Here is a 57,671-nt window from a genome sequence, read left to right on the forward strand (position 1 = left end):
ATCGGTTGCGTGACGCGAGATGAAGCACGTCAGTCAGGCTCACCCCTTGCGGGGGAGGGAGGGGTGGCCCCGGGCGAAATGATCGACCTGAAACTTGTTTCAGCAATCTCGTTGCGCGTCACACCATGTGTCGAATGATTGCCGGACGGCATCATGGTCACATTTCTTTGACGACCGCGACAGAGGCGAGCCGTAACGAGGCGCTCGCGCGTGCGTAGGAGAAGGGTGTCCGCTCATCGCAGATGGGCGCGGTTTCCAATCCTTCCATCCGAGCCCTTATCATGATGATGAACAGACGCACTTTCTCGACCGCCTTGCTTGCCGGCGCGGCGGCGTCACTGGTATCCACGCGCGGCATGGCCGCAACCACGCCGCCGGTGAAGGCGCGCAACGTCGTGCTGGTGCATGGCCTGTTCGCCGACGGCTCGTGCTGGTCCGAGGTCATTCCGCGATTGCAGGTGGCCGGGCTCAATGTGACGTCGGTGCAAAATCCGCTGACTACGCTGCCGGAAGCGGTCGCCTCGGCGCAGCGTGTGCTGGATCGCCAGGATGGTCCGACCGTTCTGGTCGGCCATTCCTTCTCCGGAATGATCGTCACCGAAGCCGGCATGCATCCGAATGTTTCGGCGCTGGTCTATGTCGCCGCGCGCGCACCCGATGCGGATGAGGACTACACGGCGCTGGCAAAAACCTATCCGACGCCGCCTGCAAGCGCGGGCATCGTGTTCGATGGCGACGAGGGCCGGCTGAGCGAAGAAGCCTTCCTGCGCGATTTCGCCGGCGACCTGCCGGCAGCGAAGGCCAAGGTGCTCTATGCGGTGCAGCAGCCGTTCCACAAGCAACTGCTGGCAGGCAGGACCAGCCATGCGGCCTGGCGCAGCAAGCCGAGCTACTACGCGGTCTCCACGGAGGACCGTACCATCAATCCCGATCTCGAGCGCTTCATGGCGAAGCGGATGGGCGCCACCACGATCGAGGTGAAGGCCAGCCATCTCGCGCTGATCTCGCAGCCCGACGCGATTGCGCGGCTGATCCTCGACGCCGCGGGACGGCCGGAGTGAGCGTCGGCCGCAAGCGCGCTTCAGCGCGCGACCGCTGCTCCCGCTCGCGATAAGGAAAACGGCCCCGGGAATTTGGAGATGCTCCCAAAAACCGAAGCTTGAACGGAATGGTTTCCTCGACGACGCGCGTGCGTCGGAACGATGTTCGGCACCGTTAGAATTTTCATCAAGGGCGGTACGTTCGCGACGGCAACGTCTGTCAGCACAGGCTGGAAGCGGACAACCCATTCAGCCTTTGCGACGAAAGTAGCCTGTTCGATCACGGCGTCGGCACCGCCGAGCAATGCCGTGATGGTGCGACCGGTCAATTTCTGCGCACAGCGTCGGTCGTGCTTGACGCCAAAGGTGCGCCGGATCGCGTTGGTCTCGGAGGCGCAAGATCCTGGATAAAATCTCTCAGTGCCTCGGTATCGAACGGCTTGCGGAGTATTCTTAGACTTGGCGGAGCTGCTTTTGCGGCATCGCTGTAACCGGTTGTAAGGGCTATCGGCAAACCGGGGTACCGCGACCGAACTTCTCTCGCGAGCCCGACGCCATCGATGGTCCCTGGCATGACGATATCGCTGAAGACGAGATCGATCTTTGTGCCGGCATCGAGCAATTTCAATGCCGCTTCGGCTGAATCTCGATAGATGGTTTCGTAGCCCAGATGCTCGAACAGCGAGGATGTCACATCCGCCACTTCGGGGCTGTCGTCGACAACGAGAACCGTTTGACGCTGCGGCTGCCTCGGCCTTGCCCGGGTAGCGGCGAGCTCTTTGCTGGTGATTTGCTCGTCTGCACAGGACGGCAAATAGATTGTAATCGTCGTTCCTTGTCCAACCTTGCTGTCTGCCGTCACCGTTCCGCCCGCCTGGTGCGCAAAACCATAAACCTGCGACAAACCGAGCCCGGTCCCTTTGCCGACCTCTTTGGTCGTGAAAAATGGATCGAACATCTTGGACAGAAGATTTGGCGGAATACCGGTGCCCGTATCGCCAAGTGTTATCGCAAAGAAGACCCTCCCACGGCCGTCGCCGCCGGTTTCCTGATCTGCGGTCACCGCGTGGACGGATAACGTGAATGTGCCGCCGCTTGGCATTGCATCTCGCGCATTAACGGCGATGTTGACGATCGCAAGTTCCAGTTCGGCGAGGTCCACCTTGACTGGCGAAACACCGTCGCCGACGTTCTCGTTGTACACGATGTTCCCGCGCAGCGAGCTCTCAATCATGGTCCGCATGTTCTTTATGGACGCATTCAGATCAACGACCGTCGGGCTGAGATGCTGGTGACGAGAGAATGTCAACAATTGGCGCGTGAGACTTTCGCCGCGTTTGGCTGCGGTTTGTATCGCTTCGATTGCTTTTGGCAGTTTTGGATCAAGCAGGCGTTGAAATATCTGAGCACTGCCCCCGATGATCATCAATAGATTGTTGAAGTCGTGTGCAATCCCGCCAGTCAGCTTGCCGATCGCCTCCATTTTCTGAGACATCGCGAGCTGTTCGCGCGCCTGGACCAGCTTCTCCTCCGCGTCGCGTCGCTCCGTCGCGTCGCGCAGGATACTGATAAAACCGATCAGATTTCCTGCATCATCACGGCTCGAAGAGACCGAGCCCGTGATAAAAAACGGCGTGCCATTCTTTCTGATACGCCACCCCTCGACGTCGTACTTGCCTCGTTCGATTGCCGACTCCAGCGCGTGTGTTGGTGAACCCGCGCGGCGTTCATCCGGCCGATAGAATATTCCAAAGTGCTTGCCTATGATTTCTTCCGAGCTGTAACCGATGATCTTTTGAGCGGTGCTATTCCAGCTGGTAACGTGTCCTTCTCTATCAAGCGCAAAAATTGCATAGTCGACAACGCCTTCGATAAGGGTTTGGAAGTGCCGTCTAATGCTGTCGAGCGCCAAAGCCTTCCGTTCAAGTTGACGGTTCAGTTGGTCCTGGACAGAAAGCAAATCGGCTTCCCTGGTCTGGCGCATCGCAATTGCCGCGGCCAGGGCAAGAGGGGGCGCCGATACGCTGACCGAAAGCACGAACAAGGATAACAGTGCTCCATTCGGATCCAATTTCGGAAATGGATCATTCCCCACCGAGAACCCCCACGCGGCCATTCCGATGAAGATGAATGCAGCCGTCGCCACGGTGCATCGATCGCCGCGCAGGCCGGCCCAGATCAAGGGTAGTAAAACCAGAAAGCCCGGAAGGCTCCGATGCGGCAGCAGCACGTCGAGGTCGTTGCTGATGAGGTCGCTACCGATGAGCGGACTGTAAGCAACGAGCCCGATGATACCAGCGAGAGCAGGGACCGTGATCGATTCCAATAGATTCCATTTGGAAGAAATGCGTAGGGGCATCGTCGCCCAGAGCACGATGACCGGAGCAATCACCAGGGCCCCAGCAGCGTCCGCAAGCCACCAGGTCAACCCGGCAACGACGGAATCGGAGAAGCTCGATTCGTTGGCGAGCATGAAGCCGGCCAAGGCGATGGTTGAACTGATTATCGTGGTCGGCGCAAAGGAAACGATTGCAAACTTTGCGACACCAGACGGTGTGGCAAATGTCTGGCAACCGTTCGACCAGCGGCCAATCAGCCAACTCCCGGCAAACGCAGCAAGCACGCTGCCGATCCCGGCGGCGCCGAGCTCCAAGAGCGATCGGTCGGCCATGAGGTAAGGAGAGACGGCCCCCACCAGGATTGCGGGCCAGATCTGGTAGCCGCGCAACAGGACCAGCGCGAGCGCAAGCCCGGTTGGTGGCCATAGCGGTGTCGCGGTTGGATTTATTGCCGGAAGGAATCGCGCGGATTCGGCAAGGCCACCATAAATCGCGGCAATTATCAGGATTTCGACTGCGTAGGTCGCAACGCTCCGAGCATCGCCAAAAGCGATAATCTTGGCCTGGTCGAACCTTGCCCTTTCCATCGCAAGCCTTTGCAGTGGGCATCTCAAGAATGCGGATGCAGTTTTGACCAAAACATGGTCGCACGATCGGGAGTAGAGAGGCGCTAGGCAACTTCGGAACGAGAGATCATCGGGCAGCACCATTGACCTAACAGCGATGGTACACCAGGCACGGCGGCATCCGGAATACGAATCGGTCCGATCCCGCTGCGTGTCGGTGAGATCATCAGCAATCATTTTTTCTGTTGGCGCAAGAACTCTCGCTGTCGCTCTAACGACCGCTTCGGGTCAAAAGCTCACAATGGCGACGCGCTTTTAGGCACCTTGAAGGACCGGCGCAGCTACGGCCAGCCAGTTCCTCATCGCGGGCTCGGTATCGGCCGCCAGGAAAGGTCGTCGGACCAAAGGTAGATTGCGATCGCCGCCAGGCACAATGCTATGCCGATCCAGAAAACCGGTGAGTGGTGGATTGGTCGTCGATCGCTCGGAGCTGGCTTCAATCGATGAACTCATCGCGGGCGCAAGTATCGAGGTCGGCATTCACCGGAATTGAGAGTGTCGCTCACGCAGGACATTCTTTGCAAGACATCCTTCGCACGAGCTGGGCGCGCCGCTGGGCGTGATCTCGTCGGTTGCATCCCAGAATGATGTATCTCACGGCGCGTGTGTGCGTAGCGCATCATTGTTGGAGCGTCGCATCGAAGCGATGAATGGAAACGAAGGACCCAGCACCATGGCCAACATCGACCACAAGCAAGGAACCTATACGATTGCCGCCAATTCGAGCCAGTCGTTCACGTTCTGGTGGGGGCGGGATTCGAAAGCGCCCAACGAGTTTTTCGACGTCTCGATCGCGCCGCATCTCGACAAGAACCATGCATCGATGGAGCCGCTGCACGAAACGGAAAGGGCCATGTGCTGGGATCACCGCGGAGGTGTCTATTGATGGGGCGAGGACATGGAGCGGGCCGCGTCGGTTGCGCGGCCGGCAGCGCGTTAGCCCGCATTCGCGGGTGATGACACCGAGAGCTTGGCTATCCGAGTGGCGGAAGTGCGCGACCTGCCGCGCCGTTCCCCGAAGCCCTAGCTTAGCTGCTGCTGCCGCCAGTCGCCCCGCGCACCACGCGCTTGATCTTGTCGGTGGTGTAGGTCTGGCCGCCGATCGAGAGCAGCGGCGGGGAGGCAGTGAGGTCGACGGAGTCGACCACACCCTGAATCTCGGTCGAGATCGCGAGGTCGTTGCCTTTGGAATCCTTGCCGGTGGCGGTCAGCGTGTAGGTGCCGGCAGGCCATTGCGTGCCGTCATTGCCCTTGCCGTCCCAGACGAAGCTGGCGTTGCCCTGCTTCAGGTTGAAATTGCCGGAATAGGCGGTCTGGCCGGTTGCGCTTGTGATCGTGATGGTGGCGCTGGTGGCTTGCGGCGACACCAGATTCCAGGTCGCGGATTTGTCGAACTGCGTTTTGCTGCCGTCGACCGCGACCGTGTTGCCGACATAGACCAGCGCCTGGGTCGACTGCGCGCTCTTCTCGATCTCGATCAGCGACTTCAGCTGATCGTTGGATTTCAGCTGCTGCTCGACGCCTGCGAACTGCACGAGCTGCTGGGTGAACTGGTTGGTGTCGAGCGGATCGAGCGGGTTCTGGTGCTGCAACTGCGTGGTCAGCAGCGTCAGGAAGGTCTGGAAATTGTCGGCGATGCCCTGCGACGAGGTCGTCAGGCCGCTGCCGGTGCTGCTGCTTCCGGAGCTCGTTCCGTTGCTGGTGCCCGGTGCTGAGACGACGGGCGTCGGCGTGGTTGCATCGACTGCCATGGTGAGCTCCTTACACTCTGATATCGACGCCGCCGAGGGCACCGGTTGCGTGGCCGTAGGAGCGGCCTGCCACTGCGGCGGGAGCGCTATCCTCTTCGGAGACGATCAAACGTTGGGCGTTCGGATTGGACTGGCCGTTGTTGTTCTGGCCCGACTGCGACTGGTCGCGCAGGCTGAATTGCAATCCGCCATTGCCGGTCGACAGGCCGGCATTGTCGAGCGCGCGCTGCAGCTGGTTGGCGTCCTGGCGCAGCAGCGACAGCGTTTCCGGGCGTTCGACGGTGAGATGCGAGGTCACCTGGCCGTTGCGATCGACATCGATGCGGACATCGATGCGGCCGAGCTCGGCGGGGTCGAGCCGGATCTCGAACCGGCTCTTGCCGCTCTTGGCGGAGGCTGCGATCTGCATCGCGAGTCCACTGAGCGGCACCGCGGCGTTCTGCGCGGCGCTGGTCACGGTCAATTGCGCGGTCGCAGACGGCGTCGTCTGGCTCGTCGCGAGTTGTGCCTGGAATGTATTTGCAGCCTGCGCGCCGGGATCGGGCGCCGAGAGCTGGGATTGCGCAGCCGTTTGGCCGCTGATCGTCGGCGCGGCGTTGCCGTCGGCCTTCGTATCGGACTTGATGGCATCGGCTGCACCGTCTGCGGCGGCCTTCGCCTTGCCGGTGACAGCGGCCGGCTGCGCGACCGCGGGAACGATGTTGGTCGGAGCGGCCTGCGCGGTGTTGGCGCTGCCCTGGGCTGCGCCGTCCTGGTCGGCAGGCGCCGTCGCAGCCGCGTCCTTCGTGGCGACCTGGGCCTTGGCTTGCGTCGTCGTCTTCGCGGCGGACGTTCCGGCGGCAACTGTCGCGGCGAGTGCCGCATCGCCGGTCGCTGTCGCTGCGCCCGGAACCGTTGTCGTATCGGTGGTGGTGATGATCTGCGCCTCGGTCTTGACGCCGGCCGCCTTGGCGACCTTGTCGGCATTCGCCGTGGTCGCCGCCGCCGTTGCGGTGTCGCTGCCGACCGGCGCACCGCTGCCGACCGGCGCACCGGGGCCGGCGATGGCGGAACTTGCCGCGATGGCCGCAGCCACGATCGCAAGCGGTGCGGTGGGCTGGTCGGATGGCGCGGTGGCCGTCGCTGTCGGGTTAGCTGCCGGTGCAGCGGTGACGGGAGCAATCAGGGCATTGACCGTTGCCGCACTGGATGGGTCCGGCTGCGGAGCGGCTTGCGTCGCGGCCGATTTGTCGCTGGTGGATTGCGCATCGGTGCTCGACTTCGAGTCGTCCGATTTCGATTTCGACTTGGTCTTGCGCGGCGTGTCGCTGTCGCCGTCGACCTTGTTGCCATCGCGGGAGCTGCCGGAATCCGGCAACGTCCGGTCGGGAGCGGTGCTGTTGTCGCGGGAGCGCGCGTCGGTCGTCGTAGACGAACCGTCGGACCGGCGCGAGGGCGCCGGTTGGGAGTCGTACCGGCTGCTGTCGCTCGTGGACGCAGTGTTGCTGTCGACCAGCGCGGCAAAGCCGTCGTTCCCTGCCTGCGAAGCGGGATCGGGCCGGGCCGACCGCTGCGTCGCGCCCTGAAAAGACCGGCCTGCCAATGCTTCCGACGTGACGCTGACCACTGCCAACCCTCGCAAATGAGACTTCCGGCCTTTTGTCAGCAAGGAGCGGGCCAAGCATGGTTTGAAACAAATGGTGAGTTATTTCAGTCGGTTACGCGCATCACTTGCGGCCTGGAACAGGTTCCCGACGGGTCTCCTTTTTGCCCGGCGGCAAGATTTGCCGTCCGCCCGCGGCAAGGCGTTGCTTCGGCCGGATTGCCTCCCCGGAATACGGCCTATATTAAAGGTGGCCTTCGACGTGTCCCGAACCGACCGAACCGGCCCTGGACGTGTTCTAAGGCTCTCTGGACAAAGGCTTTTCCTAATTTCGTCGCGGGGCGCATAAGCTCGCCGCGACAGTGACCGATGACCGCTTGAAGATGCTCAACAGTCTGGATCTTGAAGGCCGCCCTGAAGACACGCGGATCGTCGTTGCCATGTCCGGCGGCGTCGACTCGTCGGTGACGGCTGCGCTGTTGAAGTCGCAGGGTTATGACGTGGTCGGGATCACGCTGCAGCTCTACGACCACGGCGCCGCGACGCATCGCAAGGGCGCCTGCTGCGCCGGCCGCGATATCCACGACGCGCGCAATGTCGCCGAGCGGATCGGCATCCCGCATTACGTGCTCGACTATGAAAGCCGCTTCAAGCAATCCGTGATCGACAATTTCGCCGACAGCTACGCGCTCGGCGAGACGCCGGTGCCGTGCATCGAGTGCAACCGTTCGGTCAAGTTTCGCGATCTGCTCTCGACCGCCCGCGAGCTCGGTGCGCAGGCGCTCGCCACCGGACACTATGTCGCCTCGCGCCGGCTTGCCGACGGATCGCGCTCGCTCACTTGCGCGGCGGATGCCGATCGTGACCAGAGCTATTTCCTGTTCGCCACCACGCGCGAGCAGCTCGACTTCCTGCGCTTCCCGCTCGGCGACATGACCAAGCCGCAGACCCGCGAGCTGGCGCGCCGCTTCGATCTCGAGGTCGCCGACAAGCAGGACAGCCAGGACATCTGCTTTGTGCCGACCGGCCGCTACACCGACATCATCGGACGGCTGAAGCCGAATGCGATCGCGCCGGGCGACATCGTCGACCTCGCGGGCAATGTCGTCGGCCAGCATCAGGGCATCGTTCATTTCACCGTCGGCCAGCGCAAGGGCCTCGGCATCGCCTCGGGCCACCCGCTCTATGTGGTCAAGCTCGACGCTGCGACGCGCCGGGTCGTGGTCGGGCCGCGCGAGGCGCTGCGCATGGATCGCATCGCGCTGCGCGACGTCAACTGGATCGGCGACGGCGCGCTGGATCGCGTGATCGGCGAAGGCATCGAGATCTATGTCCGCGTGCGTTCGACGCGCGCGCCGCAGCCGGCATGGTTGCGCGCCGCCGATGGCGGTTATGAGGTCGAACTCGTCGCCGGCGAGGAGGGCGTGTCGCCCGGCCAGGCCTGCGTGTTCTACGATGCGCCGTCCGGGCAGGCGCGTGTGCTGGGTGGCGGCTTCATCAGAAGTGCGAGCGCGAGCCGCGTGGTGCGGGATGCGGCGCGGGATGCGATGGCGCCGCTCGCGGAAGCCGTTCGCGGCTAGCGCATGATCCGGAAGAGTGGGAACCGGTTTTCCGTCGCGACAAACGCGAAACGCGTTTGCGCGGAGATCATGCGCAAACAAGGGTAACTCGGGGCAGGGCAATGGCTGGGGACATCGACCGCGAGGGGGTCGAAAAGGCGTATGGCCGCTGGGCACCGATCTACGATCTCGTGTTCGGCAAGGTATTCGATCAGGGCCGGCAGTCGACGATCGCGGAAGCCGACCGGATCGGCGGGCGCGTGCTCGACGTCGGCGTCGGCACCGGATTGTCACTGTCGGAATATTCGCGCACGACCAGACTGTGCGGCGTCGACATTTCCGAGCCCATGTTGCGGCGGGCGCTTAAGCGCGTGCGCGCGCAGGGTTTGAGCAATGTCGAGACGCTGGCGGTGATGGACGCCAAGAATCTCGCGTTTCCGGATTCGTTCTTCGACGCAGTGGTCGCGCAATACGTCATCACCGCGGTGCCTGATCCCGAGGCCACGCTGGATGATTTCATTCGCGTGCTGAAGCCCGGCGGCGAGCTGATCCTGGTCAATCACATCGGCGCCGAGAGCGGCCCGCGCCGCATCTTCGAGCTCGCCTTCGCGCCGCTGGCACGACGTCTCGGCTGGCGGCCGGAATTTCCCTGGGCGCGGCTGACCGATTGGGCCGCGAAGCATGGCGGCGTCAGCCTTGCGGAACGCCGGCCGATGCCGCCGATGGGGCATTTCTCGCTGATCCGTTTCCGCAAATCGTGAGGTTGCGGCGATTTTGACAAGGAACATCGGCGCGTCATCCCGGTTTTCTTGCCATGAGGATCAATCGAACACTCGCTTTGACCTGCGTGCTGATGCTGGCGCCCGTCGTTTCCGCGGCACAGGCGCCGCCGGCGCCCGCCACCCCGCCGGCGCAGACCGCGCCGCCGGCGCCTGCGCGCGCCGCCCAGAATCAGAATTGCGCGCCGCAGCAGCCTTCGCATCCCGGCGCGGCGGTTCCGGAGGGAACCACCACTGGGCAGGCCCAACCACTGGGCGACAAGCTCGCCAAATCGGACGGGGTGCTGTGCCCGCCGGCCGGCGTCGATCCCGAAATGCGTGCGCCGACCCCGCAGGGCGGCAACACGCCGGTGATTCCACCGCCCGGCAGCCCCGGCGGCGACCCATCGGTCAGGCCGAAATAGCCTCTGTCTGCAATAAGTTGCTGACACGTCCGGGTTTGCTTGACAGGCGCGCATGCCGCTCTTTATATGCCGCGCGTTCGCACCCGCGGCTCCACGCCGCCGATCGCGAGCCCATGGCGGGGTAGCTCAGCTGGTTAGAGCACGGGAATCATAATCCTGGGGTCGGGGGTTCGAGTCCCTCTCCCGCTACCAATTCTGCGATTTGGCACGCCAAACTACGATTTTGCACGATTTCTTGCGCTGGATGGCAGCAGCCGAGCATCGGCATCTATGGCAGCTTGCTGCGCCTGTCTGAACCGTCTTGCCGAAACTTGGCGGCGATGAAGTGGGCTGCCTTCTGAACGGCCATGTCGGTATTGGTTACGCGGTGGTGGTGCCGCAGGTGCTGGAGCCATGAAGCGACCATGAACGTCTCCAGAAAGCGTCCGTTCCCGGAGAGGTCCCAGGATTAAGCGCCGTAGCGCCTTGTTCTAGATCTCTGATGGAGATGATGAAGACATCACGACGCTCTGGATCGATGCTTTGAGAGGAGCGCCGCTACGTTCCACAGGATCGAGGTTGTAGCGCGTGATCTTATCAGTGGCTGTCTCTTTGGCTGCCCGGCACAGCTCTGCTCGTTGTCGGTCCTCTATCGCTCAAGTTCTTTGATCTTGCGTTCGCGACGTCCGCAAGGAGAGCCTGCGCGTCGGCTGCTTCACTCCACGCCGCGTGAAAGGCTCGCGCATAGGTCTGGAAACCATTCCGCTCCCCCCGAACCAAGTTTCGACCTGTTGCGTCGCCGCGGTGGCAATCGTTGCAGGCATTGGGGGTGCCAAGCTGCACCGATAGGTCGCGGCGGGGGATAAGTGACTCAGCCTCCTCGTGAAATTCTTCTGCATGCTCCGCTGGGATTGGTCGTGCGGAAAATTCCGGAATCTCGTCGATCGGATCGATGAACATTCCTCCCGATGTTGCCGGGCGATCTCTTCTTTCCTCAAACCGCTACCACCGGTCGGACGCAAGTGGTGCCACACACAGTACACGCTAGGTGGCCTTAGCCACCGTCGTGAGCACGTTATCCCGTTGAGCCGCGTACTTGGCGTACTCCGGAAGACCGACCTTCTCGACAGCTTGGGAGGTTCTTCACGGTCGACCAAATACTGTCGGGCCGCGCGCCCGCGTCCGTCCTTTGATCCGGATTTGGTCGTACCAATAAATCCAATTATACTTCCTTACCAGCTCGCCCACGGGGGGTAGATGAGCGAGTCTCCAGTACAAGTCTGGCTGGCTGAGCCTGAACCGCTCTATGATTTGCACGGGCGATGGAGATGTGTTCTGCGGATTATCGAGGAAGACGGCCGCGTCCCACAACGCATCATCGGGCGACGGATCTTTTCCTTTATATGGTCCTTCGGCAGGTCCATAAAATGCCCTGAAAAGCGGGGGGCCTCCTTTATCCGATACATATATGTTCGTCAGAATGACTGCGAGGTACTCTTCAGAATCTTGGTACCAGTGGTTCGCAGGGGTAAAGTTCATCACACCGGCGATCATCCGGGAGGCGTGGACGAGTTCGTGGTACAGCACCTCGTCCGTCGCCATTGCGGGGGCATGGCCATGGTGGGCCTTCTTGAATTTTTTTCGAAGAAGCTCTGCTTTCTCGGGCGAGAACAAGACATCACAACTAGCGCCTCCGCCTTTCCCGACTACTTTGAGCAGCTCACTGTTCTTTGGATCAGAACTTAGGCGCGCGCCGCGAGCAATGATATATTGCTGCTGATCAATGTCGTCGGCTACCGTCAGTGCGTTGGCGTCAGCCATGTTATATGGGCGAATTCTGGTGAACGATGGTCTGCCAGTTCCGAATTCGTCAAGCAAAGCGCGGCCTGTCGGGTGACTTTGTATTTGTTTCAAGAGACCGACGATCTGACGCTTGTAGCTGTTCTTGTCCGCGATATATTTTTGCTTCAGGAAATCGAATTTGCCGGGATGGGTGTCGGCACTTTCATGGTTCACCACCATCCACGATCCCATACTTCGGAAGGCTATGAGAATGCCATTCGGGAGACCTTCGTCAACCACGGGGTCGCCCAGATCCCACTCCAACATCGAAGCATCAAGTGGAGAAGCATGCTTTTCAATATATTTATTAAGCTTCTTGTATTGCTCGTTCTGCTGAAGGGTGAAACCTAAAAGATCATAATCCAGCTCCGTAAGATCAACGTCGTCGACCATGGCAACTCTCCATATAAAGCATTCGACAACGCGATGGTCCGCCGAGAGACTACGCTGAATAGTCGTGGACGAGATACGAACGGTTCGCCCACTCGTGAACACACGACCGTGATGAAAAGCCCATTCGACGACGGTTCTACTTCTTCGACGTGACCCAAGGAGGCATCGCGCCGCGTCAGCTTGACCCGTGCCACCAGCGACGACTCAGAGAATGAGCGCTACTACCCTCTACATAAATCTTTTCGCGGCCGCACACGCTTCCGTTGGAAGAAGAGGCGGCGAGGGGAGAGGGCAAACGGCTCTTTCTGGTACGACGAAGCCGTCAACGAGCGCTCTCACCACGCGTTGAAGTTGCTGACGAGCTGCTTGTCGAGGGATAAGCTTTCCATGCCACTGGAAAGCAAAATACCGCTTCGGGCATGATGTCCACTCCCGGGCAAGTTCCGTTTGTGGTGCAAGAAGTGACCGACCTCGTGCGCCATGACACCAATGAACGCTTCGCCATAGTCGAACACGGGTGGATTGCCCTGGTCGACAACCACGCAGACCTGCTCATCGGGCAGATACTCCCCGGCCGCCTCATTATCCATCGCATCATAGTCGCCGACGAGAAAGCACGTGAGATCGGCGCCACGCCTCTTGAGTGGTACGATATCCTTTCGAAAAACATCGCGCGAGATTTTTGGACCCAGGGCCTTCTGGACCGTAATCCATGTGGCATCGACCGGGGTGAAAAAGATATTCGTCTGAGCCCCGAACGTCCAGTTCAGCTTGGTGAGGAACCAGGGCACGTCATCCGGCGTCCATTTCGTGGCGTTGATCACTATGCCCGATTGATCGAGGTGCCTAAGGAATTTGAACGCGATCTTGAATTCCTTGCGCGGCAGAATGGCGACGTCCAACTTGATGCCCGCATTACCGCGCGTGGCTTTGAGTTCCGGAATACCGGCATCCTTGGCCGTGACCTTGAGGGCGCGCGCAAGGCCCTCCGGCCGCGCGGCGCCATACAGCGCCGTACGTAGACGCAGCAACTGATCCTCGCGCTCCCGGCCTTTTTGCTCCCCATAGCGAGCTTTGATGTATTCTTGAGCGACGCGTTCGACGTGCTCGAGGCTCACATCCTCGACCTGTAACCGACCGCGATCATAGGTTAGGCGAACGTCCTTGCTGTCGCGGAGGCAGACCAGGTTGAAGCCTCCTCGAGGAACGACCATGAAGCTTTGCGCCGCGTACACACCAGAATGCGGCAAGAACTGAACGAAGCTCACCATACCCTTTGCCCAACCTCAATCCGCGATCGTCTCGCTCCCGGTCCATCGCGCCGGGATAACCTTGAATGACACCGGTCAGAACGACTGCGAGCTGCGCGAAACCGCGCAAAATGTTGCCGCGCCGTCTGGTCGTCCGGTCAAACAGGGTGCGCCAGTCCCGATCGCCGATCTGCGTCTGCTCACTGGGCACCAACTCCCGGACGAGACTACGGACACCGGTGCATTCCGGTGAGAGCCAGTTACGGTTTGGCAGCAACGTACCCGTAATAATTCATAAGAAAGTCCCCAATGGAGAGGGGCTTCTGAGCGCCGCCTTTGCCCGGATGTGGTATCGCGTAATCTCCTTTGCCCCATGTGAAGATTGTTGTCGTCACGTTTCCGTTCGTCACTTGAATCTTCTCTCGCAAGACGACCCAGTGCCTCGTCAACACGGAGCCTTCATCATTCTGGTCGTCATATTCGATCATGTTGGCGCTTATGAAAAGGCATACGCGATATCCGCCGGCGAGCAGGGCGTTGGCTTCGTTGACGCTGTCGACGCCTTTGCTGAATTTCAGATTAGTCTCCTCGCGCACGTCCTGGTATCCCGCTTTGCGGAACCATTGCTCCATTTCGCTCGGCAGTGTGATTCCCGCGACATCGCTTATTCTGCCGGTGTCGTCAAAATCGAGGAACCAATTTTCGGAGTCGCGGATGGAGGCGCATGTCAACCAATCGACGTGGTCCAGCGAGTAGGGCGGCGTGTAGCTCTTCACGTCCTTTCCCGGCTTGATCAGCAGGCGGCCGAGGCTCGCTTGCCCCTTCTGAAACAGGTTGATGGCGAACCGCGCATACTGGCCCGGCTTGTCGGATGCGTAGCTGAACATCAGCGCGGAGGGGCCGCACATGCTTGCTTGATCCTGATCTATGAGGCTCGGCTTCGCAATGCGCCTGAGAATCCCTATCCCGACGCGGTGTGGGTCGAGCTTCGGAAAGAATGTGGTCCTCGTGTTCTTGAGGAAATCGCAGACCATTTCCGCGGCGAGTTTCTTTTGATCCGAATTGAGGTCATACGGTCCAACTCCGAGCCACTTCTTCTTTTCGTCGCCGACGAAGAGCGTGATGAGCTTTTTTGAGGTCGGAGAGAGCGTTCTGGAGGTGTTTGCAATGGTGGTCAGGTCGTCCAGCTCGAATGCAGTGACCATGCCGTCCGCGACGGTCGCCCTGATGATATCGACCACTTCCGCGTAATCCAGCTTGGAATCGTCGAGCAAACCTTTGCGAAGTGCGGCATCGACGGATGGCGTAGCGATCGCATCCCATTGGCCCTTTGGAGGGGGAGGCTTGGCGGCCGCCTTTGTGGCGAGGTCAACGAGCCGACTGAACGTTGGCCCACCAGGCCGAATATAGCCGTCAGGCGTGCCCGGGAAGTTCTTTTGCTGGAAATACTGAATCGAGTTGTAGAGGCTGTCGCTGGCGTGACCCGTCACGACCATTTGCGGTTTGAGCGTGGTCTCGGCGCCTCCGTCGGAAATGGCGATTTTGTTGAGCAGCGAAATGACCAGCTCCTGGTCTTGTTTCCAGTTCTGGCAGCTGCGACCCGTCGCGGCAAACCGACCGACTTTGTCTTTCAATTGCGGCATGACTGATCACCAGCAACGTGGTCGTTATCAGTGGCGGAACGTCAGCGCGCGCCTCTCGGCTTGGAGCCTAGCAGATCGTGCGTCCCACTGACGCTCAATGTGCCCGAGCACTCGAATCCGCCGAAAATCCCGCAGGACCCCGTGACCGTAACGCGAAAGTTCTTCTGCTGAAATATGTCGACCGAAACACCAAATCGCGAAAAATCGTTCGCGGTGTTCGGCAGGATCAGGTCGATGTGATCGATCGCCCAGCGCGGCAGGTGGGGGTTGCTCTTCCAGAACAGTTCATTGACGGCGTGGTGCCCGAAATTCGGTCCGACCGTGAGTGCGCCGTCTGCGCCCTCGAACACGAAGCCCGTCTCGTCGATGTGAACATTGACCCGGTCGGGCGCTACTGCGAAATGTAGCGACGTGATGTCTTGCGGCTGCGGATCCTTGCCGAACTGCGCACTATAGTCGTCGCTCCATTGCCCTCGGCCGCGCCCAAGCCCGAAGCCGTGCCGGCCCGGAAGGTCTCGCGTAGAGAGCGGCCGATCGGATAGCGTTGGGCGCCAGATCTCCCGAAATCCCGTGCCGATTGTGGCTGCCATCGACAGATCGAGGGCCCAATGCGACGGTTTCTCCGGGCTTTTCCCTTCGGCGAAGGCGTCGAATCCGTCCGACGTCTTGGCAATGCGCAGCACCTTGATCAGGTCTTCCCAGTCCTTCGGCAGGAACGTGACGCCGTCGAGCGTGCTCGTCGCGGCCGCCACGCCGTACTTCTCCAGTTGACGTCGGATATAAGCCTTTTCGTCATAGAGGCGGACATTGGGATCCGGCCCCGCGAAATATTTCGACAGATCGATCTGTGGCCGCAACATTGTTAGCCGCGCCGCGATCTTCCGGTAAGTGTCGGTCGTGGTCGGGTTGGTGGTCGTCACGGGGCCGCCCTCCGAGTCAAAGCCAGTCTCCGATTGGTCTGGTCCGGACGGGGCCGGGTTCAACTGAACCTCCCAACCGGAAAGGCCGACCACCATTCGTGGAGCAGTGCAAAGAGCGAGGACGATCCGATGTCACTTCGGAGCAGGGTGCTGGACGTGCTCAACGGCCCGGCGGTCGCGCGCATGCGCTTCCGGTTTCCGATCCGTGGCAGCCACGTGACGATTGCGCCGCAAACGTTCCATCACGTCGCACGCGCGATCCGGCTGGGACAGGTCAGCGTCAGAGTTCCGACGGACCTCGCGGCAGGCGTTGCGGCACAATATAACGATGTCGCGCGAACACGAGCGGATGGTACCGTCGTCGCGGCGAATACGCTGGAGGTCGTGTCGGCGACGGGGCGGCTGGACGAAGCCTATATCGTCCATGAGGCCTTGCATGCGGCTTACGATCTGTTGCGCACCGGCCTTGACGCCAATGCGGAGGAGGCGTCCGCCTATGTCTGCACGGCGCTCTATTGCCGCATGACAGGCCTACCGCGACCCCGCTGGGCGAACGGCCCGATCTACGCCAATGCCGCAGAGGTCGCCCGAACGCTGTTGTCGCAATATCAGAAGGGTGATCCCGGCATTCCCTGGGTCGGCGAACATGAATGGCGGATGCTGCGCGCCGGCGTGGGCCTTAATTCGGTCTATGCCAGCGGACCTGGCGGCATTCTCACCGGATGGCTCCTCGGCCAACAATACACCCACGATGGCTGATGGGACGGGGCTGCGTCCGCTCCCCAAACTGGCGGACCGGCTCCCTGCCGCCACTTCTTTACCGAGGTCGACGCGTTGAAAGCGTCAGGCAACCAGCAAACCCAGCTTTCCGACCGTCGCCAGCGAACGGTCAACGCTGTCTCGGGTCGAGAGCAGCAACGGCTCGGCGGGCTGCCCGGCATCATCCACTTGTTTGACCGAGATGGTTGGCCCGAAGAGTTCAGTCATTTCGGCCGTAATTTGCCCGATCGTCCGAGAGCCGTCGAGCAACTGCAGGAAGTGGCGCGTCCTGTCGTCCTCCAGTTGCACAGTTTGATGGAGCAGATTGGTGACCAGCGGGCCGGTCTGCGCTTGTCTGCGGGCGAGCAGGCTCGCCTGCGGGCGATCAGAGGCTTCCTTCACGAGAAAGGGTGGTGATTTCAGAAAGGAGACCTCTCCGCTGCAGGCCAGGATATGTAGCGCTTCCGTCAATATCCGTCGGTCATCGCCCGGTTGCCGGTCCTCGAGCAGCGTCCGGGCGCCATCGAGCAGTTCAGTGAATGAGAGTGCGCGCGGCCAGGCCCGGCCGAGACAAAGATGTGCAGCCTTCAAGAGCGGCTTGGTCACTGTGATTCGGCTGCCGTCCTGAGTCTCAAATTCCATCTCGGAGTCGTCGGTCAGGCAGACGTCGGGTCGACGTGGGCTAGTGGTGCTCAGCAGATAGAACCGGGTGATGAAGTCGAGATCGACCTGGCGCTCAAGGGAGATGCCCTCGTGGCAGAGCAACGTACGCCGAAAACCGTTGCCGTCGATGAAGTCCTGATACTGATCGCGCGCCATGAACTCGCTTTCGGGAAAGCGTTGCAGCGTGGCGCGGACCTCTTCGGTGTAACCGGCAAGATAGCGTCGCGAGAAATCGGAGTCGCTCAGATATTGTAGCCCATGTCGACCAGCCTCTTCGACGACCTCATGCAACAGGAAGGCTGTCGCGCCCTGATCGAGATCGTCGTGAAAAAGCAATTCGTCCGGAGCCTTGAGGACACGGTTGCACTGATCGCGCATGACTGCACCGTGCACCGAGTTGGACTTCGAACCGTCGCTGAGAAATTGCACGATGGCGCGAGCTTGTCCCACTTTTTCCTTCATCCCGGTGATGCGCCGTGTGTGGTAGCGCATCATGTCGCGGACCATGTCGCGGAGATGCGAGAACGGGTGCGCGTTATAGCTGACGTAGCAGAGCCCCTGTGGTGCCAAATTCCGATTGAAGATGGTCATCATCTTCTCGCGCACGTTCGGTGGTACCCATGAATACACGCCATGCGCGATGATGTAGTCGAACTGTCCGAAGGCAGCGTCGACATCCATGATGTCGCAATGCAGGAGCTTGATGTTGCTCAAGCCCAATGCGGCGATGTTTCGCTGGCCGCGCTCGATCGTAACGCCGCTCAAGTCGATACCGATGAACTCGCTGTCTGGATATTGAAAAGCCATCGGCAACAGGTTGCCGCCAACGCCGCAGCCGAGCTCCAGAACCCGGCAGCGCTCGACTGGAGCCGGCCGCATGCCATAGACCGTTGCGATTGCCGCCAGGTGGTTCGGGTGAGTGAGTCCGTAGACGTGCCCGGGATAATACACCTCATCGTAAGGTGTGGTACCGGTGGTCGATTGGCGGTACTCGGTCTGGATGTTCATCGCAGTCAGTTCCACGAATATGCAAAATTGTCGTTCACGATCGAGACGCGCGTCTGCTTGACTTCCTCCTTGGCGAGAGACTTGCTGAGGAACTCACGCGACAGTTCGGGCAGCAGCGTGTTGGTGATGATGTTATCGATCATCCGCCCGCCGGAGTCCGGATCGTTGCAACGGGATACGATGTGCTCGACGACTGCGTCGTCGTAGCCGAAGGCAGCCTTGTGATTATCGCGGAGGCGCTGTCCGATCCGGTCGAGCTGCAATCTGACAATGCTGGCAAGCATCTCGTCCGAAAGCGGAAAGTAGGGGATCGAAACAATGCGCCCAAGCAGCGCGGCAGGGAACACCTTCAGTAATTCCGGCCGCAGCAGCTTGGCGAGTTCTTCCGGCTCGTTGCGATACTTTGGATCGCGCGCCAGGCTCATGATGAGATCAGTTCCGACGTTTGTGGTCAGAATGATCAATGTGTTCTTGAAGTCGATTCGCCGACCGTTACCGTCCTCCATGACCCCCTTATCGAACACCTGGAAGAAAATCTCATGGACGTCGGGATGGGCCTTCTCCACCTCGTCGAGCAGGATAACGCTGTAGGGCTTGCGCCGGACCGCTTCGGTGAGCCGGCCCCCCTCACCATAGCCGACATAACCCGGAGGTGCGCCCTTCAGGGTCGAGACCGTATGCGCCTCCTGGAACTCCGACATGTTGATCGTGATCATGTTCTGCTCGCCGCCATAAAGGGTTTCGGCAAGCGCAAGGGCAGTTTCTGTCTTGCCCACTCCGGACGGCCCGGCCAGCATGAAAACGCCAATCGGCTTGGACGGGTTGTCCAACTTGGCGCGGCTGGTCTCGATTCTCTTGGCAATCATCGTCAGTCCATGGGACTGGCCAACCACGCGGCGATTGAGGATTTCGGGTAGCTTCAGGACGGTCTCGATTTCGTCACGCATCATTCTGCCGGTCGGGATACCAGTCCAGTCAGACACGACAGAGGCCACCGACTGTTGGTCCACATGGGCATAGATCATCCGCTTTTCCGGATTGATGCCCTCCAGTGTCTCAAACTTGCTGCGTAGCTCCACGCGTTTCGTGGCTCGATCTTCGTCTCCGCTCTCGGAGAGGATTTCGCGGATGCTGCGGATATCCTTGACGAGCTCCTGTTCCTTGGCCCAATCGGCCTCTAGGCCGGTCAGCCTGTCCTTCAGCGCCGCTATGTCGCCGTCGATCGCGGCAATGCGATCGCTGTTCTCGTCCCCGAGATCGCCGTCGCTGACCAGCGCTGATCGTTCGGCCTCGCGAGCCGCTATAGCGACGCGAGCGTCCTCGATCAGGGCCGGCGTCGCGCTTTGACTGATGGCTACCCGCGCCGAGGCTGTGTCCAGCAGGCTGACCGCCTTGTCCGGCAGCTGTCGAGATGGAATGTAGCGATGCGACAGGTTGACCGCAGTCACGATAGCGGCGTCCGAAATGCGAACGCCGTGGTGCTTCTCCATTGGGCCGAGGAGGCCGCGCAGCATGATGCAGCAGGTCTCGACATCCGGTTCATCGACCTGGATCGGCTGGAAGCGTCGTGTGAGTGCGGGGTCCTTCTCGATGTACTGGCGATACTCTGCCCAGGTGGTGGCAGCGATCGTACGCAGCGTGCCGCGAGCCAGGGGAGGTTTAAGGAGATTGGCCGCGTCACCGGTGCCGGCCGCGCCACCAGCTCCGATCAGCGTGTGAGCTTCGTCGATGAACAGAATGATGGGGGTAGGGGAATTCTGTACCTCGTCGATCACCGAGCGCAGGCGCTGCTCGAACTCGCCCTTCATCGAGGCGCCGGCCTGCATCAGGCCGATGTCGAGCGCGCAGAGCCTTACATTGCGTAGTGGCGGCGGCACCTCGCCGGAGGCAATGCGCTGGGCAAATCCCTCGACCACGGCGGTCTTGCCTACGCCGGCTTCGCCGGTGAGAATTGGATTGTTTTGCCGCCGGCGCATCAACACGTCGATCAATTGGCGGATTTCGTCGTCTCGACCGAGGATCGGGTCCATCTGGCCCGACCTGGCTTTGGCGGTGAGATCCTGGGAGAACCGGTCGAGCGGTGTTGTTCCTTTGGGGCTTGCCCGGTCCGCGCCGTCAGTACCGGCACCGGCCAATCCGGAGCCGTCCATCGGACGCATGGTCTCTTCCTCGGAGCCTGTCCAGATGGCGCGGTGCTCCGCGGCCAATGCGTCTACGTTTATCTTGGCGAATTCCTGCGAGATGTTATTGAGCGCACGACGGATTTCATTCGATTTCAATCCGGCGACCAGGAGATGGCCGGTGCGGATCTGAGTCTCGCCGAAGAACAGCGTGGCGTAGTGCCAGCCACGGTCGAGAATATCGATGACCGAATTGGCGACCCCCGGCATGTCGGTTTCGTTCTTGCGGAAGCCGTTGATGACGCCTGCGAGGTCCGACAGCAGCCGCGCGCGGTCGAGTTTGTAGTGATCCACCGCGAGGCTGAAGTCGGTCCTTTCCTGTTGCAGGATGTGAAACAGCCAGTGTGCGAGCTCGATGTTGCGGTTGCTCGCGCTTTTGGCGTGGCGCAGGGCTTGTATGAAGGCATCGTAGCCAGCGCGGTTCAGTTTCCCAGTCACGGCCTCAAGGCTGATGTCGGTCACGGTGGGGCCTCCTGCTCAATTCCCCCGGCGATGTCCGGCTCATCGTAGAAATTGGCTCGAATTCCATGATGTTAGGACAATCGGACCGGTGCATTGGTTCAAATCGGCGAGGCGTCTGTTGCGGCGCTTCGCCGGGCTCTCAGACGCTCGGCAAGGTGAAAGCGAGCATCGCGGCGATATTCCTCGGTCGAGGCCCAGTTCGGCGAAACCCAGCTGGTCCATCCAAGGCGCCCGCTCTGTCCCAGCTTCATCGGGACGACAGCGCCCGCTGGAATGGCGAGTTCCACCTCCCACTCGAGTTCGTCGCCGATATAGAAGTAGACGGCGTCAGCCAGGGGCTCGGACAGGTTAGGCACTTCGGTGGGCAGGAACTGCTCGTATTGAGCAAAATCCTTCACGAAAACTCGAACCCTGATCTTGTCTTCCACACTGAACACTCGCGAGCCCAGAAGCGCGTCGTGGCCGAGCTTGGCGTGCGCCGCGCCGAGGCGGCTGCAATGGGTGGAGTCGAACGGGAGCCAGGTGCCAACAAATTCGTCAATCTCGACCCTGACATCGAACAGGCCCTGCAGGAGCCGCGCCAGTCGTGACGCGGATTTCGCCCTGGGTGAGACCAGTCCAGCGAAGCTGAGCTTCGCCATGTCCGGCACCGTGTCTCGATTGGCAAAGATGTCAGAGCCGAGGCCGGCGAAGGAGCCGACATAGGCGATGAAGCGGTCATCCGATGGCCTATCATGCTGCGCGATCGGCCGTGCGTCCGCCCAGGCACGAAAGAACAATTGTAGAAAGCGTCCATTGAGAAGGTCGAGAAAGCGCGGAAAAGCGTCGTCTCGCATCAACTGCCAGCCGACGCTCTCATCGGTGGTGGCCAGCGGTAGTGCGCCCTGCGGTCCGAGGAGACCGAGGAATTTGACCAGGATTCTGAGCCTGCCATCGCGTTCGTCGACTGAGCTCAGATTGGAAGCGGGAAAGTCCAGATAGGGGCTTTGACCGAGGTCAACAAATTCCTCGCGGCGCGCAGCACTGTCGCCGATCCGCGGCCGATCCGGATTGGATCGCTCGAGCTGACGGAGCGTTTGGAAGAAATCGAACAGCCAGGGTTCGGCCTTCATCTGGTCGATCAGCGTCACAGGGGTCTCCGGGTGCCCATGCGCGCTGGCCAGCGCATGATCTCGCCGCGTTCCGAAGTCGAGATGACGGTTTGGGTGAAGGTGTTGAAGCCCGAATAGTCGGCGAAGAAGCGTTCCAGTACAGCCCCGAGCAGGAACGCGCCACTGCCTTCGAATGCTTTCTCGTCGAGGGTGACCGTGATCTCCAGGCCGCGCGCCGCGCCACTGCCGGTACGCTCACGCACCCGCCGCACCACGGGCCTGCTCTCGACGCTGCGCACGCCGCGAATCTTTCGTTCCGTAGCGTCGTCGAACTGGTCGGCGAACAATGACAGCATCTCCCGCAGTGCTCCGGCGTTCTTGCCGCCGCTGCGGTCTACGAGGCCGAGATAGTTCAGACTCAGCATGTTGATCAGCCGCCAACTGACAACGCCGCTATTGGCGATTTCGCTGCGACTGCGCAACTGCGCCACCACCGGCTCGCGTGGCCGGGTGGGACCGGCTATGCACATCAGCTCGAGCGAGGTGTCATCCAACAGGCGAAAGTCGGCTCCGCCCTGGCCAACCGGCAGATGTTCCGTGAGATGCCGGTTGGAGCACAACGCCCGGACGCTCAGCTCGGCGGCGGATCCGTCGCCGCTCAGGTCGCCGGGCTCGAGCAGCGAAAGGAACATGTCCGTCCCGGTGTAGTCGGAGGCCGCGCCATATGTCTTCTCTTCGACGGTGCGGCGCCGTGGTAGCCGGCGAACGGTAAAATAAAGTCCCTCGACCGTTACGGCTGTCCGGTCGACGGCGGCGGAGTACAGAGGACGCACGTGCCGCTTGTCCTTTTCTGCTGGAAAGTGCGCGTAAACCTCCAGCACCTGGTGCGGCTCGTATTCGAGATAGCGGCTTCGGTCGGGCACCACGTGGTATTCGTGCGTATTCGATTTGACCGGGATGCGATCGCTGGTTTTCTCGAACAGGTTGATTGCCGGGGCGGTGTAGAGACTGAACGTCTCTGCCCGGACAGAGGCGGCAAGCCGTGAGTTGTGCTCATCGAACGCGAAAACGATATCGATTGACTTGCTGCGCAACCGCGGCATCACGGCGCGAAGTCCCGTCAGATTGACGCCAAGGAACTTGCGCGGAAACACGAAATACTCCCGCAACAACTCCGAGCCGCGAAAGACCCGGTTATCGTTTGGAAACAGGGATTCGTTCTCGCCGAAGCCGACTTGTTGCACACAGTCGTTCGGAGCCCGGATGACGACCGGATCACCGAAATCGTCGAGATAGCGAAAGTAGACACTGATGCAGTTCGAAGTTAGCTGTTCGTAGAGCGCGATAGCGTCGGATTCGGCGCCGGTCAGATAGATGGGTAGTTCGCTGGTGCGGCAGCCCGCGAACCAGGTTTCCGCCTTGCTGCGAGCCTCCGCGTCTGCCGGCTCTTCGTCGAGCCGCGCGGCGGTACGGTGGGTCAAGGAGAGCCTGAGCCCCGCAATGACCTCTCCGCCGACGGGAATCCCGAGGGCCTGCAATGCGCCCGCGGTCGCAAAATATTCGGCGCCGGTGACGTCAAAGGGCCAGAGCACGATATCGCGGCAAAGCCGGAATCGGCAGGCGAGGCTCCGTTCCCTTTCGCGATAGCTCGCATCGAAGTAGGCGCCCCGCGCGATTTTCCTGCCGTCGCGCAATGCCGGATCGGCATAGGTTGGCTGTGCTTTGACCAGCATGGCAGACGGAGTTGGCGCGAGATAGTTCGGAACCAGCTGTTCGAGCAGGTTTGCCGTGAACTCCGGAAATTCGTGCTTGAGCTTAAGCTGAACGCGAGCAGCAAGGAACGCGGCGCCTTCGAGCAGTCCCGAAATCATTGGATCTGAGCGATCGCGGATCAGGCCGCCGAGGCGCTCGGCGATACCAGGATATTCCTCGGCAAAGTCTTCCGCATGCTCGTACAACAGCGACAGTTCACGATTGTAGAAGTCGAGGAACTCGCGATTCATGCTATAGTCGATTGATCTGTATATCGCCGCTGTCGAGGTCGACGTCCGCGACGAATTCCACGGGCACGTTGAGCGGCTCGCACTTCAGGTCGGAATGCACAACAAAGCGCAGCTTGAGCTGTTCGGGGCCCACGGAGGTGTCGCGCCGCACCCGGATGGACTTGCGATCGAGTCGCGGCTCGTACGTCGTAAGCGACATGCGCAGGGCGTCGCTGAGCTCTTCGTCCGTGACCTCGTCGATCGAACGGTTTGCGATGTCGGGGAAACCATAGTTCAAAATCGAGGTGCGGACGCAGCCGCGGCCAGTCAGGTCGAGCGTCGATTCGAGGGCAATGGTATTAAGGAGTGTTTCAACGTCCCGCGAAACCTCTCGCCTCAGCAACGTCTCCGAGATCGGGAAACGACCAGCGCTGCGCCGTCCCGCTATGACCCGCTCACCGAACTGATCGCGCAGTTCGAGCGGCTTGCTCGCATCACGAGCGTCGTGAGCCGCACGGAAAGCCAGCATCAATGGCGGAGAGAGCCGGTCCTTCTTTGACGTAACAGTCATTGACAGTCCCCGTACCGCCGGCGCCGATTGCCGTTCTCGGCAAGGGGCGCCGGGCAGGAAGCTTGCGATCAGACCCATTCCTTATTGGCCGCAACGTCCCATCCGAACACCGGTGATGCGCCGGCACCACCCTTTTCCGTCTGGGTCTTGTAGGTCATTTTCACCTTCTGGAAGTTCAGGCTGACGTTTTCGGTGAGGCGATCCTCGCCGTGTGATCCGCCGGTCGATACGCTGGAAACCAAAATGTGCTTCATCTCGACCTTGAGATATTCGAGCGGGTGTTCGCCGGCCTTGCGGACCGTGAGAATGGCGCTGTCGATGTGCTTGCCGTTCGCGCACACCTTGAAAAGCTCGGGTGTCGCCTTGTCGACGAAGTGCGTGAAGTGGAGGTCTTGAACGGCGACTTTGCCGGCGCCGCCGCCCGACCCGCTGTGGAAGGTGCCACTTTGGCTCTCACCAAACGACCAGCTCAAAATGTCGATTTCGTCCTTGTGTTTGTCGTCGAGCGACTCGCCCTTGATCGGATCGAGTTTCAGAAAGATGTCGACAGCCATAGCATAGCCCTTTCAAAAAACTTGGATGAGTGACGGTTGCGATAACGCGGCGTCAGGAACTCGGGCCTGGAAGGCGCGAAACAAGGCTGAGACCGACGTCCATCGCTTCCAATTGAAAGTGTGGACGGAGAAAGAAGCGCGCGTTGTAATATCCCGGGTTCTCCTCGTTTGCTATGACCTCAACTTTCGCAGCGGCCAGCGGCTTGCGCGCTTTCTGCGCCTCTGACGATAAGGCTGGATTGGCATCAACGTACTCGTTGATCCAGGTCTGCAGCCAGACCGTCAGCTCATCCTTTTCCTTCATGGATCCGATCTTGTCGCGAACCATGCATTTCAGGTAGTGCGCAAAGCGGGACACAGCGAACATGTAAGGCAGACGTGACGACAGGTTGTCGGATGCGGTTGCGTCCACACCCTTCTCGCCGAAGTATTTCTTCGGCTTGTAGAGCGACTGGGCGCCGATGAAGGCGGCCTTGTCGGTGTTCTTGCGGTGGATCAGCGGGATAAGGCCTGCCTTTGCGAGCTCGTGCTCGCGGCGATCGCTGATGGCGATCTCGGTGGGGCATTTCAGGTCGACGCCACCGTCGTCGGTCGGGAATGTGTGCGTCGGCAGGTTGATGACCTCGCCGCCCGACTGCACACCGCGGATGCGCGTGCACCAGCCGAACTCCTTGAAGGCGCGGTTGATGTTGACTGCCATCGCATAGGCGGCGTTGATCCAGCCGTATTTGTCACCGGTGTGTCCGTCCGTCTCCTCTTCGAAGGCGAATTCTTCCACGGGCTCTGATTTGGCGCCGTATGGGAGGCGGCCCAGCGCACGCGGCATGCAAAGGCCGAGATAGCGCGAGTCGTCCTGATCGCGCAGACCCTTCCATGCGGCATATTCCGGCGTGTCGAACACCTTACCGATGTCGCGAGGGTTGGACAGTTCGGTCCACGAGTCCATTCCCATCAGCGTAGGCTCGGCGCCGCTGAAGAAGGGGGCGTGCGCGGCGCCGGCGATCTTGCTGAGATCGCGGAGCAGCTGCACGTCGGTGGGGAGGTGGCTGAAATAGTAGTCGCCGATCAGGCAGCCGAACGGCTCGCCGCCCAGCTGGCCGAATTCGTACTCGTAGATCTGCTTGAACAGCGGGCTCTGGTCCCAGCGCGCATCGGGATAGAGCCGCAGGTTCCGATACAGCTCGGTCTTGGAGACGTTCATCACCCGGATCTTGAGGTTGGCGTCGGTCTCGGAATTGAAAACGAGGTAGTGGAGACCGCGCCAGGCGCTCTCGATCGCCTGGAATTCGGGTGTGTGTAGGATCTCGTTCATCTGCGCGGTCAGCTTCTGATCGATCCGCGCGATCATCTCCTCGATGGTGTCGAGCACGTCCGACTTGATGACGCTCGTGTCCTTCAGCGCCTCTTGAACGAGCGTGGACACCGCGTTCTCGACTTCGGTTGCCGCACGTTCGGTGCGCGGTTTGAAGCTTTGCTTCAGCAGGGCAGCAAACTCGTCAGCCTCGACGGTCCCGACCTGGGTGGTGGTCTCTTTATGAGTAGCTTCTTTTGCCATGGTCCCCATTCCTTCCCTTAGCTGTTGGTGTCGGCTTCGGTGGACTGGCTAGTCGCGCGCTCGCGCAGTGCGGCCATCAGTTGAGGATCGGCGAGGAGTTTTTTCAGCTGGTCCTCGGCGCCCACCTTGCCATCCATGTAGCGGAGCAGGTTGGCGAGCTGTTCGCGTGCTTCGAGTAGCTTGGCCGTCGCCGGAACCTGGCGAGCGACCGCCACCGGCGTGAAGTCGGACATCCTGTTGAAGCGCAGGTTGACGGAGATCTTCTCGTCAGACCCATCGCTGAGACGATTGACGGCGCGCGTCGTCACGCCGGGCTGGATCGCCGCCATCCGGTTGTCGAAATTGTCCATGTCGAACTCGAGGAACTTGCGCTCCTCGACCTTCGCCTTCTCGACGCCGGGGTTGTTGCCGGAAAGATCGGACAGGACGCCCATGACAAACGGCAGTTCGATCAGCCGCTCGGCGTCGTAGGGATCCTCGTAGGTGATGTGCACGCGCGGTGCGCGGTTTCGGCGAATGAATTTTTGACCGCTGTCGGTTGCCATTGGGTTGCCCTCTTCACAAAATCTGTGCGGAAGCCGACTTGTGCGACGCAGGCTGGGGAAGTGCCTCGGTCCTTCGTCAGCGGAGCTTCCTTCTGTTTTCTTAGTCCCGCCGAACGGAAGGCGGGTTCAATTCGATTTGTCGATCGCCTTCAGAGCGCCCTCGGGTAGGACTTCCTTCAGCAGGCTGAGGAAATCTCGTTGTGCGAGTTCGCGTGCGCGATCGACCAGGAACGGGATCGGGCTGGACGGCTCCGCGGCGCGAAAGAAAGACGCAACCTTGGTCAGCAAATCCAACGCCTGCGCTCTGTTTTCTGCTGCAAAAACATCAACTTGGGCGTCACTTTCGGCCACGGATGGGAGTGATGTGGCGAATTCCGCCATGCGCTCGATCGGCAGGTCGAAAACTTTGTCACGTCCGATATTGATGGCAGCACTCTCGACGTGGGCGGGCATCAGCATCCGCATCACCTCGATAAACGATTTGCCAACCATGTCCTGCGCCTGCCGCACCAGCAAAAGCGCCGGGCTCGACGGTTCCCTTCGAGCGAAATAGTCGGCAGCCGCCGCCAGCGCCGCGGATGCCCGTCCCGGTGAAGTCACCGCGCCGGCGATTTCAATCGGAAGCTGCGGGTCGTTTTGAGCAGTCTCGTCCGGGGATGGGACGACTGCGGCCGGATCGCGTGCGGTGACCAGAGCCGCGAGCCAGTTGGCCATGCCATTCGCGACACCCGCAAGCCTGTCGAGACTGATGGGTTGCCCCGAGTTCAACTTTTCGTGCCAAACCGATTTGATGCCGGCAATCTCGGCCGCGACCGCGGAACAGCGGGCGCTCACCGCTTTGAGGGTACCGAGATCGGTTTCGCCGATAATGCGCTCGATGGTTCCGAGATCGGGCATGTCGGCGTCGGCGTCAGCGGCGGGAATTTCGCCCTTGGCAATTTGATATGCACGGTAGTTGAGACTGCCGTGCCTTCGATTTTCGATCAGGGGAAGGAATTGGAGCGGGTTGATCACCGTCGGAAACACGTCGATCGCCTCGACGGTGACGGCGCGAAAAGCATAGTCGCCGTCCTCCGCTCTCGGGTGAACGGTTTCCCATTGTTCACGCAGCAGCAAGGTGGTCGCCTTCAGGCAGCTGAGAAAGCCGTCGAGATCGCGGTTCAGGATGGAGAACTTGGCGAGCAGCATGGTCAGGCGCAGATCGCGGGTGCGTGCCAAGAGGGGCTGCGCAGCGGTGAACTGGCCGGCAATATCGATGGCCTTTGGGTCGAAGCGTCCGCGCTCTCCGTTTGTGTTGACGACCTCGAAATACGACATCGGAAGCAGCGATTCCGCAGCTGCGAAGAAATTCAGGTACTGGACATCTCCGGCCGCATCGAGGTCAGGCCCGCAGGGATCGTCCGGGGCTATGGGCTGGGTCAGAGATGTGACATCGAACATGCAAGATGGTCCGTCTGCGGGGCCCGGGCCCCTTTTGCCAAGTCCGTCACATGTGGCGGATCAGGCGGGGATCACGATCCGATTGTCTGTTAGGTCAGATCAACGATGACCTCGGTTCATTCCCGGCGGCCACGACGGTTTCGCGTGAACCAACAAGCTCTTGGAGCCGACTACATGAGTGCCGGGATGGTTCCCTCGGGCGGGTACTTTGGCGCGTCAGGAGAGGGCGACACCGGGCGGACTTGTCGGTCATCACGCCGATGGCTGGCTCGGATTTCGGTTGTTTCGTGCTTGACGACCTGATGCGCCGGTTGCGCGGATCGTGCGGTCAACGAAGGAGTTTAACGCCCACATGGGCCAGCTTACCCAGGATACCCGCCTTTGCGAGCTCAAGACCCCCCTTGGCAAGGACGTTCTGGTTTTTGTCGGGTTCGAGGCCTCTGAAGGTCTGAGTGAACTATTCGAATATCGTATCGAGTGTCTCAGCGAGGACGCCGATCTCGACTTCGATCGCGCAATTGGCCAGCAGTGCACGCTCACCATCAAATTGCACGGGAAGGAGCGCGAGTTCAGCGGCATTCTCACAGAAGCCCAATGGATGGGGGTCAAGAACGACTATTTCAGTTACCGGATCGCGCTGAGGCCCTGGTTATGGCTGCTGTCGCGCACCACCAATTGCAGGATTTTTCAGGACAAGAAGGCGCCCGACATCATCAAGGAGGTCTTCAACGAGCGCGGCTTCACGGATTATGAGTCCAAGCTTACCGAAGAGGGCTCATGTCCAAAGCTCGAGTACTGCGTTCAGTATCGCGAGACCGATCTGGATTTCGTATGCCGGCTGATGGAGCAGCACGGCATCTACTACTTCTTCAAGCATGAGGGTGGCAAGCACACGCTGGTGCTGGCTGACTCCAAGTCCTCGCACAGCCCAATCAACGGTCTCGCAAAGATCCCCTATATCCCGCTGACCGGAGCCGACCGTCGCGAGGAGCAGCATATCTATGAATGGGTTTCCGAGCGCCGGTTTCGCACCGGCAAGATCGAGCTTAATGACTACAACTATCAGAAACCCAACGCGCAGATGATCAGCGATGCCAAGGGCTCTGAGCACTACACACGATCCGAGATGGAGTTCTACGACTATCCCGGCAAGTTCAAGGAGAAATCCGACGGCGAGCGATACGCCAAGATCCAGCTCCAGGCCGAGCAGGCGATAGATCGGCGCCGCCGCGGCAACGGCGACGCCGTCAACCTGTTCCCCGGCGGACTAACCAAGCTCGAGAAGCACTCGAAAGACTCGCAGAACGTCGAATATCTCGTCGTACGAGCAGCTCACTCGTTTTCTATCGAGTCCTATCGTACTGGCGGTCCCAGCGACGCCGGACAGCACGTCTACTTCGGTAGCTACGAATTTCTGCCAAGCGATCGGCCGTTTCGATCTCCCATGACGACGCCGAAGCCGAGGATCAATGGTATCCAGACGGCCAAGGTCGTCACCAAGGACGACAATTCGAGCGAGGAAATCGACGTCGAGGCGCTGGGCGAAATCTATGTTCGCTTTTTCTGGGATCGAAAGAAGAAGCGGTCGTGCCGATTGCGCGTGGCCCAAGTCTGGTCCGGCAAGCGCTGGGGCGGTCAGATCATCCCGCGCGTCGGGCAGGAAGTCGTCGTGGAATTCCTGGAAGGCGACCCCGACCGGCCCCTGGTGATCGGCACGGTGTATAATGATGAATACAAGCTGCCCTACGATCTGCCGTCCAAGAAGACGATTGCGGGATTGAAATCCGACTCGACCAAGGGAGGAGGCGGTTATAACGAATGGAACTTTGAGGACAAGAAAGGGTCCGAGAAGATCACCCTGCACGCCGAAAAGGACTACGATGTAACGGTCCGCGACACCGAGACCAGGACCATCGGTGAAGCCGCGTTCGGCGGCGATACCCGCAAGACCACACTCAAGAACGGCAATGACAAGCTTGATATCGAATTGGGCGGTCAGCACATCAAGCTGGCGATGGATCAGTCCGTCAATGCAGGGCTGAGCATCACGCTCACGGCCAATGTCAACATCACCCTCCAGGTTGGTCCCAGCCAGATCATCCTGTCCCCCGCCGGGATCGTCATCAACGCGCCGACCATCACCATGACCGCGCAGGCCGCGATGGCGCTCGCGGCCGGCGGCCCGTTGGTTGCTCACGGCACACCAACAATTGTCGGCTGACGGCTATGATTCAGGTTCGGTTCAGCACAGTCCACGATCTGTTTGAAGCCTATCCGCTGGCACGCTACGACGTCGGCAAAGCCTCCCCAGACAAGTTGTCGTTGGATTTCCTGCAGGAGGCTGCTGAGGCCGGCAACTGGCACCAGGCTGTATCCTTCTGCGCGTATCTGCTCCCCAGGCGCGTGTCCGTCGCTTGGGGATGTCGCTCGTTGCGGCAGATGTTCGACCATTTCGACGGCAACGAAGGCAGGTCACTCAGCTTTGCGGAGACCTGGGTCCGGCAACCAGACGAGCAATCGCGTAACAAGGCGTTGGCGGTCGGCAATGCCAACGATCCCGAGCAGCCGGCGACTTGGCTGGCGCTGGCGGCGGGCTGGTCTGGCGGAAGCGTGGTCCCTGCGGAATTTGCCCCGGTCGAAGCCAAGCCGGATCAGACGGCGCGGGCGGTTCGCGCAGCTCTTTTGATCGGACTTTGCCGGCTTACCCGAGAGTCCAGGGACCGGATAATGACGGCCTGCCTGGAGGATGGTATTCAGTTGGCACGCGGCGAACCGCGCCCTCTGCGCTGACGAGACGATGTGATGGTGCTTCGCTTCAACATCGAGAACGAGCCCAACCTCCCCGACGGCGGACCTGTGTCATTTACGGTCACCGGCCGGCGTTCGGTCGATATAGGCCGCGATCGTCATCTCGACTGGACATTGCCCGATCCGTCTCGGATGATTTCGGGAAAGCATTGCGAGGTCCATTATCGCGACGGCGGCTACTGGTTGCACGACGTCTCAACCAACGGCATCTTTCTCAATGGTGCCGACCAGCGCATACGGGGAGCGCATCGGCTGCGCAACGGCGATCGGCTCGTCATCGGCCACTATGTCATCGGCGTTTCGCTGGACCTGGACGAGCGTGCCGAGGGCACTCCGAGCCATGACGCGAAGCAGCAAGGTCCTCTCGCGCAGCAGCACGCCGATTACCAGGAACTGTGGGCTCCCGGTCGAGACGTGCCGCCGCCAATCGACCCGCAGCAGTTGAGAAAGCCGCGCGAAGCAGCGCGGCCCGTCAATGCGGAATTCCTGGACTGGGCGGCGAGTGTTCCGCCGGCGGGCGTCGACCCCGTCCGGCATTCGCCGCAGATGCCTCAACGGGAGCCGCCACTGCACGACGACATGAGCTGGGCAGCCGGTCCAGTCGCCACGCCAAAACCGCCGGTCGACGTGCTGCACGCGATGCCGACGCCGCGCCGACCATCGGTATGGGCCGATGATGAAACGGCTGACCCGCCACCGCCGGCGCCGCCACCGGCAGGGCATGTGGGAACGCCGCGGCCGCGGGTGGCCGAGCCGGCACCGGTCACGGCCGCGTCGATCGGCAATCCCGAATTTGCGCACCTGGTGGCGCGTTCTGCCGGACTGCCGGACAACTTCTTTGCCGACAAGACCGAAGCCGAACTCGCGGAACAGCTGGGCATGATCCTGCGCATGACCGTGGAAAACTTGATGGCTCTGCTGCAGGCGCGGACCCAGGCCAAGCAGCTGACGCGCAGCACCAGTCAAACCACCATCCAGGCCATCGAGAACAATCCGCTGAAATTCTCGCCGACCGCTGAAGACGCGATGCGTATCCTGTTTGGGCCGCCGACGCGCAGTTACCTCGATGCGCCGCATGCCTTCGCCCAAGGCTTCAAGGATCTCAAATCTCATCAGTTGAAGACCTACACCGCGATGCAACACGCAGTCAGGGGACTTATTGCCAGTATCGATCCGACACTGATGGCGCGCGAGCTTGAGCTTCAGCGCGGCGCAAGATCTTTTTTCGGCTCGAGTAAGAGTAAGTTGTGGGATGAATTCTTGACGCGCTGGAAGGCGCATCTCGGTCGCGACGAAAGCGCGCCGATCGATACCTTCATGCTGCATTTCTCGGAATATTACGACCGCGCAGACAAGTCGGGGTCAAAGTAAACTGTCGGTGACGATACAGTCGCCGATCATTGCCAAGTGGATGTAGGAATGTCTTGGTACAGCAAAGTTTTCTGGTCGGAAGGTCTGTTTCTGCGGCCGCATCATCTGCAGCAGAACGATCGCTATCTCGAGCATCTGCTGGAAAAGCGCGTTCGTTACACAACACCGTACCCCTGGGGCTTTGCCCAGCTCGAGATCGATAACGATCTTACTCAACAGAGCAAATTCGCCGTGCGCAGTGCGACCGGCGTCATGCCCGATGGGACGCCGTTCGATATCCCTGCTGACAGTCTGATCCCGGAAGCCATCGAAGTGCCGGATTCGGCCGCAGGTCAGATCGTCTGGCTGATGATGCCGGTCGCGGCGCCCAATACGCGGGAGGTGGATGAGGATCGCACTGACAGCGCAAGTCGTTACGTTCGTACTTCCGAAACGTTTATCGATTCGACCTCGGCGCTGCGCATCGAGGAAGAGATTGACATTGTCTATCCGCGGCTGTCGTTCGAGCTGCGCAAGACGAGCAAGCCGGGATACATGGGTCTCGGCATCGCTCGCATCCTCGAGGTACGCGACAAGAATATCCTGTTCGACGACAAATTTGTGCCGCCGGTGCTGGCCTGCGCCGCACATCCGGTTGTCGATGGTTGGCTCAATCGAATCATTGGCTGGGTTGAGACCAAGCTTGACGAGCTTGCACGCTACGCGGTCGATCCTTCGTCCGGCGGCGGTTTGCAGAGCGTCGATTATCTGGTGCTGCAAGTTCTGAACCGGACCATTCCCGTGCTGACTCATTTCAAGCGGTCCGGCAGCGTACATCCCGAGCGGCTGTACGAAGAATTACTGAGGTTTGCCGGTGAGCTTGCGACCTTCGCGACGACCGAACGACGCGCACGGGACTACCCGGCATACGATCACGACAACCTCGAATACGTCTTCACGCCGCTGGTGCGCGACATCCAGGATTTCCTGAGCGTACGGCTAGGCAGGCGGGCGATCCGTCTGGAGATCATCGAACGCGCGCAGAACGCCTTTGTATCGCCGATCCGCGATCGGGCGTTGTTCCGAAATGCTACCCTGGTGCTGGAGGTTGCCGCGCGGCGGCCTCTGGTGGAGATTCAGAACGAATTCCCACACCTGTTCAAGGTCGGCCCCAACACCAAAATGACTGAGATCGTGCACGCAAACCTGCCGGGTTTGACCTTGGTGCATCTGCCGACGCCGCCATCGCACATCCGCGCCATCACAGATCACGTTTATTTCTATCTCGATCGCAAGTCGCCGCTGTGGCCCGAATTCAGCACAGCGGCCTCGATCGGGATGCATTTTTCCGGCGACTGGCCGGAGCTTGAGTTGTACCTTTGGGCCATCCTGGAAGAGCGGCCATGACCGACAGGGACAAGCCGGTTAATCCTTTCGGTCGGGGTGAGCGGACGATCATCCGTCCGAACCCCGGTGGGAAGATGCCGCCGGCTCCGGCTTCCCAACCTCCGGCGGGCGAGGGGCCAGCAAGCCGGCCAGCGTACTCGCCATCGCCAGTGGCTTCGCCCGGTGCCTCCCCGCCGCCCTCATTTTCTCCCGTGCCGCCGGGCGCGAGCTACGCTGCCCCGCCAACGAGCCAGCCGTCAGAGGAATGGATTTCGACACCGGCGCAGGCTCAGGCGCCGCAACCGATCTTGCCGCCCGGACCGCCCCTGCGTGTCGACGATCTGGTTGCGCCGAACGCCAATCCGGTGATGCGCGCCGGCGGCCCTTTGCTGCAGTTGCTTGGCCGGCTGCGAGTAGCGCTGATGCGGGCGTCATTCGCGAGCCTGATGGAGCAGGTCGCCGACGCCATCAAGTTCTTCGAGAAGGATATCCGCTCGGCCGGCATTTCCGAGCACCAGGCCAATACGGCGAAGTATATCCTGTGCGCTACCGCCGACGATATTGTGCAGCACATTCCGACCGACGATCGACACGTCTGGGCACAATACTCGATGCTCAGCCGGTTCTTCGGTGAGCGCGTGGGCGGCGTACGCTTTTTCGAGATTCTCGACCACTTGAAGACTGATCCGCTGGTCAACTATCCGGTGCTCGAACTCCAGCACGCCTGCCTTGCGCTCGGTTTCCAGGGCATTCACCGGACGTCGCCGGGCGGGCTTGCGAACCTTCAGGTGATTCAGCGCAACCTCTATGAAACGCTACGCCGGGTTCGGCCCAAGCCGACCAACGATTTGTCGCCGCACTGGCGCGGGCAGGCGCTGGCCGGTCGGCGGAAGCACTTGCGTATTCCCGTTTGGCTGGTGGCGGCCGTGGTCGCCGCGCTGCTAACGGGATCCTATTTTGTTCTGCGGACGCTGCTGGCTGGCCGTGCAGAGAATGCTGCGGAGGTAGCGCTGGCATTGCATCCCGGCGATCCAATTGAGCTCAAGCGCCGCGTCGTTGCGCCGCCGCCGCCTCCGCCTCCGCCGCCACCCCCGGACCGCATCACCCAGCTGCAGCGCATTCGCAACGCGCTTGCACAGGAGAAGACGGCCTGCGCCATGACGGCGGATCAGACGGCGAGCTTCATCGTGATCAGGGTCTGCGATCTCGCATTGTTTGCCTCGGGCCAGGCAACCATCTTGGATGGTTTCAAGCCGATTGCGGCCCGGGTTGCGGCGACGCTCGACAAGGAGCCCGGCCGAATCCGGGTGGTTGGCCATACCGACGGCTCGCCAATCCGCACCGTGCGTTTCCCCTCGAATTTCGAATTGTCGGTCGAACGCGCCAAGGCGGTTGCCGCCGCGCTGAAACCCGGCCTGGCCGACGGTTCGCGCATCGACGTCGATGGCAAGGGATCGGATTCGCCAATTGCAAGCAATTCGACGCCCGAGGGGCGTGCCAAGAACCGTCGGGTCGAAATCTTCATCGAACGTAGCGAATAGGCATACGCCACAAGCTCACGCGATAAGCGACAGGTACCGGTAAATATGCTCGCTAAGGACATTCTACGCATCGTTCTCTATGGGGTCGGGCTCAGCTCGCTTGGGGCGGTGATCTACCTTGCCGGTCCCTTCGTTGCTTTCGGCGACTGGCGGCCGCTGGAGAATCACATCGTCCGCCAGATCGCGATCCTGCTGCTCGGCGCCGCGGTGGCAGGTGTCGCGGGTCTTCATTTCTTCAAGCGACGCAAGAATGCCAATGAGATTGCCGACGGCATCAGCGGCGCGGATCAGCCTGTCAGCGACGAGCCGGTGCTCAAGGAGCGCATGAAGGATGCGCTTGCAACGCTCAAGACTGCGAGCGGCAACAAGGCCGGCTATCTCTACGATCTGCCCTGGTACGTCATCATCGGTCCGCCCGGTGCAGGAAAGACCACGGCGCTGGTCAATTCGGGGCTCAAGTTTCCGCTCGCGCGAGGGGCGACGCCGGCGGCCATCGCCGGGGTCGGCGGCACTCGCTACTGTGATTGGTGGTTCACCGAGGAAGCGGTGCTGATCGATACCGCCGGTCGTTACACGACCCAGGATTCGAACAGCAAGGCGGACAAGGAAAGCTGGCTCTCCTTCCTGGATATCCTGAAGAAAAATCGATCGCGCCAGCCGATCAACGGCGTTCTCGTCGCAATCAGTCTGGAAGACGTGCTGACGCTACCGAAGCAGGAACTCGCGCTTCATGCCGACGCCATCAGGATGCGGCTCCTCGAACTGCATCAACGGCTGAAAGTGAGCTTCCCGGTCTATGCGCTATTTACCAAGGGCGATCTCGTCGCCGGCTTCACCGAATATTTTGCGTATCTCGGCGAGGCCGGGCGGCGCCAGGTCTGGGGCGCCACTTTCCAGACCGCCGACAAGACCCAGAATCTGGTGGGGCAGGTCCCGGTCGAGTTCGATAACCTGCTGGAGCGCCTGAGCGAGGAAACGCTCGACCGTCTGCAGGACGAGCCGACACCGCAGCACCGGGTGCAGTTGTTTGGTTTCCCGGCGCAGATGGCGCGTCTCAAGCCGCAAATCCACGATTTTCTCAACCAGATCTTCGAGCCGACGCGTTATCACGTGAATGCCAATCTGCGTGGCTTCTATTTCACGTCAGGCACGCAGCAGGGCACGCCGATCGATCAATTGATTGGATCGCTGGCGCGCACATTCGGCGCGGAAGAAGTCGGTGCTGGATCTTACTCCGGCACGGGCAAGAGCTATTTCCTCGCAGATCTGATTTCGAAGGTCATCATCGGCGAGGCTGACTGGGTTTCGACCGACCGTGCTGCGGTGCGCCGCGCCCTGATCCTCAAGACCGCGGCGCTGTCGGTGATCGGTTTGGTGGCGATCGGACTGGTCGGTGCGTGGCTGACCAGCTTCAAGCGCAACTCCGATCTGATCGAGCAGAGCTTGCAGGCGGACAGCGAATATGCCGCCGCCGGTGCGCCGCTCATCAAGCAAGCGCTGATCGCCGATCATGATCTCGACAAGGTGCTGCCGCTGCTCTATCGGCTGCGGAACGCCCCTGCGGGTTATGCCTCACGTAATGAGCCGGTAGCACTCTCGGCGCGTTACGGGCTCAGTCAGCACGCGCGCCTGTTATCGCCCGCAAAGGCGGCCTATCACACCGCGCTTGAGCGCATGTTCAGGCCTCGCTTGCTGTACCGTTTGGAAGAGCAGCTCAATGCGCGCATCAACGAGCCTGCCTTCGTCTATGAGGCGCTGAAGGTTTACCTGATGCTCGGCGGCCTGCAATCCCCAGACCGCGAACTCATCCGCTCCTGGATGCAGCGCGACTGGGCGGACAACCTCTATCCTGGCGCGACCAACGCGGAAGGTCGGCGTCTGCTTGATGAAAATCTCATGGCAATGTTCGACCTCGAAACCGAGCAACCGCCGCTGGTCGAGCTTGATGGCCGGCTGATCAAGCAGGCCCAGAATTCATTGGCGCGCCTCAGCGTATCGCAACGTGCCTACGAGTTCCTGAAGTCCGAGGCTCGCGGATCGACCGCCGGCGACTGGATCGCCAGCCGCCGAGGCGGTCCAGACGTAGCAGTCGTGTTCGAAACCACGACTGGGCAGCCCTTGGACAATTTGCGGGTGCCCGAGTTCTTCACCTATAACGGCTTCAATCAGACGTTCATCGCTCGACTGCCCGGATTGTCGGAGCGCATGAAGCGGGAGCGGTGGGTCTTGGGCGATGCCGGCCAGCAGTCGGCAATTGACCAGCAGTATGACAACCTCGCTGGCGATCTGCTCAGCATCTACTCCAATGATTTCGTAACGGCGTGGCGTACTGCGCTCGGCAGCCTTCGTCTGAAGAAATTGCTCGCCGACAAGCCGAAATACGAGGTGCTGAGGGCGCTTTCGGCGCCGACCTCGCCGATGCGGCAGATCCTGGAATCGGTGCGCGATGAAACGATGCTGACCAAGGAACGCCCGAAGCCGGCGAGCGCCGGAACGCCAGCAGTGCCGCCCTCGGTGACCACGCCAGCGCTGTTCAACAACGCCCAGGATGGTACGCCTGGCGCGACGATTGAGTCGCAGTTCAAACCCTACCATGCAGTGCTTGAGGGGGAGAGCACCCGGCGGCCGATCGACTCGACGATCGCAAACCTGAACGACATTGCGCAAAATCTGACGCTGATGATCGAGAATCCGCAACTGACGGCGCAAGCAACTGCGGGGCTACAGACCCAGGTTGCCGCGCTGCGCAACAATGCCTCGCGTATGCCGCCGCCATTTTCCGATATGCTGCGGGCGGCAGCCGCGGAGTTCGAAGGTAGCATCGCTGCCTCCACGGCCGGACAGATCCTGCAGTCATTGCGCGATCAAGTCACGCCGGTCTGTCAGCAGACGGTGACCAACCGGTACCCGTTTGTCCGCAGCAGTGGTCAGGAAGTCCCGCTCGCTGACTTCGCCAAGCTGTTCAGCCCTAACGGCATCATGGATAAGTTCTTCACTCAGTTCCTTGCGCCTTATGCCGATACTTCGCGATCGGAATGGGTCTGGCGAAAGGAGAGTCCCGTCGGACGATCGTTCTCGCCTGATACGCTAAAGCAGTTCCAGAATGCCGCCTATATCCGCGATGCCTTTTTCCAGACCGGAGGCGGCGTGCCGGCGGTGTCCTTTGCGATCCGACCGCCGGCTGCGGCCGGACCGGGCATCACAGTCAAGACCGAGATCGGTGGCACGACGATCAACAGCCCCACCACGCCGGGACCAGCCGCAACTCCCTCCATGTTTGGTGCGCCGCAACCCGCTCCACCGTCGCCGCCGCAGAGCAATTCACCGACGACGGTCCTCTGGCCCGGCCCATCGCCGCGGACGGCAATTTCAGTCAGCAACGAGACCGGATCGCCATCCGTACTCGAGCGCATCGGCCCCTGGTCACTGTTCCGAATGCTGGAGGCTGGCTCGTTGGTGGCCAAGGCGGAATCCGCCAGCGCAACTTTCATTGTTGCTGGACGCGAGCTCAACTATCAGATTTCGACCGGATCGTTGCGCAATCCGCTAAACTTGTCAGTGCTCCGGGAGTTTCGTTGCCCGACCGGAATATGACCATGCGATGCGGCTTATTCGGCAAGATCGGCGCGAAGCGTGATTTCATCGCGATCGCGACGCCGCGCAGCTTCCTGGAAGTCTGGGAGCCGTGGGTGCAGGCCGCCATGTCCGCGAGCCGCCATCAACTTGGCTCCGCCTGGCAGGATGCATTCCTGACCGCGCCGGTTTGGCGATTCTGGCTTGGCGCCGCAATCTGCGGCACCACCGTCGCAGGAGCGATCATGCCGTCGCTCGATGGCGTGGGGCGATACTATCCGTTGACGCTGCATGCAGTGCTGGATCATGACGCCGCGCTGCCGCCGCCGAACATCGATCTGCAGGACGAGTGGTTTGGGCAAGTGGAGACATTCCTGCTCTCGACCCTGGACCGGGCTGCGACGTTCGAGCATATCTCCGATGCGCTGGATCGTCTCGCGCTCCCGCGTCTGCGGACGCCGGGGACTGATGGACCGTCAATCGTGTCGCTGAGTGACGCGACGCTCGGAATGGTTTCGACGGCCGATGGGTTTGCCGAGTCGTTCGGCACGCTCTGTGGCGCGAACCCTCAAATCTATGCCGCAGCTAGTTTCTGGTGGACCGCCGGAGGCGAAGGGTTCTCGCCGATCGCGCTCAGTTGCCGCGGATTGCCGGATCCGTTTCACTATTCCACGCTGCTGACCGGCGACGTTGGCCGCGCGGCATCCAGGACGGGATGACGCGCGATGGTACACGTCCCATCCTTGTTTGATGTTGGTTGGGTCACTCACACCGGACGGGTGCGGGCGCGGAACGAGGATTCTTGCCTGGTACGAACCGACGTCGGCCTATGGGCCGTCGCTGACGGCATGGGCGGTCATGAGGCGGGCGATCTTGCCAGCCACATCGTGGTACAGTCGCTTGATGCGATCGGCGCGCCTGACTCCGCGGCGGACCTATTGGCACAATGCGAGGCGCGTCTGTTCAGCGCCAACCAGCAGATCCTGGCACTCAGCCATGCAAGGCAGGGTGCCATTGTCGGGACCACAACGGCAGTCCTGCTTGTACGCGACGGCCATTATGCCTGTATATGGGCGGGTGACAGCCGAGTGTACCTGATCAACCGCGACGGCATCACCCAAGTGTCGCACGATCATAGCGAATTGGAGGAACTGATCGCCGGCGGCACGCTATCGCGCGAAGAGGTCCAGGATTGGCCGAACAATGCCATCACCCGGGCTGTCGGCGTTGTCGCCGACCCCGAGTTCGAGGTGGTGACTGGTCCGGCCGAAGCGGAAGACATTTTCGTGATTTGTAGCGACGGCTTGACCCGACACGTGCAGGATGACGAGATCCAACAGCACGCGGCCACTCGGCTTGCCCAGGCAGCCTGCAACGACATGCTAGCGCTCGCTCTTGATCGCGGCGGGCTCGACAACGTGACGATCGTGATCGTGCGATTGCTGGCGCCACGATCCTCAGAGCCCACGAGGACGCCGCTCGAGCGGGAGCCGCGAGCATGACCGCGAACGATCCGTTTCGATCATCCTACCGCGGTGTGCCGGCCGGCACCCGGCTCAACGGTATCTACGAGATCGAAACGATGATCGGGGCAGGCGGCATGGGCGAGGTCTACCGATGCCGCGAGATCCAGACCGGATCGCCCGTTGCGGTCAAAATGTTGCTGCCCGACATGGTCGACAACGAGGCGGCACTTGCGCTGTTCCGCCGGGAGGCGGCAGCACTTCACAATCTTCCGCATGAAGCGATCGTTCGCTACTTCCTGTTCACGGTCGAACCCGTGCTGCAGCGCCCGTATCTCGCGATGGAATTTGTGAATGGGCGCTCGCTGTCGAACATGCTCGACGATGGGCCGCTGACCTTCGAAGCGCTGATCAAGTTGATGCAGCGTGTCGCATCGGGCCTGCAGGCCGCTCACGAGCACGGCATTGTCCATCGCGACGTCTCCCCCGACAACATCATCGTGCCGCTCGACGACGTAAAGCGGGCGAAGATCATCGACTTTGGTATCGCTCGGTCCACCCAGATGGGTGACAAGACCATTATTGGCTCCGGCTTCGCCGGCAAGGATAATTACGCTTCGCCGGAACAGGTTGGCTTGTACGGCAATGATGTCACCGCGAAGTCCGACGTCTACAGCTTTGGTCTCGTGCTCTTCCACGCCTTGACCGGACAGAAGCTCGATATGGGCGGAAGCCAGTTTCAACTGGTCGAGAAACGTCGACGCGTGCCCGATCTCGGCGCAGTGGATATGCGTATCAGGCCCCTGCTGGAGAGGATGCTGCAGCCAGACCCCGCCTTGCGCCCGACCATGGCGGAGGTCGCCAACTGGGTGCCGGAGGCTTCGGTTCAGCCGTCCGCCGCACCGCTCTACGGCTTCGATCCATTGGGGAAGCCGGAACGCGCGACGTCTGCACAGCAGGAGCGGGTGCCATCAACCACGCGGAGCTCTCGCAGCATCTTGCTCGGCGCCAGCGTCGCAGCGCTGCTGGTTCTGCTGGGGGGCGGTGGGTACACCTTCTATAAATTCGTCTGGTCGACATCAGGCTTAGCGGCCTTGCCGCCGCCTCCGAAACTCGCCGGGAAAACGGCGCCGTCCAGCATCGAGCCTGCTCCGCCACAGCCAGCACGTCAGGAGCCGGTGAAGCTGCCGTCTCAGCCGACGGTGACGCCGTCCTCGTCGCCCGATGGGCCGGGTCGAGCCGAGCGCATCCGCAGATATGTCGCCCAATATGCGGGCGGCGACTGCTTCTTCATCCTGCCTGTTGCAGTGAGCTCAAGCGCGGCCGTCATTGAAGGCTTCGGCGCCTCGACCGCCCCGTTCGATACCTTCGACAAGGCGTTTCGAAAGGAGCAGGGATTTGAGGCTTCGGTCGGCGTCAGGCAGGTGAATCCGGCACAATGTCCGGCCGTCAAATTCTTGAGCCAGGTCGGAAGCGATCAAGCGCGTGCGCCGCGCATCAACCTGTCAGCGACGGAGCTGAAGGCCGGCGAAACCCTGAACGGGACAATCGAGAATTTTGCCAACCGGGTGGTGGAATTGCTCATGGTCTCGGATCGCGGCGAGGTGCAAAGCCTGTCCTATCTCCTGAAGCCGGGCATCGACTCGCTTTCGTTTGCTCTGCCGATGGCGCGTGCGACCGGTCCGCAACTGCTATTGGTCGTTGCGGCCCCGAGGGTTCTGGACTCGTTGCGCCAGCCACGGCCGACAGCCGCCGACACATTCTTCCTGCAGGCGATAAGCGAAGCTCAGCGCGGCAATGTGACCCTCACTGCGGCCGCACGCTATGTGATGCTCACGAATTGAACTGCTCTTCAGAACTTGCCGATCATCAAGATTTTCAGGTCGGCATCCGGCTTGAAGTCGCTTGCCGTGAATTGACGCGAGTTGTTGGCAGGGGACGGATTGAGCCGACCCGGACAAAAACTGACCAGACGGTCGTCGCCGCCAAAATCGATCGTCAACGTGAAGGATCGGATTGGACCTGCCCAGTTCGCACCCGTCTTGAGCACGTAGGAAATACGCCGCTCCTGCAGCTTTGCCGCATTGTCCTGGCTGTTGCCCGTGCGCTTGTCCAATTCGGCAAGGAACGCATCCGTGACGCAATACTCTTTCCTGTACCGCTCGACTTCCGAACCTAGTGCTGCGTTGCGACGCAGACCCGAGCGCAGGACCGTGTCAGGGCTGGAGCCGACGCTCGGGCGATACTGATGCTCGACAATGATAGTACGTGTCGGTGGAAATACTTGCTCGCGAACAGCCGAAGTCTTGGTTATCCAGCCGGGCGTGTACTGCTGGCGACCGTTGTCGCTCATGCCGGCGGGCATCAGAAGGCCGTCATCGATCAGCTTCGTTCGGGTTGTTGCCGGCAGATCGGCCACCCGGATCTCCCGATCACCGAGCGGCAGCAGGGGCAGCTTGAACTGACGGAGAAGGGCGGTGACATCCCTATCGCCGACCATGGCGCGTTGGTCGATGGTCAGTGGCACCGGGTTGCCGTCGATCCTGGTCTCGAACTCGACGAAGTTGACCGGATTGCTCGATGGAAGCGCAATGTTCTCGGCATCGGACAAATCGATGTCGGGCAGCGGAAAAGCGACAGTGAGCGCAACCGGCTTGCTCGTCTGGTTGACGAATTGGTAGCGAACGCTGACCCTGTCCAGTCCGATATGAAGTTCCTCGCTCGCCATGGTCACATCCTTGGTGCGAACGAATTGCAGCCCGCCGATGGACAATTCGGCGGCGGAATCGTTTGCCCGCGCGGGCCAGCTGGTTGCGGTCAAAAGGGCGATCATCAAGGCTCGCGACCTCAAGGACAACCCGCTTAACGCTTCATTTGCCATGCCGGCCTCCATGCGGCGCCGCAGCGTCCGCCCGTGTGGGCTCAATCGATCGCCTGGTAAAGGTCTCCCCATTCCGGCTTCCAGACGCCATCCCGGTCGCAAACCACGATCGCGAGCTTCATGTCATTGGCGAGCCGGATTGCGCCGCGAAAGGCGTCCTGGGCCGGCATATGGGCGCTGACCTGGTCGCTGCTCAGGCGTCCCCCGCTTGCGGCGGCTGGCAACACGATTGACCCGGAGGCACCCGCATCGTCGCGCCTCAAAACCAGAGTAATCGCGTCGGGCTGGATTTCGCTGACTTGCTCAAATCTGTTTCTGGCCATGATTTTGCACTGCAAGCTGAAGGAGTTCGGACTATCACCGTCCAGTGAAAGAGTTGAACGGGATTGGGGTTGCTCGCCACTAATTGACGCTGCGCTCGCGCAGTCTTGGATTAGCAGTCTTGGATTAGCAGTCTTGGATTAGTCGGACTGACGCCGCATTCGGTTCGGTTACATTGAGGCGGATATGCTTCGTCGATCTAGCTGGATCTGGCTCTCTATCGTCGGTGCAGCCTTCGCTGCAACCGGTGCAAAGGCCGACGATGCCGTCGTGCGAAGCTTTGCCGGCGGTTCGGCTGCCTCCATGGTAGGAATCGTACCGGCCGGGCAGGACGTCGAACTCGCGGGCCCGCAAGCGCTCAGCGCTGACGGACGGGGAAACCTGTTTGTGCTTGATCAGGTCAACGGCCGCATTCTGCAGTTCGACCCCAAACTATCGAGCACTGCACCTGACATCCTGAAGATGCCAGGCGATGTCCAGCCTACCGACCTCGTTGTCCGCAACGACGACATCATGGTTTGGGACGGCGGCGTACGGATGCTGAAGGCGGCACCGGGACAGTCCACACGCGGGCTGGGCGGAGACGTGATCCAGCTTGAGGAAGCGTCGTCCCGCGGCTCGGACGACCAGGTCGCCATTTCGGCCTTCGCCCAAATGGGCTCGCAGGCGCTGAGCAGTCCAACCGACTTGCTCGATCAGAATACCCGCGCGGCCATCGTAAGGACGACGCGACAGCCCGACCGGCAGTATATCGCCTCGCGCAGCAAGGGATCGGTGATCGCTGACATCATTCCGGACAAGGGCAATGCCAGCGTGCGGGTCGAGATCCAGACCATGGTCAGCAACGAGACCATCGGTCAGCTCGGCCTGCGTGTCCGCAACCAGCTCGGCACCGTGGAGTTTCTTGAGATCGACAACAGTGACCGCTTCTACGTGCTGGCCGAGGACATTCCGCCATCGGGCAAGAATGCCTCCACATTCGTTGCCCGCTATGCCGCGAACGGACGCCTGGAGGGCATCTACGAATTGCCTTTGGAGAACACGCCCGTGACCCGGCGGTTCGTCACTGTCTCAGGCGACGGCGATGTCTATTTTCTGCGCACCAAGCCGGAGGGTGTTGAGGTGGTCGGTGTCGGCTTCCGGCCCCTCGGGAAGGTATCCGTCATTGACGTCCGGCCATCGCGCACGGCGACCGCGCCGGCGGCGCAGCCGGATATCAAGTTCAATGCGACCGCCGCCGTGCGGCCGTCCAATCGCCAGCAGGCGATCGAGACGGCCTTCGCCTTTGAGGGCGTTCAGTGGAAGCTGACACCGGCGAACTACGGTAGCGATCCCGACAGTCAATGTTCCGGTTTCAGCCGTATTCGCCGGCCGTGGTATCTGCAGGGTAAAGTAAACCAGGAAGTGCGCGGCGTGCCCTATTGCTGGGGTTGCCACGGTTCGCTCGCCAACTTCCGGCAGCGGATCGAAGGCGGGACCCTGGCGGGTAATGTCTGCACCCGTAACGAGCCACGACCGGATGTGGCCGGCGTCGACTGTTCGGCATTCGTCAGCGCCGCGTGGGGACTTTCCGTTCACTACACGACAGCCGCCATCCCCGCGATCGCCGCACCCGTGACCAACCCCTGGGACCTCAAGCCTGGTGACGCCCTGAACAAGCCGGGTTCCCACGTGATGTTGTTCCTGCGGTTCACGCCGGATCGCAAGGCGGAGGTCATGGAATCTTCGACGGGTGGCTGCAACGGTCGCGTCTGCCGCAACGTCTATCCGCTGGCAAGCCTGCTCGCGCGCGGCTACGTTCCGGTCCGCTTTCGGGCGTTCGCAGATGATCAGACTACCGTATCCGCGAACGCCTATCAGGAGACCGAAGCGCCGACAGGCCGCAAGACAGCGAACAAACGGCGCTGAACCTGGGGTCTCGCTAGGGCTACAGATGAACATGGATCACTTCCTGCGAGCTGGTTTCTGGAGGTCCGGACGGCATCCTGCCGCTCTACCTTACCGGTGTGGTTCCAGGGCAGACCCGCTTGATATCGAGGTGGATCAAGATGCGAAGGCTCAGGGGCTTTGATCAAAAGACCGGTTGGCTGTGTGCCGCCATCCTGCTCGCTACGTTGATCGGCCTGCCACTCCAGCGCGCGCATGCGGCGGGAGAACTGTCGATAAGTAACCCGGACGGTGCGGCCCTCCGGGCGCTCGTCATCGGCATCGACGACTACCAGCATGTACGCAAATTGAAGGGCGCAGTCGCCGACGCCAATGACATCGTGTCCAGCCTGAGGACCATGGGCGTCAGCGATGTGGTCGAACTGACGAATGCACAGGCGGATAGGGCAAGCGTGCTGCGTGAGATCAGCTCACTGGTGGAGCGGACAAAGAGCAACGACCTCATCTTCCTGTCGATCGCAGGTCACGGCACGCAGGAGCCGGAACGCGTCAAGGGCTCCGAACCGGACGGAATGGAGAACGTGTTCCTGCTGCCTGAATTCGCTACCACGCCGGCCGGATCGGTCGAGCGCATTCTGGGAAGCGAATTCAACCATTTCATCCGGCAGTTCGAATTGCGTGGCGCGAAAGTGATCTTCGTTGCGGATACCTGCCACGGCGGTGGAATGGTGCGCGATATCGATCCGCGTGCGGCAGAGATGAGCTTTCGACAGGTGCCGCGCTACACGCTGCTGGTTGATGAATTGAAGCCGGTGTCGAGCAGCGACGACCCGAAGTCCGAACTCGATCTCGACCACACCGCATTCATCGCCGCCGTCGATCGTTACACCAAGGCGCCGGAAGTGCGGATCCCCGGGATCGATGGCCTGCGCGGCGCACTGAGTTATGCCGTCGCACGGGCAGTGGAGGGCAACGCGGACATCAATCATGATGGGAAAGTGACTCTGAAAGAGCTTTTCAGCAATGTTCGGCAGGTGGTCTATCAACTGTCCGACCAACGCCAGAACATCGTGACGGTATCGTCGCCGACACAGACGCCGGAAACCGACGTCGCCTTCGGACTGACGCGCGGCGTCGTGCTGATCCAGGGGACGGCCGCGAGAGCTGCCTCTGGTCAAGGTGTTTCCGTCATGTCCGCCGAAAAACAACCTCCCGCGCCGCCGGCCGTAACGGCCACGTCACAAACCGCTCCAACCGGCGTCGCCGCGAACGGCCCGGCCGCGCCCAGTGCCGCACTGCCGCCCTTCCGCCTCACCTCGCCGATCCGTTTGGCCGCGCTTGACGGCAAGACGAACTATTTCGCCGGCGTCAAGCCGCAGGATGCCAGTGTGCAGGCCGTTCAACCAACTGATAATCCCGACCTGATCTGGGACCCCGTGTCGCATGACGTAATCGCCTGGGGCGATGTGGTCGCCTATGGTGTTGACGTTGCCGGCCTGACGACAGTGGTCAACAGAACTGCAGCAATTCGGGAGCTTAAGCGCATGGCGACGCAGTCGCCGCAGGTAATGCGTATTTGGCCGGATGACCGACAGCAGCGCAGCGGCCAGGCCGTCGAGGTCGAATTGTCCGACGTCGGTTCACGAGCGGTGCTGCTATTCAACGTGTCCGGTGATGGAACTATCCAAATGCTGTATCCGGTGGGTTCTGATGCCGCGCTGGCGCGATCGGCGAATCTGCGGCTGCCTCTTCGGGTAGGTGAGCCGTTCGGTGCCGAGCAGATCGTTGCGGTGACCTCGCAGCAGCGGATGGTTGACCTGGAGACGGTCCTGATGCAGCTCAACCGGCGTCGTGCCTCGGGGCAGGTAATCAAGAGTCTGGAGCGCTACCTGCCGGCGGACGCACGGATCGCGTCGATCGGCTTTTTCAGCGTTCCCTGACAAACGTGGGAAAGCAGGTCATGTCGCCAGCGGAACGGGTTTGCAAGCAATCATGGCTCGCGATCGTGCTGGTGCTGGCGGGAAGCAGGGCCGTGTCCGCGGCGCCACTGCCAACGGCATTTCCGTCTGCAAGCGCGACGATCGCTCCGTTGCTCTGGCGCGTACAGGCCCCGCGCGGCCCGGCAAATGCTGCCAGCGTGTCGCTTGAAATCCTGCCGGGTCCAACTGTCAACATTGGCAGCAAGGTGTCATTCGGTGTGACCGCCAGGAAGCCTGGGTATCTCATGCTGGTGGATGTTGATGCGGAAGGGCGCATGTCCCAGATCTTTCCGACTGCCGAGCTGTTGGCGCAGTCGGTCGGACCCGACATGAATCTTGTCAAGCCTGGCGTCCAATTCATTGTTCCGACCCCGGCGGCACAGCAACGCGGATTTGAATATGTCGTCGCGCCGCCGGCCGGGTCCGCTGTGATCGTTGCGATCCTGAGCGAGCGGCGTGCGCAATTGCTCGATTTGCCAGACATTCAGCGCAAGGTTCAGGGGCCGGCCGATACGTTGAGCTATCTGTCGGACTGGACAAGTCAGCTGCGTGTACCGGACAGCGGCAGCGGAAAACTGGTGCCGAACAATTGGTCGTTCGACATCAAATCATACTCCATCAAGTAGGTAAGCGATCGCGTTGCTACAGCTTGCTCAGGCGGCTGAAGACACCGCCCCGCGCGATCATGTGGTGAATGTCCTTGTGGCCGAGGCTGACGTTCAACTTCTTCAATGCAGGAATCCGCTGTTGAGCTCCGTTGCCCTCAATCGTCGCCAAACCAGGCCCCATCGGATGGCCTTACCGATTACGGAAGAGATCTCGAGCGCGCCACCGTGCATGCCGTCCTAAAGCGTTTTCGGTTCTGATTGAATCAGAACCGAAGCTCTAGATTCTTGTTTTGACGCGTTTTCTTTACGCGAACCGGCGTCCACTTCGCTCGAAAACGCTCTAGTTGCAGACCTCAACGTTGCCGGTACCGCCGCCGGGACCTCCGCCGCCACGGTAATCGAGATGACATCCGCGACGGACCGGGCGGCATAGATAAGAATCACACACGATCTGGCCACTGCCACCCGAGGGCCTGGCGGTCGCCTGTCGTCGGGGAACATCGGCTTGCGGCTCGGGCCTCACGCGGACCGGACGATCCGCGCGCGACGGGCGCTCATCCATGTTACGCTTCGCCACCGGCTTTTTCCCGCGGCGCTTCTCGCATTCGTTGTCCTCGTTCAGGAACGAGCCCTCGGCGCAGGTGATCTTGCGGCACTGATCGCCGTCCGCCCTGTAGCCGTGCTCGCAGATCAGCGGGCAGACTCGGGCCGGCTTCAGCTTGATCGCATCGAGCGCATCGAGGCTTGCGAGCTTGACGTCAAATTTGGTCCCGGCGTGCTGATTGAACAGGGTCAGGGAACGACGCGAGGTCGCGTTCCACTCACCGTCGATGGAGCCCGTGAAACAGCCGACCCGGCTCAATTCGCTCTGTACTGATTTCGTAAGCTCCTGCTGCGGCGGCGCCGTGTTCAAGGCGGCAACCTTCGCGCCCTCGCTGGTCTGAGAGGGGGGAGCGGGTGCAAGATTATCCGGCTTGGCGCTGTCGAGGACGGGTCCGTTCGCGGATAGCACGGCGACAGTTGAGGATTGGGATGCAGTCCGCTTCCGTTCGGCCTCGGTTGCTTGTTCCTGCGCTGCCTGCTTTGTTCTTTCTGCCGCGATACGGGCATCCTCCGCAGCCTTGAGATCTGCGGCCGCTTTTTCCTGCTCGGCCCGCTGGGCACCTTCGGACACGAGCCGAGCTTGCTGCTGCTCAGCTTCCTGCGCTTTCTTGGTCGCGGTAACGCGTGCGTCCTCCGCGTCGATCTGATTGAGCTGAAGCTTGGCCAGATTTGCGTAATAGCCGTCGGGATGCTGGGCGAGGAACGCACTCATGGCGGCTTTATTGCCGAGCTGGAGGGCCAATTCGTAGTCACGACGAATCTCCGACGAGGCGTTGACCGGCGGCGGCACCGGCACCGGCTCCTCTGCCTTTGGTACGAGCGCAACGTCCTCGCCGCCCAGCGAGCCGTAAACGTACGGCTCCTGTCGATTGCCAGTAGCTTGCAAGACATCATCGCGAACGAAGCCGAAAGCTCTGCGCAGGTCGAGTCCAGGCTTCGCGATATACTTGACCAGCGCTGTCGCGTATGGACTGTTCTTGCTGTTGCCGTCGAGTGCGGTCAGTCCGGCTTTCGCTGCAAATGCGATCAGCGTGTTGGATACGGCGGGTTCTACCCGTGCGAGCCCGCGGCTGATCGCGCGCGAAGCGACAGTTCGTTTCATCGTGTCGGCAAATGGATTGTTGCGACAGGCGTCAACGATCACGACGCGCAGTTGCTTCGCGGGCTCGATCGCCAACAGGACACGATCGAGCGAGAAGGCCTCGTCATAGATATCAGTGTCGCGTTCGAGTCTGGCATCCGTCGGGATCAAATAATTCGTCCCGTCGATCTCGATTCCATGACCTGCATAGTAGACGAAGGCGATGTCTGCATCGCGGGCTTGATCGGCGAAATCCCTCAGCGCCCGCCGCATGTCGCTCGATGTCAGGTTCAGCCGAGACTCCACCACATCGAACCCGGCGCCCTTCAGGGTCGCGGCGATAGCGGCAGCATCATTGGCAGGATTCGGAAGCAGCGGCGCGTTTTGATAATTGGAGTTTCCGACTACCAGAGCCACTCGCCTCGTCGCCCAGGCTGGCTGAGACGCCAGGAGAACTGAAGCAGCAAGAAGAACAAAAACTCTGAGGTGTGTGTACAAGCGCATGGCGAACGTCCGAAATCGGCCCGAAACAATGGCACCATTATCGAAAATGGCCGCGCGCAAACTCGACTGCGTCAAACGTTACGAGCGCCGGCCTACCTCCGTACAGTAACAATCTTGAGTCCAATCCATTCCTGATATTGTCGTTCGAGGCAGCGAGGACGTTCAAGAGCACACGGAAGAGTGTAGGGTTCATGGCGGGCAGCCGAACGATATCGGTGTCATGTAAGATATTGAAATGGTTGTTTTTTTGTTTCTTGCGCAGGGGGCTGGGAGTGCCGGCAACCGGCCGGGTTTCGCCAAGCGAAGTTCCATCCCTGGATCGTGAACTCAGAATTGAGCGCGCATCGCCCGATGCGCAAGCGATGATCGCGCAGGATCGTGAGCTTGGACGGGCGCGTTGTTAGTCCCTGTGGCGTCGACAAGGTTCAACCGGTTCGTCTCGACCGTTTGTCGCAGCCGCGAGCCTCTTCCATAGGAACGCGAACTGCGTCTATCTGGAAGCAACGCCAATCCGCTCAAGCTGAGACGTGCGGGTCCAGAACAAGGATCGAAATCTGCGTCCTCGGGATTTGGTCGTCGACGTGCGGACGCCCACCGGGCGTGTCGTCGAAATCTCTAACGTTGGAGACGCACATGTCTATTCCGCTGAAAATCTACGTCACGCCATTCGCTGAAAAGGGTGTCCCCGAGCCTCAGAAATGGAGTGGCGAGTCAGCCAAAAAGGCACTGGATGTGGTCAACAAAATCTGGGCGAAGGCCAAGATTGCGTTCGTGATCAATGACTATCTGGAAGACAAACCGCTCGATATGGCAAAGAGCGCGCGCAACAATGATCAGCGCGTGCTGGATGTTCTCAGTCTCCGGCATGCCCCTGACAACGCGGTCCACATCTATCTCGTTAATCCGATTGTCAATCTCTCGGCTGGTGGCAGCTCATACCTTCATAGCGATCCCGAGCCGGCAAGCTTTGTCCAATGGTATGGCAATGACTTCGCCAGTGGACGCGCCTGGGCCCATGAACTTGGGCATTTGATGAGTCTCGACCACGTCGACGTAGACTACGCCGACGAGAAGTCGGCCGCGCTGCGCAGCAACTTGATGACGAAAGGGTTGAGCGTGGGAAGCGATTTGACCAGTCAGCAGATTGGTGCGGCCAAAAGTTCAAAGCTGGTGAAGCGATTTGGCGGCTGACCGTCACAGTAAGACGGGTCAGCAAGCAAATGCGTATGCCATGCGCAGCTCGCCTTGATAGATCCAAATCGCCTCGGTAGCTCTTAGAAGAGTGTCGCCGATGCCTGCCTATGCTCGGCACTTGGCTGAACCATCGGCAAGATCAAGGCAGCACACAATCTGAGTCTCTGATAGAGAGAAGTTGTCCGCTTTCCGGGGTAGACCGGAAGTCAGGGACGGTCAGTTGGAATGGCGCGATTGACCCGAAACGGCCTCTGGTTGCAGCTCGTTTAGCGATTCAGGAGCGCCGCGAGTCCGGCCGCGTCCGGGATATCGATGGATCGATATGCCACCCGTGGGATAGCCCATATTCTCGAAGCTCTTAAGGATAGGACTAATTGCGTTTCTGGACAGGTTTACCAGAATCGGAACTTGGTGGGCTTTCAGAAACATCCCATTCCGTAGACGACTAAAGCAGCTCGGCGGCGAGCGAGCATGATGGTAACTCGCTGCTATGATTTCCTAGGATGGCCGTTCGACGAAGGCGACGGCCTTGTTACTGTAGGTCCATATCGCGTCGTCGCGTTTGCTGATTCCGAGAAAGGCGGTCGGCGTACCGGCATATATCATCGCCTGATTGCCGCCGTCGATGCCATAGGCCCATGGGTCGAGGCACAGAAACTCGGTGATTTTGTTGCCGGCTCCTGCAGTACGGTGGCCGACGATGCCGACATAGTGGGCGCCGCCAAGGGAGGCCCGCAGCGGCACCTTGTTTTCGAGATTCTTGATTGTCCAATCCACGGCTTTGCTGGGATCCCGGCCCACGCTTACCTGGTCGCGCGCCGTCGGTTCAGCCATTTTCCAGCCCATATAGCGGACGAACACGATCTTGAGGATCGAACCGCACCAATATTCATTGTTCACCGCCTTGAGGAATCCGCCATTGTTCTGGTTCCACGGCAGCTTGCTCTTCTTGTAGTTTTCCATCGACTCGTCCGTCGAGGTCGTCGACAGGGTAGGATGGGTGTGCAGCGGCTCATCCACCAGCATTTCATAGACGCGATGGCGGTTGTCCAATTCGTCGCTCGGGTCTTGGTTGCTGTAGAACTTGCGATAGGCGGGCGCCTTGGCCGGCGTAGTGACGGTGTGGAAATAGTGCCAGATCAAATCGGTTTTCCACGAGGGGTCGCGGGTATGGGTGTCGGACATGGAGACGTTCCATATTTCCATATAAGGTGTTCGGCTGCGGCGGCTGCGCAGCCTTTTCCCGCTGCGGTCAGACCAGCCACGCTAAAAGGTTAGTCCCCGCGCGGTTGATGACGGTTGACCTGTTGCAGTGTGTCGGATTGCCGCAGGTATGAACACACTGAACCGTATTTCAGTGGGGATGAAGCCCCGGACCTCGACAGCATCATCGGGCGCCAGTGGGACAAAGCTGAGTCGTTAATCGTCCGTACGACCGAGCCTGTTCGATGCAAGCAGCGAAGCTCCAAAATTCGGATTCGCGCACTGCCGTACGAAGCGGCAATTCTAGTGATTGCGCACCTGACATCGGATCCTGAAAGACGCGCGATGCTTGCCGCCTACAATTGAGGCAGTGAAGCTCTTCCTTGGAGTTGCCATCGCCCAGGAGTCGTCGCCTAATCTTTCGCAACGAAATCCTTCAAGCGAAGGCGGCTTCGATGGTCCGCATGCGTTTCCTCGCCCGAGGGATTCAGGCCACGAAAATATGCTTTCTGCCACTGCTGCTGCGTTGCTTCCGATCCCGGGTGCTGCAAATCGGTATTGAAGGCGAGGCGACCTTCGGACCATAGTTTGTATTCGCGCTCGATGTCGGGTGCTTTCGATAGCGGCAACGTCTCCGGCTTGATGCGCTCGAGGCTTCCGCGTTCAACCGGAAAAAGATGGCAATATGGCTCCCCCTGCTCAAACCGAATCTTTGTATTCGTACGCGTGAAGCGCCAATTCATCGTGAAGGTGTACGGGGACCAATCCGTCTCGATGATCCCGCTCAACGGTGCGATGGCATCTTTCGGCCTGTTGATAGGTCCGGTCACAAAGAGATCGAAGCCGGGATCGGTGCGGAACAGGCACGGGACGTGGAAGGTCAACACGCCATGCCCGAAGTGGCTGACGGCCGGCGCCTGGGTGCCGAGATCGGGCTTGATCCGAATGGTTTCTTTGTGGTTGAGCCCGTCCCACCGCGCTGAAAAACCCGATGGACAGAGCAATTCCCAGCCGTGAGCGTTTACAATGTTGAGCGGCAGGCAGCGATACGCGAACCGGTGGTCGGTGGCGTCCATCCAGTCCCGCTCGAGCGGCGCAGGACGGATGCGAAGAGCATGGCCGTCCATTGTGTAGGCGACGAGTTTGGGCATCGGTTCGGATACTACTTCATTGCGAAAACCAGCCCTGACCGCCATTTGGCGGACCGGCAAATTTGTAGCTCAACCCTACGCGAACGATATTCTCAGTCAATTTGGCGGAGTGTGTCCATGCGAATCCGCTTAGGGCGCCGATGTTCTGTGGTGCCGGAGCCGTCCGATCACCGAGATCAACATAGAGGTATTCGAACTTCGCCGTCCATGGACCGCTCACAATGGCCTCCCATCCGAGGCCCGCTGTCCAACCAAGTTTCACGCGAGCGTCGGAACCCGCAAATCGAAAGCCCGAGAATCCGGGAAAATCCGTCGCCGTCGAAAAGGCAAAATCCGCGTAGGCCAAACCGGCAGTCACGTACAGCATATTCGATGGGTTCGCCAGCAGCCCCAGGCGTCCGCGGACAGTGCCGAAGTAGTTCGACCGAAAACTGTTTTCCCAGGTATTGGACACCCCGGCAGCAATCGGAAACTGTCTCGGCGGCTCAGTTGATCGGAAGTCACTGTAGTTGATGTCCGTTTCGAGCCCGATGACTGTCCTATCGAATTGCACATTGCAGGAAACGCCGGCGCCGGCCGTAAGTCCTCCCGCGCGCTGAGTATCGATCGAACTTGCCTGCTGGGCGGCAAGTTCGGAGACCACTCCGTTGCTTTGCGCAAAATCGGCGATGGCGCGGTTTGGAGTGGAGGAGAACTCAGCTTTGGCCGAACCATAGCCGGCGTTCACGCCGAAGCTGCAGCCGGTCCAGCTGTAGGGCGCGACCGGCGGCGGAGCCTTGACCGGGATATACGCTGCAAAGGCGGAGTTCGCCTCGTCGAACTGCATGCGGAAATGCGCCTTCGCCTCCCACGCATCGATTCCAGGAGTGAAGAATGACAGGTAGCCGCCTGACAGCCACAGTTCGGCTTGTGATCCGAGTCGCGCGCGGACACCGCCACGCAGTTGTCCATGCCAACGTGTGAGCTCAACGTCGGTGCCATCGATTGTGGTGACACTATTGACGAGCTGTTGGGTATCGTACCGCAACGTGGCCTGCACGAACGGCTGCAGCAGAAATCGCTGGTCAAGCACGACATCGCGATTGAGCTCCACAGAACCTTCGACGTGACCCCAGCTATAGCCCTGGCCGGGGATCGGAAATCCCTGGCCGCTTGTCACACCCCCGACCTCGTCGTGAGCATGAAAAACCGTGAACCGGGGCACGACACGCATCCAGGGCGTATCGATGGTCTGGGTCAGGCTCGCGGATAGGAAGGCGCGGTCAACCGGCATGTTGGCACCGTGCCCGAAAACGTCGAAGGCGCGATCGAGCCGTGCGTAACCGAGCCAGGCATCAAACAGCGTCGTTGGACTGATGAGCCATCCCAGATAGGGCCCTCCGCCGATTCCCGACTGGTAAATCGATGCATTCAGTCCGTCGTACGTGACCTTGGTGCTTTCCGGATTGAACGCAAAACCCGCTATCAGGTCCGGGCTGACGCGATAGTCGAGCCCGTATGTCAGTTCCGACAGCGTGCCCTGCGACGTGAGTCCGACGACCCGGTCGGTGAAGTTGACCTGGCGCGGTGTCATCCAGGCATGCCAGCCGTGGCCCATCGATGCTGAGGTAGGACTTGTGGCGACGCTTGCGTATTGGTTGAACCCCGCGAGAATCGCGTCCGAGATGAAGTAACTGCGCGCAAAGTCCGTCCCAAGCGCGCGTGCAAGATTTGCATGCGGCACTGGCATAGGCGGTGGCGGAGGAGCCGGTGGAGGCGGCGGCCCCGGTGGAGGTGGTGGAGGTGGCCCTGGTGGAGGTGGCGGCGGTGGCGGCCCCGGCGGAGGTGGCGGCGGAGGTGGTGGTGGCGACGGCGGTACCGGCGGGAACACCGGGAATGGCGTAGGTATCACATGCGGTGGAGGTGGCGGCGGCCCCGGTGGTGGTGGCGGCGGTGGTGGTGGTGATATGGAACACAGTTGGTTGGTGAATGCATTCACCTCGTTCGAGATCGACTTGTCGCCGACCAGCGGTCCCAAGGGGCTGCCCCAGGCCCGGAACTTCTCATGATCGTCGAACGACGGCGGAAATACCTCGACTGCCGTGTCCGTTCGAAGGTCAAGGAAGGTCGGCCCTCCCGTGAGCGCCCCGCTCTTGCTGAAACGCCACATGAAGCCAATTTGCGGATCGCCCTGTACGCTGCTTGCATTGATGCAGTAGTCATTGGTCGCGGAGCGATAGCCGTCGAAACCGAGATGGATTCTGTCCGCAGCGATCGCGACGTTCCCGGAAGCGACCACGAGTGCTGTTCCCAGCAAAAATGGGCGGAGCCGCACCTGCCACTGCCGATCCGCGGGATACGCGCACTGCCAATTCAATGTGATCGGAGTCAATTGGACTCGCGAAATGCCCACTCCGCAATTCTCCCGATCGCGTCCCCACCGGGCCTATCGAAGAGCTGTGCAGCTCTCCAACATGTGGCCGTGCACGTTCGAATCCTCATGCTGGAAAGTGGCTCAATCGTGTCAACCGGAGGTGGTGAAATGAAACTCACTAGCGCTGTTGCGTGGCTGCAACAAGACAGACACCGCAAGCGGTCGATAACGGGAGCATAGTCGCCTTCGGTTCCGGATCGGTCCCGCAACAGATAAAAGGCTTAGGAACTTAGCGGCGCACGCTAGCCCAACCGACTCTAATGCTGAGCTTATCGTCCTAGATCTCGGTCTTGCTTTCGAGCACAATTGATCGAATCGAGCAGGACGTCGATATGGTCACGCTCCGGTTGGGTTGATCACGGGCGCGATTGTTTTTTCGAGGTCTCCTCCAACTCGCGGACGATGCGGGCGATGTCCTGATCGTTCGGTACGATCCTCGCCAACTGCTCGGCGTATTTGAGCGCGCTCACCGCGTTCCCGGTCTCGCGATTGAAGTTCACCAAAGCGGAAAGGGTGTCGCGGTCCGCGGGGTGGCGCTCGGCATTCCCTTCAAGTTGCCTGATCGCATCCGATACTCGGCCCGACGAATGAAGCGCGATTGCATAAACGTATGCGTATCGTGCTTGATCGGGTTGCAGATCGCTGGCGTGGTGAAGTTCCTCCAACGCCTCTTGTGGACGTCCTGCACGGACCAGCGTCAGACCAAGTGCGTGACGAAGTGCCGCATCGCGCGGGGCCGACGCGATCGACTTGCGCAGGATGGCTTCGGCCCGGTCTTCCCGTCTCTGTTGCGCATAAAGATTTGCCA

General features: G+C 60.7%; 46 protein-coding genes and 1 tRNA gene (1 of these 47 running past the window's edge). 22 read left to right on the plus strand and 25 right to left on the minus strand.

Translation table 11 applies throughout. The features are described from left to right. The first annotated feature begins 281 nt into the window (after positions 1-281). Positions 282-1,061, plus strand: a complete 780-nt coding sequence (locus tag ABIB78_RS01805; protein WP_429020725.1) for an alpha/beta fold hydrolase — start codon at positions 282-284, stop codon at positions 1,059-1,061. Positions 1,062-1,081: 20 nt separating this feature from the next. Here ABIB78_RS01805 and ABIB78_RS01810 read toward each other — a convergent pair whose 3' ends face one another. Then, a complete protein-coding gene (locus tag ABIB78_RS01810; protein WP_429020728.1) occupies positions 1,082-1,369 on the minus strand; it encodes a hypothetical protein in 288 nt (95 codons plus the stop codon). Continuing rightward, positions 1,366-3,966: an MASE1 domain-containing protein gene (locus ABIB78_RS01815; RefSeq protein ID WP_429020731.1), complete on the minus strand. Its 2,601-nt coding sequence runs from the start codon at positions 3,964-3,966 to the stop codon at positions 1,366-1,368. Before ABIB78_RS01815 ends, ABIB78_RS01810 begins: the two co-directional genes overlap by 4 nt. A gap of 712 nt (positions 3,967-4,678) precedes the next feature. Between ABIB78_RS01815 and ABIB78_RS01820 the strand changes: the two genes are divergently transcribed. Further along, positions 4,679-4,891, plus strand: coding sequence for a hypothetical protein (locus ABIB78_RS01820; RefSeq protein WP_429020734.1), 213 nt, complete (start codon positions 4,679-4,681; stop codon positions 4,889-4,891). Positions 4,892-5,033: 142 nt separating this feature from the next. On the opposite strand, the gene ABIB78_RS01825 is transcribed toward ABIB78_RS01820, so the two are convergent. Further along, a complete protein-coding gene (locus ABIB78_RS01825) occupies positions 5,034-5,756 on the minus strand; it encodes a flagellar hook assembly protein FlgD (RefSeq protein WP_429020737.1) in 723 nt (240 codons plus the stop codon). A gap of 10 nt (positions 5,757-5,766) precedes the next feature. Then, a complete protein-coding gene (locus tag ABIB78_RS01830; protein ID WP_429020739.1) occupies positions 5,767-6,831 on the minus strand; it encodes a flagellar hook-length control protein FliK in 1,065 nt (354 codons plus the stop codon). Between ABIB78_RS01830 and ABIB78_RS01835 the strand changes: the two genes are divergently transcribed. The 5 genes from ABIB78_RS01835 (at position 6,818) to ABIB78_RS01855 (ending at position 10,272) form a co-directional block, all read left to right on the plus strand. Further along, positions 6,818-7,321 (plus strand): hypothetical protein, encoded by a 504-nt coding sequence (locus ABIB78_RS01835; protein ID WP_429020741.1) that lies wholly within the window; start codon positions 6,818-6,820, stop codon positions 7,319-7,321. The genes ABIB78_RS01830 and ABIB78_RS01835 overlap by 14 nt on opposite strands. 400 nt (positions 7,322-7,721) lie before the next feature. Beyond that, entirely contained in the window at positions 7,722-8,918 is a 1,197-nt protein-coding gene (mnmA, locus tag ABIB78_RS01840) for a tRNA 2-thiouridine(34) synthase MnmA (RefSeq protein WP_429020743.1), read from the plus strand. A 101-nt stretch (positions 8,919-9,019) separates the two neighbouring features. Further along, positions 9,020-9,658, plus strand: coding sequence for a class I SAM-dependent methyltransferase (locus tag ABIB78_RS01845; RefSeq protein WP_429020746.1), 639 nt, complete (start codon positions 9,020-9,022; stop codon positions 9,656-9,658). Positions 9,659-9,711: 53 nt separating this feature from the next. Beyond that, positions 9,712-10,080, plus strand: coding sequence for a hypothetical protein (locus tag ABIB78_RS01850; RefSeq protein WP_429020749.1), 369 nt, complete (start codon positions 9,712-9,714; stop codon positions 10,078-10,080). 115 nt (positions 10,081-10,195) lie between these two features. Further along, positions 10,196-10,272 (plus strand) — tRNA-Met (locus ABIB78_RS01855). Positions 10,273-10,348: 76 nt separating this feature from the next. Here ABIB78_RS01855 and ABIB78_RS01860 read toward each other — a convergent pair. The 5 genes from ABIB78_RS01860 to ABIB78_RS01880 form a co-directional block, all read right to left on the minus strand. After that, positions 10,349-10,486: a hypothetical protein gene (locus tag ABIB78_RS01860; protein ID WP_429020751.1), complete on the minus strand. Its 138-nt coding sequence runs from the start codon at positions 10,484-10,486 to the stop codon at positions 10,349-10,351. Positions 10,487-11,202: 716 nt separating this feature from the next. Then, entirely contained in the window at positions 11,203-12,294 is a 1,092-nt protein-coding gene (locus tag ABIB78_RS01865; protein WP_429020754.1) for a M91 family zinc metallopeptidase, read from the minus strand. Positions 12,295-12,629: 335 nt separating this feature from the next. Next, a complete protein-coding gene (locus tag ABIB78_RS01870) occupies positions 12,630-13,565 on the minus strand; it encodes a hypothetical protein (protein ID WP_429020756.1) in 936 nt (311 codons plus the stop codon). Between the two features lie 239 nt (positions 13,566-13,804). Then, entirely contained in the window at positions 13,805-15,187 is a 1,383-nt protein-coding gene (locus ABIB78_RS01875; RefSeq protein ID WP_429020759.1) for a hypothetical protein, read from the minus strand. Between the two features lie 41 nt (positions 15,188-15,228). Next, positions 15,229-16,203 (minus strand): hypothetical protein, encoded by a 975-nt coding sequence (locus ABIB78_RS01880; RefSeq protein WP_429020761.1) that lies wholly within the window; start codon positions 16,201-16,203, stop codon positions 15,229-15,231. A gap of 33 nt (positions 16,204-16,236) precedes the next feature. On the opposite strand from ABIB78_RS01880, the gene ABIB78_RS01885 reads away from it, so the two are divergent. Then, positions 16,237-16,866 (plus strand): hypothetical protein, encoded by a 630-nt coding sequence (locus tag ABIB78_RS01885; RefSeq protein ID WP_429020763.1) that lies wholly within the window; start codon positions 16,237-16,239, stop codon positions 16,864-16,866. A gap of 84 nt (positions 16,867-16,950) precedes the next feature. Here ABIB78_RS01885 and ABIB78_RS01890 read toward each other — a convergent pair whose 3' ends face one another. From ABIB78_RS01890 to ABIB78_RS01930, 9 genes are all read right to left on the minus strand, one after another. Beyond that, complete coding sequence (locus ABIB78_RS01890) at positions 16,951-18,537, minus strand: methyltransferase regulatory domain-containing protein (RefSeq protein ID WP_429020765.1); 1,587 nt, start codon at positions 18,535-18,537, stop codon at positions 16,951-16,953. 5 nt (positions 18,538-18,542) lie between these two features. Further along, positions 18,543-21,179, minus strand: a complete 2,637-nt coding sequence (gene tssH, locus ABIB78_RS01895) for a type VI secretion system ATPase TssH (RefSeq protein ID WP_429020767.1) — start codon at positions 21,177-21,179, stop codon at positions 18,543-18,545. 98 nt (positions 21,180-21,277) lie between these two features. Further along, positions 21,278-22,342: a type VI secretion system baseplate subunit TssG gene (gene tssG, locus ABIB78_RS01900; RefSeq protein WP_429021512.1), complete on the minus strand. Its 1,065-nt coding sequence runs from the start codon at positions 22,340-22,342 to the stop codon at positions 21,278-21,280. Further along, entirely contained in the window at positions 22,306-24,273 is a 1,968-nt protein-coding gene (tssF, locus tag ABIB78_RS01905; RefSeq protein ID WP_429020770.1) for a type VI secretion system baseplate subunit TssF, read from the minus strand. Before tssF ends, tssG begins: the two co-directional genes overlap by 37 nt. A 1-nt stretch (position 24,274) precedes the next feature. Next, positions 24,275-24,823, minus strand: a complete 549-nt coding sequence (gene tssE, locus ABIB78_RS01910) for a type VI secretion system baseplate subunit TssE (RefSeq protein WP_429020773.1) — start codon at positions 24,821-24,823, stop codon at positions 24,275-24,277. A gap of 68 nt (positions 24,824-24,891) precedes the next feature. Further along, a complete protein-coding gene (locus ABIB78_RS01915) occupies positions 24,892-25,377 on the minus strand; it encodes an Hcp family type VI secretion system effector (RefSeq protein WP_429020776.1) in 486 nt (161 codons plus the stop codon). Positions 25,378-25,429: 52 nt separating this feature from the next. Next, positions 25,430-26,932, minus strand: coding sequence for a type VI secretion system contractile sheath large subunit (gene tssC / locus ABIB78_RS01920; RefSeq protein WP_429020778.1), 1,503 nt, complete (start codon positions 26,930-26,932; stop codon positions 25,430-25,432). Positions 26,933-26,949: 17 nt separating this feature from the next. After that, positions 26,950-27,477: a type VI secretion system contractile sheath small subunit gene (gene tssB / locus ABIB78_RS01925; RefSeq protein WP_429020781.1), complete on the minus strand. Its 528-nt coding sequence runs from the start codon at positions 27,475-27,477 to the stop codon at positions 26,950-26,952. A gap of 126 nt (positions 27,478-27,603) precedes the next feature. Further along, the gene (locus tag ABIB78_RS01930; protein WP_429020784.1) at positions 27,604-28,917 is read right to left on the minus strand and encodes an ImpA family type VI secretion system protein; all 1,314 of its coding nucleotides are present in this window, start codon (positions 28,915-28,917) and stop codon (positions 27,604-27,606) included. Between the two features lie 352 nt (positions 28,918-29,269). On the opposite strand from ABIB78_RS01930, the gene ABIB78_RS01935 reads away from it, so the two are divergent. The 9 genes from ABIB78_RS01935 (at position 29,270) to ABIB78_RS01975 (ending at position 42,882) form a co-directional block, all read left to right on the plus strand. Then, entirely contained in the window at positions 29,270-31,138 is a 1,869-nt protein-coding gene (locus ABIB78_RS01935; RefSeq protein ID WP_429020787.1) for a type VI secretion system Vgr family protein, read from the plus strand. 5 nt (positions 31,139-31,143) lie between these two features. Further along, complete coding sequence (locus ABIB78_RS01940; RefSeq protein ID WP_429020789.1) at positions 31,144-31,707, plus strand: DUF6931 family protein; 564 nt, start codon at positions 31,144-31,146, stop codon at positions 31,705-31,707. A 12-nt stretch (positions 31,708-31,719) separates the two neighbouring features. Then, positions 31,720-33,096, plus strand: coding sequence for a type VI secretion system-associated FHA domain protein TagH (gene tagH, locus ABIB78_RS01945; protein WP_429020792.1), 1,377 nt, complete (start codon positions 31,720-31,722; stop codon positions 33,094-33,096). 48 nt (positions 33,097-33,144) lie between these two features. Continuing rightward, positions 33,145-34,482: a type VI secretion system baseplate subunit TssK gene (gene tssK / locus ABIB78_RS01950; RefSeq protein WP_429020795.1), complete on the plus strand. Its 1,338-nt coding sequence runs from the start codon at positions 33,145-33,147 to the stop codon at positions 34,480-34,482. Positions 34,483-34,769: 287 nt separating this feature from the next. Then, entirely contained in the window at positions 34,770-36,002 is a 1,233-nt protein-coding gene (tssL, locus tag ABIB78_RS01955; protein ID WP_429020798.1) for a type VI secretion system protein TssL, long form, read from the plus strand. 45 nt (positions 36,003-36,047) lie between these two features. Beyond that, entirely contained in the window at positions 36,048-39,596 is a 3,549-nt protein-coding gene (gene tssM / locus ABIB78_RS01960; protein WP_429020801.1) for a type VI secretion system membrane subunit TssM, read from the plus strand. Further along, a complete protein-coding gene (gene tagF / locus ABIB78_RS01965) occupies positions 39,593-40,294 on the plus strand; it encodes a type VI secretion system-associated protein TagF (protein WP_429020804.1) in 702 nt (233 codons plus the stop codon). The genes tssM and tagF overlap by 4 nt, the downstream gene beginning before the upstream one ends. 6 nt (positions 40,295-40,300) lie before the next feature. After that, positions 40,301-41,077: a PP2C family protein-serine/threonine phosphatase gene (locus ABIB78_RS01970; RefSeq protein ID WP_429020807.1), complete on the plus strand. Its 777-nt coding sequence runs from the start codon at positions 40,301-40,303 to the stop codon at positions 41,075-41,077. Further along, positions 41,074-42,882: a serine/threonine-protein kinase gene (locus ABIB78_RS01975; protein WP_429020809.1), complete on the plus strand. Its 1,809-nt coding sequence runs from the start codon at positions 41,074-41,076 to the stop codon at positions 42,880-42,882. The genes ABIB78_RS01970 and ABIB78_RS01975 overlap by 4 nt, the downstream gene beginning before the upstream one ends. Positions 42,883-42,890: 8 nt before the next feature. On the opposite strand, the gene ABIB78_RS01980 is transcribed toward ABIB78_RS01975, so the two are convergent. After that, a complete protein-coding gene (locus ABIB78_RS01980) occupies positions 42,891-43,871 on the minus strand; it encodes a DUF4424 domain-containing protein (protein ID WP_429021514.1) in 981 nt (326 codons plus the stop codon). 89 nt (positions 43,872-43,960) lie between these two features. Continuing rightward, complete coding sequence (locus tag ABIB78_RS01985; protein WP_429020812.1) at positions 43,961-44,257, minus strand: hypothetical protein; 297 nt, start codon at positions 44,255-44,257, stop codon at positions 43,961-43,963. Positions 44,258-44,426: 169 nt separating this feature from the next. On the opposite strand from ABIB78_RS01985, the gene ABIB78_RS01990 reads away from it, so the two are divergent. From ABIB78_RS01990 to ABIB78_RS02000, 3 genes are all read left to right on the plus strand, one after another. Then, positions 44,427-46,148, plus strand: a complete 1,722-nt coding sequence (locus tag ABIB78_RS01990; RefSeq protein WP_429020813.1) for a hypothetical protein — start codon at positions 44,427-44,429, stop codon at positions 46,146-46,148. Between the two features lie 140 nt (positions 46,149-46,288). Beyond that, positions 46,289-48,067, plus strand: a complete 1,779-nt coding sequence (locus ABIB78_RS01995; RefSeq protein ID WP_429020815.1) for a caspase family protein — start codon at positions 46,289-46,291, stop codon at positions 48,065-48,067. Positions 48,068-48,087: 20 nt separating this feature from the next. Then, positions 48,088-48,732, plus strand: a complete 645-nt coding sequence (locus ABIB78_RS02000; protein WP_429020818.1) for a DUF4384 domain-containing protein — start codon at positions 48,088-48,090, stop codon at positions 48,730-48,732. 322 nt (positions 48,733-49,054) lie between these two features. Here the strand turns inward: ABIB78_RS02000 and ABIB78_RS02005 are convergent, their stop codons facing one another. Continuing rightward, complete coding sequence (locus ABIB78_RS02005) at positions 49,055-50,815, minus strand: caspase family protein (RefSeq protein WP_429020820.1); 1,761 nt, start codon at positions 50,813-50,815, stop codon at positions 49,055-49,057. A 720-nt stretch (positions 50,816-51,535) separates the two neighbouring features. Between ABIB78_RS02005 and ABIB78_RS02010 the strand changes: the two genes are divergently transcribed. Then, positions 51,536-52,093 carry a hypothetical protein gene (locus ABIB78_RS02010; RefSeq protein WP_429020823.1) on the plus strand — a complete coding sequence of 186 codons (558 nt, stop codon included), beginning with the start codon at positions 51,536-51,538 and terminating at the stop codon, positions 52,091-52,093. Between the two features lie 501 nt (positions 52,094-52,594). Here the strand turns inward: ABIB78_RS02010 and ABIB78_RS02015 are convergent. The 3 genes from ABIB78_RS02015 to ABIB78_RS02025 all read right to left on the minus strand — a co-directional run bounded on the left by ABIB78_RS02015 (position 52,595) and on the right by ABIB78_RS02025 (position 56,023). Beyond that, positions 52,595-53,281: a hypothetical protein gene (locus ABIB78_RS02015; protein WP_429020826.1), complete on the minus strand. Its 687-nt coding sequence runs from the start codon at positions 53,279-53,281 to the stop codon at positions 52,595-52,597. Positions 53,282-53,712: 431 nt separating this feature from the next. Then, positions 53,713-54,450, minus strand: a complete 738-nt coding sequence (locus ABIB78_RS02020) for a DUF6065 family protein (RefSeq protein WP_429020828.1) — start codon at positions 54,448-54,450, stop codon at positions 53,713-53,715. Positions 54,451-54,466: 16 nt separating this feature from the next. After that, positions 54,467-56,023: an outer membrane beta-barrel protein gene (locus ABIB78_RS02025; protein ID WP_429020830.1), complete on the minus strand. Its 1,557-nt coding sequence runs from the start codon at positions 56,021-56,023 to the stop codon at positions 54,467-54,469. Between the two features lie 176 nt (positions 56,024-56,199). On the opposite strand from ABIB78_RS02025, the gene ABIB78_RS02030 reads away from it, so the two are divergent. Beyond that, positions 56,200-56,334, plus strand: a complete 135-nt coding sequence (locus ABIB78_RS02030) for a hypothetical protein (RefSeq protein ID WP_429020833.1) — start codon at positions 56,200-56,202, stop codon at positions 56,332-56,334. A gap of 885 nt (positions 56,335-57,219) precedes the next feature. On the opposite strand, the gene ABIB78_RS02035 is transcribed toward ABIB78_RS02030, so the two are convergent. Next, a protein-coding gene (locus tag ABIB78_RS02035) for a tetratricopeptide repeat protein (protein ID WP_429020835.1) crosses the window boundary here: on the minus strand, positions 57,220-57,671 show its final stretch. It continues 2,017 nt past the right edge of the window; 452 of the gene's 2,469 nt are visible here — the last part of the coding sequence; its start codon lies off the right edge, out of view — the gene reads right to left on this strand; its stop codon occupies positions 57,220-57,222.

Source organism: Bradyrhizobium sp. I1.14.4 (assembly GCF_050435825.1).
GTDB lineage: Bacteria > Pseudomonadota > Alphaproteobacteria > Rhizobiales > Xanthobacteraceae > Bradyrhizobium.

What these genes read in the sequence shown, in the direction of transcription:
- ABIB78_RS02015 (WP_429020826.1), bottom strand. Translation starts at nt 53,281, where the DNA reads ATGTCCGACACCCATACCCGCGACCCCTCGTGGAAAACCGATTTGATC.
- ABIB78_RS02025 (WP_429020830.1), bottom strand. Translation starts at nt 56,023, where the DNA reads ATGACACCGCGCCAGGTCAACTTCACCGACCGGGTCGTCGGACTCACG.
- ABIB78_RS01990 (WP_429020813.1), top strand. Translation starts at nt 44,427, where the DNA reads ATGCTTCGTCGATCTAGCTGGATCTGGCTCTCTATCGTCGGTGCAGCC.
- ABIB78_RS01835 (WP_429020741.1), top strand. Translation starts at nt 6,818, where the DNA reads ATGGCCGCAGCCACGATCGCAAGCGGTGCGGTGGGCTGGTCGGATGGC.
- tagH (WP_429020792.1), top strand. Translation starts at nt 31,720, where the DNA reads ATGGTGCTTCGCTTCAACATCGAGAACGAGCCCAACCTCCCCGACGGC.
- tagF (WP_429020804.1), top strand. Translation starts at nt 39,593, where the DNA reads ATGACCATGCGATGCGGCTTATTCGGCAAGATCGGCGCGAAGCGTGAT.
- ABIB78_RS01975 (WP_429020809.1), top strand. Translation starts at nt 41,074, where the DNA reads ATGACCGCGAACGATCCGTTTCGATCATCCTACCGCGGTGTGCCGGCC.
- ABIB78_RS01915 (WP_429020776.1), bottom strand. Translation starts at nt 25,377, where the DNA reads ATGGCTGTCGACATCTTTCTGAAACTCGATCCGATCAAGGGCGAGTCG.
- ABIB78_RS01865 (WP_429020754.1), bottom strand. Translation starts at nt 12,294, where the DNA reads ATGGTCGACGACGTTGATCTTACGGAGCTGGATTATGATCTTTTAGGT.
- ABIB78_RS01970 (WP_429020807.1), top strand. Translation starts at nt 40,301, where the DNA reads ATGGTACACGTCCCATCCTTGTTTGATGTTGGTTGGGTCACTCACACC.
- ABIB78_RS01805 (WP_429020725.1), top strand. Translation starts at nt 282, where the DNA reads ATGATGATGAACAGACGCACTTTCTCGACCGCCTTGCTTGCCGGCGCG.
- ABIB78_RS01880 (WP_429020761.1), bottom strand. Translation starts at nt 16,203, where the DNA reads ATGGTGGTCGGCCTTTCCGGTTGGGAGGTTCAGTTGAACCCGGCCCCG.
- ABIB78_RS01815 (WP_429020731.1), bottom strand. Translation starts at nt 3,966, where the DNA reads ATGGAAAGGGCAAGGTTCGACCAGGCCAAGATTATCGCTTTTGGCGAT.
- ABIB78_RS01995 (WP_429020815.1), top strand. Translation starts at nt 46,289, where the DNA reads ATGCGAAGGCTCAGGGGCTTTGATCAAAAGACCGGTTGGCTGTGTGCC.
- ABIB78_RS01930 (WP_429020784.1), bottom strand. Translation starts at nt 28,917, where the DNA reads ATGTTCGATGTCACATCTCTGACCCAGCCCATAGCCCCGGACGATCCC.
- tssB (WP_429020781.1), bottom strand. Translation starts at nt 27,477, where the DNA reads ATGGCAACCGACAGCGGTCAAAAATTCATTCGCCGAAACCGCGCACCG.
- ABIB78_RS01825 (WP_429020737.1), bottom strand. Translation starts at nt 5,756, where the DNA reads ATGGCAGTCGATGCAACCACGCCGACGCCCGTCGTCTCAGCACCGGGC.
- ABIB78_RS02010 (WP_429020823.1), top strand. Translation starts at nt 51,536, where the DNA reads ATGTCTATTCCGCTGAAAATCTACGTCACGCCATTCGCTGAAAAGGGT.
- tssF (WP_429020770.1), bottom strand. Translation starts at nt 24,273, where the DNA reads ATGAATCGCGAGTTCCTCGACTTCTACAATCGTGAACTGTCGCTGTTG.
- ABIB78_RS01870 (WP_429020756.1), bottom strand. Translation starts at nt 13,565, where the DNA reads ATGGTGAGCTTCGTTCAGTTCTTGCCGCATTCTGGTGTGTACGCGGCG.
- ABIB78_RS01875 (WP_429020759.1), bottom strand. Translation starts at nt 15,187, where the DNA reads ATGCCGCAATTGAAAGACAAAGTCGGTCGGTTTGCCGCGACGGGTCGC.
- ABIB78_RS01980 (WP_429021514.1), bottom strand. Translation starts at nt 43,871, where the DNA reads ATGATCGCCCTTTTGACCGCAACCAGCTGGCCCGCGCGGGCAAACGAT.
- ABIB78_RS01850 (WP_429020749.1), top strand. Translation starts at nt 9,712, where the DNA reads ATGAGGATCAATCGAACACTCGCTTTGACCTGCGTGCTGATGCTGGCG.
- ABIB78_RS01940 (WP_429020789.1), top strand. Translation starts at nt 31,144, where the DNA reads ATGATTCAGGTTCGGTTCAGCACAGTCCACGATCTGTTTGAAGCCTAT.
- ABIB78_RS01935 (WP_429020787.1), top strand. Translation starts at nt 29,270, where the DNA reads ATGGGCCAGCTTACCCAGGATACCCGCCTTTGCGAGCTCAAGACCCCC.
- ABIB78_RS01820 (WP_429020734.1), top strand. Translation starts at nt 4,679, where the DNA reads ATGGCCAACATCGACCACAAGCAAGGAACCTATACGATTGCCGCCAAT.
- mnmA (WP_429020743.1), top strand. Translation starts at nt 7,722, where the DNA reads ATGCTCAACAGTCTGGATCTTGAAGGCCGCCCTGAAGACACGCGGATC.
- tssC (WP_429020778.1), bottom strand. Translation starts at nt 26,932, where the DNA reads ATGGCAAAAGAAGCTACTCATAAAGAGACCACCACCCAGGTCGGGACC.
- tssK (WP_429020795.1), top strand. Translation starts at nt 33,145, where the DNA reads ATGTCTTGGTACAGCAAAGTTTTCTGGTCGGAAGGTCTGTTTCTGCGG.
- tssM (WP_429020801.1), top strand. Translation starts at nt 36,048, where the DNA reads ATGCTCGCTAAGGACATTCTACGCATCGTTCTCTATGGGGTCGGGCTC.
- ABIB78_RS01845 (WP_429020746.1), top strand. Translation starts at nt 9,020, where the DNA reads ATGGCTGGGGACATCGACCGCGAGGGGGTCGAAAAGGCGTATGGCCGC.
- ABIB78_RS01890 (WP_429020765.1), bottom strand. Translation starts at nt 18,537, where the DNA reads ATGAACATCCAGACCGAGTACCGCCAATCGACCACCGGTACCACACCT.
- tssE (WP_429020773.1), bottom strand. Translation starts at nt 24,823, where the DNA reads ATGACTGTTACGTCAAAGAAGGACCGGCTCTCTCCGCCATTGATGCTG.
- ABIB78_RS02020 (WP_429020828.1), bottom strand. Translation starts at nt 54,450, where the DNA reads ATGCCCAAACTCGTCGCCTACACAATGGACGGCCATGCTCTTCGCATC.
- ABIB78_RS02000 (WP_429020818.1), top strand. Translation starts at nt 48,088, where the DNA reads ATGTCGCCAGCGGAACGGGTTTGCAAGCAATCATGGCTCGCGATCGTG.
- ABIB78_RS01885 (WP_429020763.1), top strand. Translation starts at nt 16,237, where the DNA reads ATGTCACTTCGGAGCAGGGTGCTGGACGTGCTCAACGGCCCGGCGGTC.
- ABIB78_RS01860 (WP_429020751.1), bottom strand. Translation starts at nt 10,486, where the DNA reads ATGGTCGCTTCATGGCTCCAGCACCTGCGGCACCACCACCGCGTAACC.